Consider the following 57,671-nt stretch of genomic DNA (forward strand, 5'->3'; position numbering starts at 1 on the left):
TTAAGTACATTCCCCCTCAGCACCTTTCATAAAATTTTTTTACATGAATCGGCCATCAAACCATACAGTGAAGAAATAAGCCTCACTTATTGTTCTCCTAATACATCATGGTATGCTGGTGTTTCTTCCAGTTTACGTTTGACATATGGGCATAAAGGAATAATTTTTTTACCTTCTTCCCTTGCGTAAGAAACTACTTCTTCTACTAACTTCCCTGCAATTCCTTGACCACGAAGTTCATCTGAAACATACGTATGGTCCACTACAATTTTGTCTTTTCCAGACTTGTTAAATGTTAGTTCCGCTGTAGGATCCTTAATATCGTCTCCAACGTAAAATTTTTGCTCCCCTTTGTTAATCGTAACCACGTAAATTCCTCCCATTATTATAGGTTCTATATCTTATTATACCCATGTTGTCCGATAAATTGTAGTAATTACCAACCTTTATGTTAAATTCATTTGTCAAAATTTAACAATAGTTTAATGTTCAATTGTTAAAATCATAATCAGCTGAAACAAAGGGTAACGAAAATAATCTTAAAAACTTCATTAAAAACTCGACTTTTAATCCCATTCCTGTCCATAATTGTTATTGCTGTACTTGCAGTTGGCATAACTTCTTACATACAAGCCAAAAATATGACAATGAGCACTATCAAAGATCGATTATAACGTGAAGTTGAACTCATGGGGTATATGGCTCAAAATTTGCATTTCACTTGTGTTAGAGATGAAGCCCCTATTTGATGCAACGGCTTAATATTAATATTCAATCCCAGTAAGAACAATTAGAAAAGGATGGCATAGAAGCTAAATTCTTCTATATTGTTGAGGGTGAGTATATCCCATTTACTATAAGTGAAAACCCCTCTACCCGCTATTTCCAATCGTTTAGTTCGAAAAATTCCCCATAGAGAAAGTGGCCAACTCGCTGAAAATCTTAATGATACATCTTATACGATTTCCTTTCAGCAACACTTATGTACTAATCGTACCCAATTATTCCTTTATGGGGCAAAAATGGGAACCATAACCATCCATATCAGTCTTATAGTATCTACCATTTTGATTATTTTATTTGTTAAAAATTTAACAAAACCATTAAAAATGTTAAAAATAAAATGGAAGAAGCTTCTTCCGTAAGTGGAAAGTTAGAGGGAACACACGGCATTCTAAATCATATAAAAAATGTTCTGCCAAACTTAGAAAAAGTATCAGAAGAGGTATCTTCTGTTTCCCAGGAAACACTAGCTAGCACGGAAGAAATGTTAGCGAGCATTGAACACCAGCAGCAACAACCCATACCCATAAAGTCGGGTTAAAACTATCCAATTTATCCAAATCACTATCCAATATTACCGAACAATTTCATGTAGAAAAATAATGACGAGATAGAATTACATGTGTCGAATAGATATTACTTTTAGAAGATGGACCGGATTGAACGAGTCCATCTTTCTTTTAGAGATAATGAAGCTTATTAAGAGGGAATTCCAGATATGAGATCCTGACAATTTATCGCAGGTTAAGAGGCAATACCCCCACTAATTGGAGATTCACTTTTTATCTTTAACTACTGTGCAGTAATTTCCGATAAATGATACGATAATATGTTTTCTGTTATTTCCATTGGTCGTTCTTCCGTTAGCAAATGTCCGGTTTTTTTATAGGTAATTAGCTCGGCATTAGGCAAATCATTAACAAGACGTTTCCCAACTTGAAGTGGTACTACCATATCATCTTCTCCCCAAATTAATAGGGTTGGCGTCTTAATTTTTTTAAGCTCCTCTGATGTTAAATCCCCTTCCCTATGTCGAAGTAAACGTATGAGTGATTTACAAAAATTCTTATCCTTTAATGGTCTTTCAAACTCTTTTATATGTTCTTCGGTAATATAGGAATGATCATAAAATACGTTCCTTAATCTATCCTGAACACTACTGTTTCTTACACTCCGTTTTACAACAAGATTAAATAAAGGGAAATAAGAAGAATAAACCAATAGGCGATTGGCACTTTTCAAATAACCTGAACTGCATAATAAAAATAATTGCCTTATCCTCTTAGGAATTAACCTGGCCGTATATAATGCAATTTGCCCCCCCATCGAATGACCCGCAATACAAACATTCTCAAGTTCAAAATAATCCAAACATTTCTTTACTACCATTGCATAATTCTGATAAGAGTATACAAACGATGTTGATTTCTCACTACGACCGAAACCTGGTAAATCCATAGCAACAACAGAAAAGTGCTTTTGAAGTAAAGGAATTAATTGATTGAATGTATACGTAGATGATACAAAGCCATGAATGAGCATAATAGGGGGCCTTCCATTTAGAATGTATTCACAGTATATGTTTACATCTTGTATTTTAAGGAATGTCTTCGAAAGTTCGCTTTCCATTTTCCCACCTCAACTAAAAAACATAATTTTAATATAGTATCTGCCTGATGAAAATTTAACATGTAAGATAAATGTAAGTTAACAAGAGATTTTATATAGTGGTCTGTAGAATAACCATCCCTTTAGTGTCGAAGTTTTGTTATATATTATTAGGCAAGAGCCTAAAATGTGAATAAGGGAGGAAGGCCTTTTATGATAATAAATTCACGCCTGTTTTTCATAAAAAATAAGCCCCCAAAGCAGGAATACCTTGAGAAGCTTAATGTAAGGATTATTGTACTTTCATTTTTAAATCTCCAGTGTTTGCCCAACCTTTTAATTTTAAAGCGTGATAGCAGGCAATGGAGATGGCTGCCGGAACAACTACCCCAATAACTACGTACATTGCTAAAACACCTATTCCTTGGTTTGCTAAGATGTTTAATGGCGCGATAAAGGAATTTAGACCAAGTCCAGCTAATGTATAAGGTACTTGAAAATCGAATACTATAATTGCAATTGGTGCACAAATGATTGCTGATAGAAATGGTCCAATTACTAATCGTGGATTTTTAACTAGATTGGGTACTTGAACTTTTGGTGTAATGAAAGATTGTGCTATATTTGCTCCTATATCATTTTGTCTTAATGACATTGCTGTCCATCCTGCAAATTGTGCTGTACATCCGATAAGTGCAGCTGCACTAGAAACCGGGTCAAGTTGAAGTGCTATTGCAATTGCAGCTGATGATGCTGGTGACATTAAGAATATACTCCAAACTAGTGAAATAACCATAGACCCTATGATTGGGGAGCCTGATACTGCGTCTGCTATTTGAGCACTTAGTAACTCCAACAATGGCGTTACAACTGCAGCTACTCCAACACCAAATACTCCGCCAACAAATACTGCGGCAAATGGGATGGACATCATATCCAATTTCGTTTTACCTGTCACCCGCTTACCAACCCAAATAGCAACGACAGCTGCTAAAACGGCACTAATAGGTTGTCCAGTTGTAAGGACCCATCCCCCATCTTCATTCACATTCAAGGCACCTGCACCGATTGTGGCCGCAGCCATCGCACTAAAAATAACTAACGTATTTCCACCTAATTGATAAGCAATACCGGCACCGATTGCTGGTGCTAGCATTAACTGTGTAGCCATACCGACTGTTGTAAAACCTTCCCAACCTGTAAATGTTCCTAGAGTTCCAATTAGAAGGCCAATACCTAATGTCACCAATACCGCATTTGCAAGCCCGACCGAAGCTTTATATGTTCTGTCTACTAGATACTCTTTTGTTGACTGTTTCATCTGTTTTTGCCTCCTAATCATCATATATCATTTCATTTTTATAAAGTGAACCTTCAATCAGTAGTTTCTCCCCAACCTAAAAGAATTCGTTTTTCCTCCATTTTAGAGGTGGGGTATTACTGCCCTTAACCTGACGATTAATTCATATAAATAAAAAGCCCTCCGCGTTTGGATGGGCGCTTAGCTTCTATTGATTGAGCGCCGCTTTGTTTTTTATATAACGCAAAGTGGACTCAAACATTTTTCCATTTTAATGGATGTGTTTCAGTCCCTACTACATAAGTTAATAATAATGTCGTTAATTATAGTTTGTCCCACATAGCTCATGATGCGTTCCCCTCTCTGTTTTATAAATTGGTATTATATTATTACATTTTTTTGAAAGTGTCAATAATTATTTTTTTCTGAAATATTGCAAGCGCTTGCGAATACAGATAATTATTGCATATCCTCTATTCCTTTCTATATATCACTAATTTGGCAATCATTTTTGTTATTATGTGTAGGTACAACATCATTCACCTGATTGATTACACGGTAAAAGGGAATATTACAGCTATAATCAATAGAAAATTACAGCGTCTTTTTAGCATTCAAAAAAAAGAGGAAATTTGGAGGCAAGATTATGATATATACAGTAACACTGAACCCATCCATCGATTATGTGGTTCAAGTATCAAAAATGCAACTTGGCAAACTAAACAAGATGGATTCGGATTTAAAATTACCAGGTGGAAAGGGAATTAATGTTTCCCGCATTCTACGTGAATTAAATACGGAAACAATAGCGCTTGGATTTTTAGGTGGGTTTACTGGAACATTCATTTCCAATTGGCTTGAGCGTGAAGGTGTGAAATCAGAGTTTATCCCTATTTCTGATGATACAAGAATCAACATTAAACTGAAATCAGATTTTGAAACAGAAATCAATGGTCATGGTCCTGAGATAACGGAAACGGAAGCAAAAAATTTGGTGAGTCAGCTTGATTCTATAACAGAACAAGATACCATTATTCTGTCAGGAAGCAAGCCCCCATCCTTACCAAGGGATTTTTATCAAATCATAGTGGAAAAAGTGACTCAAAAAAAGGCTTCCTTTGTGATTGATACGACAGGTCAAGATTTATTGGTATCTCTTCCATTTCAACCATTATTGGTTAAACCAAACTTAGAAGAATTGGCTGAATTGTTTAATGTATCTATACAAAACAAAGAAGAAGTTATTCCATATGGTAAAAAGCTTCTAGAACAAGGTGCCAAGCATGTTATCGTTTCGATGGCTGGAGAAGGGGCATTACTCTTTACGAAGGATGGCATATATCAAGGGATTAATCCTAACGGGAATGTAAAAAATTCCGTAGGTGCTGGTGATTCCATGATTGCCGGATTCATCGGTAACTACAGCAAGACAAAAGATGCAGTTTCCGCGTTTAAAATGGGAATTGCATCTGGAAGTGCCACTGCATTTTCCAACGATCTAGCAACCAAAAAAGATATTGATAAGATTCTCAATCAAGTGGAAGTACACCATTATAATCAGAGTTGATTTTACAAACAAAGTGAAACCTCACTGTGAAGCGGCCAGACAGATAATCACGTGATAAAGGATGATAAACATGAAAATTACCGATTTATTAAGAAAGGACATTATGATTCTCGATATGCAGGCAACGAAAAAAGAAGTTGCAATCGATGAAATGGTTTCAAAATTAGATAAGCATGGTGTCATTACGGATATAGCAGAATTCAAGGATGCCATTTTAAAACGAGAGGCCCAAACGTCCACAGGTCTTGGCGATGGGATTGCCATGCCTCACGCCAAAAATAAAGCAGTAAAAGAGCCAGCGGTCCTCTTTGCGAAAAGCCAAAAAGGGGTAGAGTATGAATCCCTTGATGGACAACCAGCTTACCTTTTTTTCATGATTGCTGTGCCTGAAGGTGGAAATAACACCCATTTGGAAACTTTAGCAGCCCTGTCTAGACAATTAATTGATAAGGATTTTGTTGACCAGCTTAAAGAGGTCGAATCTCCTGAAGAAGTTTATGAACTATTTGCGGTGGAACAAGAAGAAGTGGCTCGAGAAGATTCGGAAGATGAAAAAGAACAAGGGTCTAAACCTTTTGTCGTGGCTATCACTGCTTGTCCAACAGGGATTGCCCATACGTATATGGCAGAAGATGCCCTAAAGAAAAAGGCAAAGGAAATGAATGTTGACATCCGAGTGGAAACACAAGGTTCAGAAGGTGCAAAGCACGCTTTAACAGAGGACGAAATTAGTCGTGCAGATGCTGTTATTGTCGCAGCTAGTAAAAAAGTAGATATGGATCGTTTCCATGGCAAACCAATCATCCAACGTCCAGTCAGTGATGGAATTAATAAGTCTGAGGAATTAATAACAAAGGCTGTTAATAAGGACGCACCAATTTTCCAAAGTGTGGGCAGCGAGAAAAAAGCTGACGATATGGAGGATAAATCCAATTCAGTATGGGGGAGAATTTATAAGGATTTAATGAATGGTATATCCCACATGTTACCATTTGTTGTCGGTGGTGGTATCCTACTTGCTATTTCCTTCTTATTTGAAAGTATCTTAGGAAGTGAAAGCACAGCATTTACTTTCTTAAACGAGTTAGGCGGAAATGCTTTTAATTTTCTCATTCCTATTTTTGCCGGTTTCATTGCCTTAAGTATTGCGGACCGCCCAGGACTAATGCCGGGTATGGTTGGTGGCCTCATTGCCGTCAATAGTAATGCAGGATTTCTTGGTGGGCTTGTTGCTGGTTTCCTAGCAGGATATGTCGTCATTTTCTTAAAGGAAACATTTCGCGGCTTGCCAAAAACGTTAGAAGGTTTAAAGCCAATTTTACTCTATCCGGTTTTCGGTCTATTTTTAACAGGTATTTTAATGTATTTTATATTTGGACCTATATTTGCAACCATTAACACTGCTATGGTCCAATTCTTACAAAACCTTGGAACAGGGAATGCCGTCATTTTAGGGGCTATTCTTGGTGGAATGATGGCCATTGATATGGGTGGTCCATTTAATAAAGCAGCTTACGCATTTTCTATTGGAATCTTCACAGACACTGGTGATGGTAGCTTAATGGCTGCTGTTATGGCTGGAGGTATGGTTCCACCACTTGCGATTGCACTGGCTACTACTTTATTTAAGCATAAATTCTCAGAAAACGAACGTAAATCTGGACTCACTAACTATGTGATGGGGCTATCGTTTATCACAGAGGGGGCAATCCCGTTTGCAGCGGCTGATCCATTACGTGTTATAGGTTCCTCCATTCTCGGGGCAGCTATTGCCGGTGGTTTAACCCAGCTTTGGAGTAGTGAAATACCGGCACCACACGGAGGTATCTTTGTTATTCCTTTAGCAGAAAATGCGTTGCTTTTCTTGCTATCCTTAGCTATTGGATCGGTCATTGCAGCCATTATACTTGGTATATGGAGAAAAAAGGTGGAAGAATACTAAATGCGAGGAAACATCGGTTAACAATGTACGGACTGCGTCTGTTCATGGAGATGGTACCAAATAAAAAGACAGTATATGGAATTAGTATCTCTAGAGGATGATTATAGGAATCAAGAACACAATAAGGATTGAGCACTAAAACAAGGAGTTCGATTCCATATGAACATTGATTTGACATCAATCTCTAAGGAGATGCCAGATTTTCACAGCCATGAAGAAGCAAAACAATGGTTCAAGGAAAAACTTCATGACGATTTTTTAATAAGAAGCACTGAGACAGTAAATGGGAAGAAAATCCACTTCTATCATATTATTAAACAGCCTGAATTATATAAGCGATATATGGAAAGCTTTGCAAAGCCTGTAAAACATGAAATTACCAATATGGAAACATTCGAAAGCTACTCAACCGTTCAAATTAGTGAAGACGGCGAAGTAAAAATTTTTATATAAAGGGATAGAGGTTGGGGTGTCCCAACCTCTACCTTTTTAAATCATCTTTTAAAAACGTGCATTCATGGTCGTTACCGCTACAGAAATATACTACGCTTTCCAATGCACTTAATAAAAAGCCTCAAAATAAGTGAGTAGGCCTTTATAAACTTGGAGCCTCAACAGCGGAATCTTTCACATTTTGCGGAACTTCGAGGGATTCAATGGTATTGATGTTTTGATAGATGGTTTTTACTACTTGTTTGATATTCATTTCTTCTCCATCTTGAGATATAGTCATATCCATATCCATGTTGTAAGCAGACATTTGATACGTATCTTTATGAATAATCATCTCAATCAATAACTCATTTATTTTCATGTTTTTCAAGACATCCGCTACTTCTTCACCTAATTGAGCCATTATATCTTCTGGCATAACTTCTTTCACAAACTTATCAGAGAATTCTTTTATTCCATCTCCATCAGCAGATAGCTTTAGAATATATTCATCTTCCGTCTCTTCAACTGATAATTCTTCCACATATTCCTTCATCATATCTAACTGTTCTGAAACATCCATTTGTTGACTGTTTACCATATCCATTGGAATCATAGAATCATCTATTTTCATCCATTGATTTGACATGGATTCGAACATATACATTTCATTATCTACTAAGTATAGTTCTTGTTCCATTTCCATTGGGGTCTCCGCCATTTCCCCCAAACTAATAGAAACATTCCCTTTTTGATGCATTGCAAGTGGATCAACAATCATAGAACCTTCCATGTTACTAGTCATTTCAACAGATTCTGCCTCATTCGGAAGCTGCATTTGCTGTTTCATGTCAATTATTACTTCTGCGCTTTCCATTTCTTCTGCAGCTGTTATTGCTTTAGAATAAATTTTTTCAGCATTTTCCGTTCCACTACATGCAGTAAGACCAGTTATTAAAGTGACGAGTAACACTGTTATAATCCATTTCTTCATGTATATCCCCCTATTTTGTTAATACCCATAATACGTGTGGAGAAGAAGAAAGTTTCACTTTTTGTCTTTAGCGAAAAAATCATTTGTGAATAAATGAACAAGTAACTCCATTTATAAAAGCTCTTGAAGTAGAGCTTTCACATGTTTTTATGGAGTATTTCCATTTCCCGACTAACAAATGAAGTGCCCATTTCTTTTAAACAAGAAACAGTAATCCCTCTTTTATTTGCTTCATCTTCTATTAGTTTTATCTCTTTATTCATTAACTCTATATGGATTCCTTTATCAATATTATTCTGTATATAGCAATAGAATGCGCCTAATAATTCGTCCGGTAGTTTTTCGTATAATGACTTTCTTTCCATTGCCTTTCCCCCTCTTTGCGATAGTATTGATTTATGAATAATCGGGTCAGTAACTCTAGTACCCTTTTCTTGAAATAACCAAACCTTTAAAATGGACAGTTTATTATTAGTACGCATTTTTGTAGTATTTATAAAAGAGAGGAAATTCAAATTCAAATTTTTCCCTACAATTTGCTCTTCAACGTATTGAAAAATACAGTAATTTTTTAAATGTTGAAACTTAAGTTTTCTTCCATAAAATTAAGTTGTCATATTCCAGCTCTTCAGTAGTAAGTGAATCGCATTTTCTAGCTTTTCCTCGGGGATGCCCGCAAATCCAAGTATAATCATAGGATCACTTTCTATCCGTTTTTCTAACGAATAAGAGGATAATGGATATATTTGGATATGTTTTTCCTTTGCCTTTTGAATTAGTTCTTCTTCATTCATACCATTTTTCACAACCAACACGATATGAAGACCAGACTGATCCCCTATCACCTCAATCTGCTTTTTGTATGGCCTAAGGAATTCTAACGTTTTATCAAGCTTTCTTCGGTAAATTTTTCTCATACGATTTAAATGGCGCTCGAAATCGCCCTTTCTCATGAATTCCGTTAAAATATGTTGATCCAATCGAGATACAGAACATTGGTAAAAGGATAGCACTTGTTTATACCGTTCAAGCAAAGGTTTAGGTAGCACCATATAGCTAATTCGAAGAGATGGTATTAAGGATTTTGAAAAGGAACCAAGATAAATTACCTTACCGGCATGGTCCATACTTTGTAAAGAAGGAATAGCTTTTCCCGTATAACGAAACTCACTATCATAATCATCTTCAATGATATAACGATTGGAATCTTCTCTTGCCCATTTGAGCAGTTGATTTCTTCGGTTGACAGAAAGAACCGAACCATATGGAAAGTGATGAGAAGGTGTCACATATACTACATTGATAGGTGTATTTTCTACCTGCTTAGTCAATAAACCCTCCTCATCTACTCCTATAGGATAGACACTATTAGGATAATTTTTCAATATGCGAGAAATCATATGGTATCCAGGATCCTCGACCCCATATATCATATCCTTTTGAAATAACAGTATTAATTGCTGTAATAAAATTTCACTACCCGCACCAATTACAATCTCTTCTTCGCTGCATTGTACCCCTCTTGCATGATATAAGTAATTAGCAATTTCCTGCCGCAGTTCTAATTCCCCTTGCATATCACCTAATAAAAGCAAGGAATGTTTTTCTTTGCTAATCATGTCTCTAGCGTATTTACGCCACTTTGCAAACGGGAAATTTTCCGTATCAATCCAACTCGGATGAAAGTGGTATGTCATTTTCTCTTTGGATTGCTTTGGTAATCTGTTAGAAACATGCTGAGTTTCTACATATTCAAGATCTTCATAGGCTAAAACGAAATACCCTTTTCGAGAAATTCCTTCCACATAACCTTCTGCTAATAGCTGTTCATACGCTGTTTCCACCGTATTCTGGCTAATTTTTAAAAACTCAGACAACTTACGTTTAGAAGGTAATTTTTCACCATGTTTAATACGGCCATCAATAATTTCATTTTTTATAAAATTATACAACTGTTCATATAAAGGTATATTACTAGAACGCTCTAAATGACAGGATAGCATTTCCATAATCTGTCGCCTCCATTTCATCTGACCCTATAGTTTTATTGAAAACTGACACTTTTAATAGTACCACATTTATTTTTATAATAAAGTAATATTTTTAGAAAAAAAAAGAATGGAGTGGAAATGTTGGAAAAATCATTAGGTACTGAATCAGTTAAACGTGGAATGGCGCAAATGCAAAAAGGTGGCGTTATCATGGATGTAGTAAATGCGGAACAAGCAAAAATAGCAGAAGCTTCTGGTGCTGTTGCAGTTATGGCGTTAGAGCGAGTTCCATCTGATATTCGGGCAGCTGGTGGTGTGGCAAGAATGGCGGACCCACGAATTGTTGAAGAGGTCATGAATGCTGTTTCTATCCCCGTTATGGCAAAAGCACGTATTGGACATATTACAGAGGCAAGGGTTTTAGAAGCAATGGGTGTGGATTACATCGATGAAAGTGAAGTTCTAACACCGGCTGATGAAGAATTTCATCTGCTAAAAAGCGAATATACCGTTCCCTTTGTATGTGGATGTCGTGATTTAGGTGAAGCGGCACGACGTATCGGAGAAGGAGCTTCCATGTTACGAACCAAAGGAGAGCCTGGTACTGGAAACATTGTGGAAGCAGTTCGTCATATACGTAAAGTAAATGCACAGGTGCGTAAGGTAACTCGTATGAATGATGACGAGCTAATGACGGAAGCAAAAAATCTTGGTGCACCATTTGAAGTATTAAAACAAATTAAATCAGAAGGAAGCCTTCCTGTAGTGAATTTTGCTGCGGGTGGTGTGGCAACTCCCGCTGATGCAGCATTGATGATGGAATTAGGTGCCGATGGAGTTTTCGTTGGTTCAGGTGTATTCAAATCGGAAAACCCAGAGAAATTTGCTAATGCGATTGTTCAAGCAACTACTTACTACAATGACTACGATCTAATCGGAAATCTTTCTAAAGAACTCGGTTCAGCTATGAAGGGAATTGAAATATCCAACCTAAAAAATGAAGAAAGAATGCAAAATCGCGGTTGGTAGACGGATAGCTAGATAGGGTGTGTAGAATCTTATTGAATGGAAGGTAGAGAACAAATGGATAAAAGCAAAGTAACCATAGGGGTTCTAGGACTACAAGGAGCTATCAATGAACACCTCCAACAAATAGAAAGCCTAGGACTGAAAGGAATCATAGTTAAAAGAGCAGATCAGTTATCAGACATCGATGGACTGATCTTACCCGGTGGGGAAAGTACGACAATGCGAAAACTCATTGATCACTATGGATTTCTTGAGCCATTAAAGGAATTCTCAAACAGTAGGAAACCAATTCTTGGAACCTGTGCTGGAATGGTACTAGTAGCAAAAGACATTAGCGGAACGACGGATAGCCATCTCCATTTAATGGATATTGTTGTAAAGCGAAATGCATTTGGAAGACAAAAAGAAAGTTTTGAAGCAGAATTAAATGTTAAAGGCTTGAACCACCCATTTCGAGCTGTATTTATTCGTGCACCATATATTGAATCTGTAAGCGATCAAGTAGAGGTATTAGCACAATATAATGGAAAAATAGTTGCAGCAAAGCAAAACAACATACTTGTTAGCTCTTTTCATCCGGAATTAACTAAGGATACACGGTTCTTAGAACTCTTTCTCCAAATAGTGAATGAACAACAAGCAGTATAGTACTATAAAAAGTCACCTTCCTGAAAATCAAGAAGGTGACTTTTAATGATTACTCCTTATAATGGTTCCTGGTATTCCTATTTTTGTCAATTATGTCTATATACATGTTACTTATTTTTTAGCAGGCTTATAATTTTTATGATTTACAACCGTCTTAATTGGTTCTCCAGTTTCCGGGTGCTCACCTACTTGGATAATAACTGAATTATCTCTTACCAGTAATACCTTGCCCTGTTTTCCTTTTTGTTCTCCCTTAACAACCTTAATGGTTTCTCCTTCACTAGCTTTTGTAACAGCCTTTGTTTCACTTGCTGTCTTTTCATTCGATGCCATATTGTTTCCTCCTTTTATCAAGGCTCTTCTTATTTTAGTAAGAAATTTAAAAATCATTCATAGAAGCCCTAATCTCATCCATTCATTTTATAAATATATTTTATATGCATTATCTAATTTATCATAAAATTACCTATACCTCATTTATAAAACACTGCTTGTAGTAAAAAAGTCTAGTATGTATAGAAAAAAAATTTTTAAAGTATATCAAATGGTACATTCACGTTTTCTGTTCAATAAAAAAATCCAATGTACGACAGTTAAGCGTACCTTGGATTTTATTGGCCTGGCGGCGTCCTACTCTCGCAGGGGTTAACCCCAACTACCATCGGCGCTGGAAAGCTTAACTACTGTGTTCGGCATGGGAACAGGTGTGACCTCTCCGCCATCGCTACCAGACAAGATTTAACTAATTTACAAAATCAGCGACAATCATTATTATAGTTATTTGTAGAGTTAAAGTCAAGAGTTTTTTAACTTTATACCTCAAAAACTAAATAAGAGTTAATCTCCGACATCCTTTAAGAAGTTAGTTAAGTCCTCGATCGATTAGTATTCGTCAGCTCCACATGTCACCACGCTTCCACTTCGAACCTATCTACCTCATAGTCCCTGAGGGATCTTACTCACTTAGAAGTGATGGGAAGTCTCATCTTGAGGGGGGCTTCATGCTTAGATGCTTTCAGCACTTATCCTTACCATACGTAGCTACCCAGCTATGCTCCTGGCGGAACAACTGGTACACCAGCGGTATGTCCATCCCGGTCCTCTCGTACTAAGGACAGCTCCTCTCAAACTTCCGGCGCCCACGACGGATAGGGACCGAACTGTCTCACGACGTTCTGAACCCAGCTCGCGTACCGCTTTAATGGGCGAACAGCCCAACCCTTGGGACCGACTACAGCCCCAGGATGCGATGAGCCGACATCGAGGTGCCAAACCTCCCCGTCGATGTGAACTCTTGGGGGAGATAAGCCTGTTATCCCCGGGGTAGCTTTTATCCGTTGAGCGATGGCCCTTCCATGCGGAACCACCGGATCACTAAGCCCGACTTTCGTCCCTGCTCGACTTGTAGGTCTCGCAGTCAAGCTCCCTTCTGCCTTTACACTCTGCGAATGATTTCCAACCATTCTGAGGGAACCTTTGGGCGCCTCCGTTACCTTTTGGGAGGCGACCGCCCCAGTCAAACTGCCCGCCTGACACTGTCTCCGAACCGGATCACGGTCCTGGGTTAGAAGGTCCATACAGCCAGGGTGGTATCCCACGGATGCCTCCACGTAAGCTGGCGCTCACGCTTCTGAGGCTCCCACCTATCCTGTACAAGCTGCACAGACATTCAATATCAGGCTACAGTAAAGCTCCACGGGGTCTTTCCGTCCTGTCGCGGGTAATGCGCATCTTCACGCATAGTATAATTTCACCGGGTCTCTCGTTGAGACAGTGCCCAAGTCGTTGCACCTTTCGTGCGGGTCGGAACTTACCCGACAAGGAATTTCGCTACCTTAGGACCGTTATAGTTACGGCCGCCGTTTACTGGGGCTTCGGTTCTAAGCTTCGGACCAAAGGTCCTAACTCTTCCCCTTAACCTTCCAGCACCGGGCAGGTGTCAGCCCCTATACTTCGCCTTTCGGCTTCGCAGAGACCTGTGTTTTTGCTAAACAGTCGCTTGGGCCTATTCACTGCGGCTCTATCTCTATAGAGCACCCCTTCTCCCTAAGTTACGGGGTCATTTTGCCGAGTTCCTTAACGAGAGTTCTCCCGCTCACCTTAGGATTCTCTCCTCGCCTACCTGTGTCGGTTTGCGGTACGGGCACCTGTGATCTGGCTAGAGGCTTTTCTCGGCAGTGTGAAATCCGGAACTTCGGCTATAGTTGCCTCCCCATCACAGCTTGAAATGGCCAGACGGATTTGCCTATCTGACTTTCTCACTGCTTGGGCGCACACGTCCATCGGTGCGCATTCCTTATCCTACTGCGTCCCCCCATCACTCATAACGATCACGAGGTGGTACAGGAATATCTGCCTGTTGTCCATCGCCTACGCCTTTCGGCCTCGGCTTAGGTCCCGACTAACCCTGAGAGGACGAGCCTTCCTCAGGAAACCTTAGGCATTCGGTGAAAGAGATTCTCACTCTTTTTTCGCTACTCATACCGGCATTCTCACTTCTAAGCGCTCCACCAGTCCTCACGGTCTGACTTCACAGCACTTAGAACGCTCTCCTACCATTGTCTAAAAGACAATCCACAGCTTCGGTGATACGTTTAGCCCCGGTACATTTTCGGCGCAGAGTCACTCGACCAGTGAGCTATTACGCACTCTTTAAATGATGGCTGCTTCTAAGCCAACATCCTGGTTGTCTAAGCAACTCCACATCCTTTTCCACTTAACGTATACTTTGGGACCTTAGCTGGTGGTCTGGGCTGTTTCCCTTTCGACTATGAACCTTATCACCCATAGTCTGACTCCCAAGTCTAAGTAGCTGGCATTCGGAGTTTGACTGAATTCGGTAACCCGATGAGGGCCCCTAGTCCAATCAGTGCTCTACCTCCAGTACTCTTTCCTTGAGGCTAGCCCTAAAGCTATTTCGGAGAGAACCAGCTATCTCCGTGTTCGATTGGCATTTCACCCCTACCCACACCTCATCCCCGCATTTTTCAACATACGTGGGTTCGGGCCTCCTGTCAGTGTTACCTGACCTTCACCCTGGACATGGGTAGATCACACGGTTTCGGGTCTACGACCGCATACTCATTCGCCCTGTTTAGACTCGCTTTCGCTGCGGCTTCGTGTCTTCCACTTAACCTTGCATACGATCGTAACTCGCCGGTCCATTCTACAAAAGGTACGCCGTCACGCGTAAATGCGCTTCGACTACTTGTAGGCACACGGTTTCAGGTACTCTTTCACTCCCCTTCCGGGGTACTTTTCACCTTTCCCTCACGGTACTGGTTCACTATCGGTCACTAGGGAGTATTTAGCCTTGGGAGATGGTCCTCCCGGATTCCGACGGAATTCCACGTGTTCCGCCGTACTCAGGATACACTCCGGAGAGAATTCTCTTTTGACTACAGGGCTGTTACCCTCTTTGGCTCATCTTTCCAGATGGATTCGTCTAAAGAATTCCTTTGTAACTCCATGTGGAGTGTCCTACAACCCCAGAGAGCAAGCTCTCTGGTTTGGGCTGTTTCCGTTTCGCTCGCCGCTACTTGGGAAATCGCATTTGCTTTCTCTTCCTCTGGGTACTGAGATGTTTCAGTTCCCCAGGTATGCCTCTTGTGCCCTATGTATTCAGACACAAGTCCTGTTCCATTACGAACAGTGGGTTTCCCCATTCGGAAATCTCCGGATCAAAGCTTACTTACAGCTCCCCGAAGCATATCGGTGTTAGTCCCGTCCTTCATCAGCTCCTAGTGCCAAGGCATCCACCGTGCGCCCTTATTCACTTAACTAATTTACAATGAATAAGCGTTGTATCGCTTTAATTTGATGTCTTGATTACTCTTATTTAGTTTTCAAGGTACAAAATTGAAAGAGATTTACTCTCTCAAAACTGAACCAAACAACTCAGTATGATTTATCCAAATAAATATTTAGATATTCCGTAATAATCTAGCTTCAGCTCCTGTAATCAGTCGCTTACGCCTTTTATCTTCCTTAGAAAGGAGGTGATCCAGCCGCACCTTCCGATACGGCTACCTTGTTACGACTTCACCCCAATCATTGGTCCCACCTTCGGCGGCTGGCTCCAAAAGGTTACCTCACCGACTTCGGGTGTTACCAACTCTCGTGGTGTGACGGGCGGTGTGTACAAGACCCGGGAACGTATTCACCGCGGCATGCTGATCCGCGATTACTAGCGATTCCGGCTTCATGTAGGCGAGTTGCAGCCTACAATCCGAACTGAGAATGGTTTTATGGGATTTGCTTGACCTCACGGTTTCGCTTCCCTTTGTACCATCCATTGTAGCACGTGTGTAGCCCAGGTCATAAGGGGCATGATGATTTGACGTCATCCCCACCTTCCTCCGGTTTGTCACCGGCAGTCACCTTAGAGTGCCCAACTGAATGCTGGCAACTAAGATCAAGGGTTGCGCTCGTTGCGGGACTTAACCCAACATCTCACGACACGAGCTGACGACAACCATGCACCACCTGTCACTCTGTCCCCGAAGGGAAAATCCTATCTCTAGGAGTGTCAGAGGATGTCAAGACCTGGTAAGGTTCTTCGCGTTGCTTCGAATTAAACCACATGCTCCACCGCTTGTGCGGGTCCCCGTCAATTCTTTTGAGTTTCAGCCTTGCGGCCGTACTCCCCAGGCGGAGTGCTTAATGCGTTAACTTCAGCACTAAAGGGCGGAAACCCTCTAACACCTAGCACTCATCGTTTACGGCGTGGACTACCAGGGTATCTAATCCTGTTCGCTACCCACGCTTTCGCTCCTCAGCGTCAGTTACAGACCAGAGAGTCGCCTTCGCCACTGGTGTTCCTCCACATCTCTACGCATTTCACCGCTACACGTGGAATTCCACTCTCCTCTTCTGTACTCAAGTCCTCCAGTTTCCAATGACCGCTCACGGTTAAGCCGCAAGATTTCACATCAGACTTAAAAGACCGCCTGCGAGCGCTTTACGCCCAATAAATCCGGACAACGCTTGCCACCTACGTATTACCGCGGCTGCTGGCACGTAGTTAGCCGTGGCTTTCTGGTTAGGTACCGTCAAGGTATGATCAGTTACTATCATACTTGTTCTTCCCTAACAACAGAGTTTTACGATCCGAAAACCTTCTTCACTCACGCGGCGTTGCTCCGTCAGACTTTCGTCCATTGCGGAAGATTCCCTACTGCTGCCTCCCGTAGGAGTCTGGGCCGTGTCTCAGTCCCAGTGTGGCCGATCACCCTCTCAGGTCGGCTACGCATCGTCGCCTTGGTGAGCCTTTACCTCACCAACTAACTAATGCGCCGCGGGCCCATCTGTAAGTGACAGCCGAAGCCGTCTTTCAAACTCTCCATCATGCGATGAAAAGTATTATCCGGTATTAGCTCACGTTTCCGCAAGTTATCCCAATCTTACAGGCAGGTTGCCCACGTGTTACTCACCCGTCCGCCGCTCGTTCCACTAACGTCACCCCCGAAGGGGATCAGTTAGCTTCCCGCGCTCGACTTGCATGTATTAGGCACGCCGCCAGCGTTCGTCCTGAGCCAAGATCAAACTCTCCAAAAAAGTTTGTATAGAATTAACACCAATTAATTCTATGTCTTAGCTATAGTTAAAAGAAAAACGAGTTCCTTTTAATATCTTAACATACTGGTTGTTTTGTTCAGTTTTCAAAGAGCAAATTTTATTTACCACTTGTTAAAAGCAACTTTACTAAGTTATCATATCACAACATCTTTGTCAATATTTTATTGAAGTTTTGCGATAGATTTATATATTACCATTTCTCAATAACGAAGTCAATAACTTTTTTATTGAGTGGGCCTGAGTGGACTCGAACCACCGACCTCACGCTTATCAGGCGTGCGCTCTAACCGGCTGAGCTACAGGCCCTTAGTAAAAAATGGAGCGGGTGAAGGGAATCGAACCCTCGACATCAGCTTGGAAGGCTGAGGTTTTACCACTAAACTACACCCGCTTAGTAATAAATGATTTTGTTTTTGATAATTTCACGACCAACATGCCCCTGTATCTTCTAGCATACTCAGGATGTTTCATGCTTCGGGGCAACTCGTAGCTTATTCGGTGGAAGTAACGCTCGTGGCTGAGGTTTTACCACTAAACTACACCTGCGTGAAAAAATAACAAATCACTATATTATATAAAATATAAAGAGTATGGCGCGCCCGAGAGGAGTCGAACCCCTAACCTTCTGATCCGTAGTCAGACGCTCTATCCAATTGAGCTACGGGCGCTTATGGTGCCGAGGACCGGAATCGAACCGGTACGGTAGTTACCTACCGCAGGATTTTAAGTCCTGTGCGTCTGCCAGTTCCGCCACCCCGGCACATAGTCTGGAGCGGAAGACGGGATTCGAACCCGCGACCCCCACCTTGGCAAGGTGGTGTTCTACCACTGAACTACTTCCGCATAATAAATTGTTTGATAATAAATGGTGCGGGTGAAGGGAGTCGAACCCCCACATCCGAAGATACTAGATCCTAAGTCTAGCGCGTCTGCCAATTCCGCCACACCCGCATAAATGGTGAGCCATGAAGGACTCGAACCTTCGACCCTCTGATTAAAAGTCAGATGCTCTACCGCCTGAGCTAATGGCTCCTAATATTTTACTCATCTCTTTTAAAGAGAAAAGGCATTATGTGACCCCTGCATCTACTAGCATATCCAAAGATGTATAGTGCTTCGGGGTTACTCGTAGATTATTCGGTAGATGTATTGCTCGTTGCTCTACCGCCTGAGCTAATGGCTCGTACATTTTATAGAAATGGTGCCGGCCAGAGGACTTGAACCCCCAACCTACTGATTACAAGTCAGTTGCTCTACCAATTGAGCTAGGCCGGCAGATTATATTTTAGATAATATTGTAAGAAGACCTCTACTTCGATTTCGCTCATCGTGTTGCAAGTTCAATCAGTGAAGTTGCATCCCTCGCAAGCCTGCACATAGCAGTTTCTCGAAGAAGTAAGCGGCTTGCTCTACCAATAACATATATGGTGGAGGGGGGCAGATTCGAACTGCCGAACCCTGAGGGAGCGGATTTACAGTCCGCCGCGTTTAGCCACTTCGCTACCCCTCCAAAATAAATGGTGGCTCGGGACGGAATCGAACCGCCGACACACGGATTTTCAGTCCGTTGCTCTACCGACTGAGCTACCGAGCCATAGTTGATTAAATAAAAATTATAGTTTCATATAATATAAATTTCAGATGGCGGTCCGGACGGGACTCGAACCCGCGACCTCCTGCGTGACAGGCAGGCATTCTAACCAGCTGAACTACCGGACCATTATTTGGTTGCGGGGGCAGGATTTGAACCTACGACCTTCGGGTTATGAGCCCGACGAGCTACCAGACTGCTCCACCCCGCGGTATGAAAAATACTAAATTTGTTAATTCTATTTTTTTATTGCAATTAACTATGGGGATTGCTCGTCGTGTTGCAAGGTTATTCGGTGAAGTTGCACTCCTCGCAAGCCTGCACCTAGTAGCATAATCGACGATGTGAGCGGCTTGCTCCACCCCGCGATGTGAGATATATGGTGGAGGATACAGGACTTGAACCTGTGACCCCCTGCTTGTAAGGCAGGTGCTCTCCCAGCTGAGCTAATCCTCCAACGTTAGTGATGACCCGTACGGGATTCGAACCCGTGTTACCGCCGTGAAAGGGCGGTGTCTTAACCACTTGACCAACGGGCCTATAATGGCGGAGAGCGAGGGATTCGAACCCTCGATACCGCGGTAGCGGTATACACGATTTCCAATCGTGCTCCTTCGGCCAGCTCGGACAGCTCTCCATTGGCTCCACAGGTAGGATTCGAACCTACGACCGATCGGTTAACAGCCGATTGCTCTACCACTGAGCTACTGTGGAATAATCTAATAAAATGTGAATAATATTGCCTGGCGGCGTCCTACTCTCGCAGAGGTTAACCCCAACTACCATCGGCGCTGGAGAGCTTAACTACTGTGTTCGGCATGGGAACAGGTGTGACCTCTCCGCCATTACTACCAGACAAGATTTAACTAATTTACAAAATCAGCGACAATCATTATTATAATTATTTATAGAGTTAAAGTCAAGAGTTTTTTAACTTTATACCTCAAAAACTAAATAAGAGTGAATCATTGACATCTTTTAAGAAGTTAGTTAAGTCCTCGATCGATTAGTATTCGTCAGCTCCACGTGTCACCACGCTTCCACCTCGAACCTATCTACCTCATAGTCCCTGAGGGATCTTACTCACTTAGAAGTGATGGGAAGTCTCATCTTGAGGGGGGCTTCATGCTTAGATGCTTTCAGCACTTATCCTTACCATACGTAGCTACCCAGCTATGCTCCTGGCGGAACAACTGGTACACCAGCGGTATGTCCATCCCGGTCCTCTCGTACTAAGGACAGCTCCTCTCAAACTTCCGGGCGCCCACGACGGATAGGGACCGAACTGTCTCACGACGTTCTGAACCCAGCTCGCGTACCGCTTTAATGGGCGAACAGCCCAACCCTTGGGACCGACTACAGCCCCAGGATGCGATGAGCCGACATCGAGGTGCCAAACCTCCCCGTCGATGTGAACTCTTGGGGGAGATAAGCCTGTTATCCCCGGGGTAGCTTTTATCCGTTGAGCGATGGCCCTTCCATGCGGAACCACCGGATCACTAAGCCCGACTTTCGTCCCTGCTCGACTTGTAGGTCTCGCAGTCAAGCTCCCTTCTGCCTTTACACTCTGCGAATGATTTCCAACCATTCTGAGGGAACCTTTGGGCGCCTCCGTTACCTTTTGGGAGGCGACCGCCCCAGTCAAACTGCCCGCCTGACACTGTCTCCGAACCGGATCACGGTCCTGGGTTAGAAGGTCCATACAGCCAGGGTGGTATCCCACGGATGCCTCCACGTAAGCTGGCGCTCACGCTTCTGAGGCTCCCACCTATCCTGTACAAGCTGCACAGACATTCAATATCAGGCTACAGTAAAGCTCCACGGGGTCTTTCCGTCCTGTCGCGGGTAATGCGCATCTTCACGCATAGTATAATTTCACCGGGTCTCTCGTTGAGACAGTGCCCAAGTCGTTGCACCTTTCGTGCGGGTCGGAACTTACCCGACAAGGAATTTCGCTACCTTAGGACCGTTATAGTTACGGCCGCCGTTTACTGGGGCTTCGGTTCTAAGCTTCGGACCAAAGGTCCTAACTCTTCCCCTTAACCTTCCAGCACCGGGCAGGTGTCAGCCCCTATACTTCGCCTTTCGGCTTCGCAGAGACCTGTGTTTTTGCTAAACAGTCGCTTGGGCCTATTCACTGCGGCTCTATCTCTATAGAGCACCCCTTCTCCCTAAGTTACGGGGTCATTTTGCCGAGTTCCTTAACGAGAGTTCTCCCGCTCACCTTAGGATTCTCTCCTCGCCTACCTGTGTCGGTTTGCGGTACGGGCACCTGTGATCTGGCTAGAGGCTTTTCTCGGCAGTGTGAAATCCGGAACTTCGGCTATAGTTGCCTCCCCATCACAGCTTGAAATGGCCAGACGGATTTGCCTATCTGACTTTCTCACTGCTTGGGCGCACACGTCCATCGGTGCGCATTCCTTATCCTACTGCGTCCCCCCATCACTCATAACGATCACGAGGTGGTACAGGAATATCTGCCTGTTGTCCATCGCCTACGCCTTTCGGCCTCGGCTTAGGTCCCGACTAACCCTGAGAGGACGAGCCTTCCTCAGGAAACCTTAGGCATTCGGTGAAAGAGATTCTCACTCTTTTTTCGCTACTCATACCGGCATTCTCACTTCTAAGCGCTCCACCAGTCCTCACGGTCTGACTTCACAGCACTTAGAACGCTCTCCTACCATTGTCTAAAAGACAATCCACAGCTTCGGTGATACGTTTAGCCCCGGTACATTTTCGGCGCAGAGTCACTCGACCAGTGAGCTATTACGCACTCTTTAAATGATGGCTGCTTCTAAGCCAACATCCTGGTTGTCTAAGCAACTCCACATCCTTTTCCACTTAACGTATACTTTGGGACCTTAGCTGGTGGTCTGGGCTGTTTCCCTTTCGACTATGAACCTTATCACCCATAGTCTGACTCCCAAGTCTAAGTAGCTGGCATTCGGAGTTTGACTGAATTCGGTAACCCGATGAGGGCCCCTAGTCCAATCAGTGCTCTACCTCCAGTACTCAAATCTTTGAGGCTAGCCCTAAAGCTATTTCGGAGAGAACCAGCTATCTCCGTGTTCGATTGGCATTTCACCCCTACCCACACCTCATCCCCGCATTTTTCAACATACGTGGGTTCGGGCCTCCTGTCAGTGTTACCTGACCTTCACCCTGGACATGGGTAGATCACACGGTTTCGGGTCTACGACCGCATACTCATTCGCCCTGTTTAGACTCGCTTTCGCTGCGGCTTCGTGTCTTCCACTTAACCTTGCATACGATCGTAACTCGCCGGTCCATTCTACAAAAGGTACGCCGTCACGCGTAAATGCGCTTCGACTACTTGTAGGCACACGGTTTCAGGTACTCTTTCACTCCCCTTCCGGGGTACTTTTCACCTTTCCCTCACGGTACTGGTTCACTATCGGTCACTAGGGAGTATTTAGCCTTGGGAGATGGTCCTCCCGGATTCCGACGGAATTCCACGTGTTCCGCCGTACTCAGGATACACTCCGGAGAGAATTCTCTTTTGACTACAGGGCTGTTACCCTCTTTGGCTCATCTTTCCAGATGGATTCGTCTAAAGAATTCCTTTGTAACTCCATGTGGAGTGTCCTACAACCCCAGAGAGCAAGCTCTCTGGTTTGGGCTGTTTCCGTTTCGCTCGCCGCTACTTGGGAAATCGCATTTGCTTTCTCTTCCTCTGGGTACTGAGANCCGGTGAAGTTGCACTCCTCGCAAGCCTGCACCTAGTAGCATAATCGACGATGTGAGCGGCTTGCTCCACCCCGCGATGTGAAATATATGGTGGAGGATACAGGACTTGAACCTGTGACCCCCTGCTTGTAAGGCAGGTGCTCTCCCAGCTGAGCTAATCCTCCATTGTTAGTGGTGACCCGTACGGGATTCGAACCCGTGTTACCGCCGTGAAAGGGCGGTGTCTTAACCGCTTGACCAACGGGCCATTCGACTCATTTCGCCAACGAAGAATAATATATCACAAAAATAAAAACATTGTCAACAAAAAAAGAAATTAAATTAATTGGACATGTTCTGTTGATGTCTTTCAACAGCAAAATTTATATTAAAGCAACTACAACTAAATGTCAATAGGAAAACGAATTAACTTTAGCTACTCTTACACTTAGTATACTTAGCAATTTTCCTTGGTTTCCCTTACAAATAAAACAAATCCACACACACCCGACAAATTATTCTTCCCCACCATCACCCGAATCTTCATCTTCTACAGTGTCACCTTCCTCTGAATCTAATGGAACATCATCTAAATCAAGCCAGGACAGCATCTCCCCTACTACTGTATTAACCTTTTCATTAACTATTTTATCTCCGTACTTTTTCTTAGCTAACTGTATGTTTTTCAGTACATCATCTCTATAATTAATAATTGGGTCATCACTTTCAAGATTATTAAATAAATCTAATATTTCATCCAAAGCTTTATCAAAACGTTTGCTTTCTATCTCAGTAGCTTTCATCGAATCACCTCATAAAGATATATTACTCATTCCTTCTCCATTATAAATATGACCATAATCAAAAAGATTTAGACCTACACATACAATAGAACTCAGTGGTCCAAATTTAAAGATAATACTTAAAACCTTTATTAATATTAATTAAAATACAGAAAGAAGGAGAAAAATGTTAGATAAAGATAACAATCTTAAGAATAAAAAATTATTGATACTTGCTGTTGCATTAGGGTCTATTCTAAACCCATTGAACACAACCATGATTACTATAGCCCTTCCTGAGATTCAGCACCAATTTGGATTAAACTCTAAAAGTATTTCATGGTTAATTGCTTCTTATTTTATTGTTAGTGCCATTTTCTTACCTCTAATTGGAAAATTCAGTGACTACTATGGTAGGAAGAAAATATTTTTAATCGGCCTTTCCTTTGTTGCCATTTCGTCATTATTTGCTCCGTTATCACCAAATTTCCTGATTCTATTAGGTATGCGTACCATCCAAGCAATCGGAACCTCTGCCTTGTATCCCGCCGGCATTGGCATTGTTCGTAATAATATTAAAGAAAATCAAAATCGAGTAATCGGAACTTTGGCCGTATTCGCAACAACATCTGCTGCATTCGGTCCAACAATTAGTGGATTATTAATTCAGTATGGCGGATGGCCTGTAATCTTTTATGTCAACTTTCCAGTTATTATTCTATCTGGAGTATTAGCATTCTTTTATATACCAAATGATTACAAGAAAAAAGATACCGTATTCCATTTAGACGTAGTAGGAGTTGTATTATTCGGCTCCTTTATTTCATGTTGGATGATATTCTTTCTATCATTAGAAGAGCGTTTTTATGTTGGAATACTCCTTTTATCCATTCTTTTAACCATTTTGTTTTATTTATATGAAAGCAAAGGAAAGGCCCCATTTATTAATGTTAATTTTTTAATTAATAATGCGAACATCTCGCTAACTTATATTCAATACATTTTAGCAACTCTTGTCTTTTTTGCACTGCTGCTAACCATGCCAATATATTTGCAAAAAGTATTACAGATAAATTCACAACTTGCAGGTCTCATGATGTTGTCCATTTCTTTCTTTTCTATGATCATGACACCACTGACAACTCGTTGGATAGAAAAAATAGGATACCGGTTACCATTAATTATCGGAGCATTTATAGGATTAATCGGAACCGTTTTATTACTTACTACAAAACAATCATCCCCCCTTATTTGGATTTTTATTGTCATGTCAATCATGGGGATTAGTAATGGGATACAAAACATTGGACTACAAAACCGACTTTATTCTTTTGTTCGTCCATCTGAAAGTGGAATTGCTTCGGGGCTTCTCATGACATCTAGATTTTTAGGGAATATTCTTGCATCTAGCTTATATGGAGTAACATTTGCTAATGGAATAAACGATGAAGGTAAAAACTCCTTAAGCATCGTTCTATTATTCGTTTCCATCGTTATTATTCCGGGATTATTCTTCATAACGAAACGTTCATTCCCCAACATGCAGCAATTTGAATGATATTACAGGAGACTGGGACGTAAAGTGTTTTTTAATGTAAAGCCCGATCATAACTAGTGCGAAAACACTTTAGTTATTTCCCAGCCTCTATTCTAGATTATGTTATAAACCTCCAACAACACACCGCAAAGAACAGGACAATAAAAATCCAAACGACATTGGAGATGCTACCAATCCTTAATAAATCTCTTTCCGTAAAGTATTTATAGGAATAAGCTATTAAATGAACTGGTGATTGTGTAATCAATAAAAATCCTGGAACACCTATTAAAAATACAGACATGGTAACCATGAATGGAGATAAATCAGATAGTGACTCCCCCATTGTAATTGCTAGTGGCAAAACTATCGTTAGAAAACCGAGTACATTTACAAAAATAACTCGTAATAAAGCAATGATTATGAGTAAAATAAATAGTACCATAATAGAAGAATCATTCATGTTTATACCGTTCATTAGAAACTCAGCAATCATATCAATTGTTCCCGTTTTAATTAACATTTGAGAAATCATAATGGTGGCTGCAAAGAATAACATCATATCCCAATCAACGGACTCCCGAGCCTTTCCCCATTTCCAGACTCCTATTAGAGGAGTAAAAGTTAATGCTGCCCCTAAAAGCCCAATTAACGGAATAGATAGTTGATGAATTGGTTGAGTAGCCCATAATGTAATGGTTAAACCAATGATAAACATTATTTTTATTTCAGATATACTTATTTTCCCTAACTCATTAATACGTTCCTCTATTAATTTTATAATGAAATGACGATTAATATTTTCAGGTGGATAGACGAACAGAAATAATAACCATAGTATTATGGTAAATAAGATAATTGGTGGGGCAAAGTAAAAAATCCAGGTGAGATAATTCAAATCAGTCGATAACTCCCCAAGAATCCCAAATGTATAAATAGTAGAGCTAGCTCCAGTTGCTACAAACGATCCGGATATGGCCGATAAGTAGCAAACACCAATAAATAATGCCTTTCCTAAGTTTTCAACATTCATCATTTTATTCAAACTTTGCAAGAGACGGTCAAATACAGAAACCACTAGACTCGCTTTTCCCACATTCGATGGAATCATCATAGATAAAACAAACATTAAAAAATATGAAATAAAAATTAGCCCCTTGCCCGACCCTTTTGATAGTTTTAGCATATGTAGTGATACTCTACTGGCTAGTCCTGTATTAATAAAAGCGTGCGAAATAAAAAAAGTAGAAAACATTAACCAAACAATTTCTGAAGCAACATAAGATAAAGTTTCTTTATAACTAAAAAAATGAAAAGACAATAACAACATTAATATAATCGAACTATGGGCAAGCGGAAAAATCCTTCCTATCCATAAAATCTGAATAATAACTAATGTAACTATCGCTTTAACTTTAATATCTGCTTCGAAAAGAAAATCAGGTAGAAATAATAGATATAAAATAAGTACTATTGTAATAAGGGTTTTGTTTTTCAATATTCATTACTCCTTTAAATGGAAAGGAAACACCATTTTTAGAAAACTAGGCATTTGCCAAGCTTTTGAGCAAATGCCTTCGTTGCACCTAGTAGTAGGAAAGTTTAATACGTTCCTACCTGCCATAGAAAAAAGAAGCCACCATAATAGGTGACTTTTCTTTTACGGATATATTATTACGAACCAATTTCTTCTTTATTTTGTACGTATTTTCCTGCCGATGTACCAGCAAGTTTTCCGAACACTGCACCAGACATTAATCCAGATCCACCTGGGTAATTGCCATAGAAAATGCCACCAATCATTTCCCCTGCAGCAAAAAGACCTTTAATTGGATTGCCATCCCCATCTAGTACTCTTCCTTCTTTATCTGTGTGGACTCCACCAAAAGAGAAAGTAATCCCACATGTTACAGGAAATGCATAAAACGGGGCTTCATCGATTTTCACAGCCCAGTTAGTTTTCGGTGGAGTAATTCCTTCTGTATGTTTTCCATCTTTAATAGAAGGATTAAACTCCCCATCTTGGATTGCATTATTGTATTCTTTAATAGTATTTAGGAATTGCTCTTTTTCTACAGATAATTTATCTGCTAATTCTTCTATGGAATCCGCTTGAACACATGTAGCTTCTTCTAAGTTGTATTCTTCTCTCAGTAATGGTCTAGTATTAGCATCATATATTTGATATGCTACATGATCCTTTTGTTTAAGTATTTCTTTTCCATATTTCGCATAGGTATAGTTTCTAAAATCAGCACCTTCATCAACAAACCGCTTTCCCTCTTTATTCAGCATGATGCTTAATGGATAAGAGTGCTTTTTAAAGATGTCCCCTGGTTTATTAAAGTCTCCAACCTCTGGTACATGATAATCTGTCCCAATAGAATGACATCCAGACCATTCTCCATATTTTTGAGCTCCAACAGCTAGGGCCATCTCTATCCCGTCACCTGTATTGAATTCGGTTCCACGTACTCTTGCTTCTGCCCACTCTTCACCAATATATTTCTTACGCATTTCTTTATTAGCCTCAAAGCTTCCATTGGCAAGTACGACACTTGAACAATTGATTTTAACCATTTCTCGTTCCTGTTCCACAATAACACCAGTGATTTTCTCTTCCTCCCTCACTAGTTCTATCGCTCTAGTATCATAAACGATATCAATCCCAAGTTCATTTAGTCGTTGGAATAAATACCCCATAAGCCCAATGCCTTTATTTTTTGTCTTAAGTGGCAATCCACCCCAAAATTCTCGCTTTCCATCTTTCACGAAGGATTGGTTTCCTTTATTTAACTCAAACTCTACACCTTGCTCTCTCATCCAAAAAATCGTCTCTAGTGATTTTCCTACCAATTGACTTGCTAATTCAGGGTCACTTTTTCCTTCCGTAACTCGCATCATATCATCATAAAAATCTTCTGTGTCATAATCAGGCATTATCGTATTTTCTGCCTCGTTATCCGTAATTTCTGGAATAACCTTCCTGATGTTTTCAAAATGTCCATAAGCTACTCGGATCGCTCCATCAGTAAAGTAAGAGTTACCACCGCTTTTTTCCTTTGGTGCACGTTCAACTACAAGTACATTGGCACCTTGTAATTTCGCCGCAATTGCTGAACACAAGGCAGCATTACCCGCCCCAACCACTACTGTATCATAGCTTGAATCAACTAAATTATTGCTCATCTTCTAATCTCCCTTTTCATTTTTTATACTGCATCTTCCATATCTTCATCTTGTTTTTTACTCATTCTTCTTTTTTGTATCGCACTCATGATAAGTGGATAACATAGGGAAAGGATAGTTAATACGACCAAGCTAATAGCCACTGGTGATCCAAAAAACACTCCCAAACTTCCATCTGAGGACAACACCGCCATTCTAAAGTTCTGTTCCATATCTGCTCCGACTATTACAGCTAAAACTAACGGGGCCAGTGGAAAATCCATTATTTTTAACACCAAGCCAACAAGCCCAAAAATGAGAAGAATATAGAAATCAATGGTGCTGTAACCAAGCGTATATGTTCCAATGAAACCTAATAATAGAATAATGGGATATAATACTTTAGCTGGTGTGTCTAAGATTTTAACCAGAAATCCTACCAATGCAATATTAATGATAACTAGAACAATATTTCCTATGAACATACTATTAACAAATGTCCAAACTAATCCAGGATCGCTTTCAAACAACATCGGACCAGGTCTAATACCTAACATAATTAATGCACCAAGCATGACCGCCGTTGTACCTGACCCAGGAATCCCCATCGTTAATAAAGGGATCATAGCTCCAACCGAAGCTGCATTGTTTGAAGACTCCGGAGCCGCCAACCCTTCAACAGCTCCTTCACCAAATTCCTTTGGTTTTTTCGAAAGTTGTTTTTCTGTTGAATAACTTATCATTGAAGCAATCGATCCCCCGGCGCCTGGCAATACCCCTACTATAAATCCAATTGGGCCCTGCCGGAGAATAGGCCATTTTGAACGTTTCCACTGTTCTTTAGAAAACCATAACTTTCCAATCTTCTTCTTTTCTTTTTTCTCCTTATCGATGGTTAGGAAGTTATACAACACCTCTCCTATTGCATAAACCCCAATGATTACGATAAGAAAATCAATTCCCTCACTTAGATGAGGTATATCAAGGGTAAAACGGTATATTCCACTCTGTGTATCAATACCTATCGTACTGATAAGGAGTCCTATAAGCATTGCAATAAAACCCTTAACCATTCTCCCTAATGACAAAGAAACAATTGCTGATAACGTAAGTAACATTAATAAAAAATATTCTGCAGGACCGAACTTCAAAGCAAAGTTTGCTAAAGGTTTGGCAAGTAAAATAAAACCAAATACTGCTATTATTCCACCAATAAAAGAAGCAACTGCAGATATCGCCATAGCTTGTCCAGCTTGGCCCTTTTTAGCCATTGGGTACCCATCAAAGGTAGCTGCTATAGCAGAACCATCCCCCGGTGTATTTAGTAGGATAGAACTTCGAGATCCACCATACATGGCCCCATAGTAAATTGCTGCCATCAAAATTAGTGCACTAACTGGGTCCATTCCAAATGTAATCGGGATTAACACGGCGACCGCAGTAGCTGGACCAAGCCCTGGCAACATCCCTACAATCGTCCCTAAAAATCCACCAAGAATAATCCATATAATATTCATCGGCTGCATGGCCGTTAACAATCCTTCTGTAAATGCTTCCATTCCTTATCACCTCCTATGGTAAACTGACACCAAGTAATTCACTAAAGGAATACCATGAAGCATATGAAAATACTAAAGTAACGATAATATTCACTTTCCACTTTTTCACTCCATTGATTACAAAGAGTAGTGCTCCAAGAAATAAGATTGTTGAGAATAGAAATCCAATTCTATCAAAAATAACGGTATATCCTAGCCCTAACACAATTGTCCATGCAACTAATTTAAGAACTCTACCAGAAAATAGCTGTCTTATTTTCTCATTATCGTTACCTAAGTGTTTTAGTTCTTGGAAGAAATAGATGATACCAAAAATCAATAATAGAATACTGATTCCCATCGGAAAGTAAATTGGTCCATTGGGATTACCTAAATTCGCTTTAGGTAGATTAATTGTTCCAATTAAAAAAACGATACTTATGATAATCAAAAAGATTGGAACACCCATTTTAAAAACCTTCACCGTAACACGCTCCTTTCTCTTTGTAAGATTCAGTAATTAATTCACAAGTCCTGAATCGTTTACTAATTCCTGATACAATCCATGTTGCTCATCAAGAAAGGCCTTTGTTTCTTCACTATTTTTATAAAACTCTTCCCAGTCGTTATTTTCAAGTACTTGTTGCCACTCTTCAGATTTAACCATTTCACTTAACTTTTCATCCCAATAGGCAATTTCTTCTTCACTCATATCCTTAGGACCCATAATCCCTCTCCAGTGTGGAAATTCCATATCAATCCCTTGTTCTTTATAGGTTGGTACATCTGGTAAATCTTCTAATCTTTCTGCTGAAGAAATAGCTAAGATTCGGACTTTGCCAGCTAAATGTTGTTCTTTTACCTCAGATAAGGATGTGGTAACAACATCAACATGATTTCCCATAAGTGCAGTCACTACATCACCACCACCTTCATAAACGAGGAAATCCACTTGTTTTGGATCCACACCATTTTCGCGTACCGCCTGAACAAAGGACAAGTGATCATCATTACCAAGAGCAGGACCAACCCCTACTTTGATGGACTTTGGATCTTCTTTAAATTGTTTCATTAGGTCTTCTAACGTTTCATACTCTGAATCAACCGGTACTGCGAGTGATTGCCACTCCGTTGCTAGAGTCGCTAATGGTGTAAAGTCGTTATAGGTTAGTTCACTTGTTCCTAGAAGATTATTTGTTAGTAATAAACTTGAGTTAACTGCTAGATAATGGGCATCTTTGGACTGTAGATATTGCCAACCAACTTCACCACCACCACCAGGTTTATTAATTACATTTATGTTCGCATTCACTAACTCATTATCGGATAATATCTTTTGAACCGAACGAGCAGTTAAATCCCATCCACCACCAGGGGATGCAGGCGCAATAATTTCAATGTTTTCCGAGGGAAACTCATCTCCCCCTGATGTAGAATTAGAACATGCTGCAAGGACTAGTCCCAAAAACAATAGTACAAATAAAAGCCTCTTCATAAATAACCCCACCTCTTCTGTAGTAATTTTATAATTTTCTAAATCAATTGTATTTACATAATACTGTTATCTCCTTCCGCTGTAAACGTTTTCAAAATATTGTTTTTTAAAAACTTTAAAAATGTTTTGTTCATAAAGTTCACAGTAATTTAAAGCTATTTTTAGCCGTGAATCATTTTTATCGCAGGTTAAGGGGCAGTAATACACTCACCTCAAAAATGGAGGAAAAACGTATCCTTTTAGATGGTGGATGAAAGAATGCCCCCACTGATTGAATATTCACTTTATGTAATCATCTATCTCGTACCAAAAGAAAAAGGGATATACAGATGTGTATAGCCCCTACTCTCCCCTATATATTTGTTTTTCGCTCTTGTAAATAATATCTTCGTTCCGGTCGACCGACAATTCCATAGACGCTTTCTGCTTTTAGATAACCTGTCCCAACAAGGTATTCTAGATAACGTCTTGCTGTTGTTCGGGAGGCCCCCATTTTTTCTCCTACTTTTTCAGAGGTCATCCCATTTGGAAAAGATTGTAATAAATCCATTACCTTACGCAAAGTGACAGAATCTATCCCTGATGGGAGGTTTCCCTGAGAAATCTTCGTTTGATTCATCCCAAAAATGGACTCTAATAGGTTTTGATTAACCTCTTTTGCTTCCTGAAACAACTGTTTCTTCTTTTTATATTGATCCATTGTTTGATTGAATTTTTGTAAATCAACTGGTTTTATTAGATAATGAAAAACGCCATATCCTAGCGACTTTTCTAAAAATTCCTTATCCGTAGATGCCGTAATCATAATAATATCTAACCCCGGATGGTATTCCCTTATTTCCCACAATAATTCCGTACCTAACCTATCCGGCATATAAATATCCAATAATAATAAATCAACTGATTGTTTATTTAATAAATCAAGTGTTTCAACCGCATTTATTGCACTCCCAATAACACACATTCCTTCTATCTTTTCTATGTATGCTTCATGTATTTTTGCAACCCGGAAATCATCTTCAGCTATAGCAACTCTAATCATTGATTTTCATCTCCTTAAAAGAAGTTTGCTAGATTCAATTCTTTGGTAGGAAAACAGTAAATCGCGTTCCCTTCTTAGATGTATCAAATTCAATGAATCCTCCAAGTTGATCCAGTTCATACTTCACATTTGCTAAACCATACCCTCTATTTCCCCCCTTCTCGGAAGAACCTTTTTCAAATAAATCTGGCAAAAACTCTTCCTTAATTCCTTGTCCATTATCGGAAACTTCAAGTATAATGTCATTTCCAATATCAGTGGTAAAGAATGTTACTTTTCCTTCCACAGAATCAGAAACTGCTTCAAAGGCATTATCTATTAAATTACTAATAATAATGAGCAATGGAACTAGCTCAAACTTACTTGGTAGCTTCTCTAATGATGAATTAGAATCAATGATAAAGTCCAACTTATTCTCAGAGGCCTTTGCCAGTTTTCCTAATAAAATAGCCTGAACTTTCTCATCTTGAATGTGATTAAAAATTATATCGGAATTTATTTCTTGTATTTTGGTAATTTCCTGAATAAAATCCATAGCATCTTTATGTTTACCAAGTTGTAGTAGACCCAACAACACATATAATTTATTAGTAAATTCATGTGTCTGCGCTCGTAATTCTTCCGAGTATTGTTTTACTTCAGAGATAGTATTAATCATATTTTTAACCTCCGTCTTATCTCGGAAACTAGCAACCTTACCTATTCGATTTTTTCCATCTAGAACAGGCATCGTATTAACAATAATAGTTTTTCCATTATATTGAATTTCTACATCATTCATTTGATTAGGGGACAAAATGATATCAGTAATTTTAGTGGTATTAAACAATTCCCTTAAAGGTGCACCTTTTTCTTTCCCTTTTATACCAAGTATCTGTTTAGCAGAACTGTTTATCATCGTAATATGTCCGGTTGAATCTACTGCAATAATACCCTCCTTAATAGATTGTAGGATTGCATTTTTCTTTTTATATAGAGAAGTTATTTCGAAAGGCTCTAACCCCAATGTATCTTTTCGAATACTCCTGGTAAGCATTACTCCACCTAGTATCCCAATAAGCAATACACCGATGGATACAATTATAATAGTTTCTATATCGGAAATTGTCCTTTTTACAATTTCATCTACTTCAAATACAACTGCCACAGCACCTTCTATTTTCCTATAGGATTCATACTGCACAGAAATAGGTGCTATTCCTAGTAAGTAATCTTCATTTTTGATACGTACCGTTTTCACATATGCACTACCGAAAACTAGCGCCTGATAAGAAAGTCTTTTCTCCATCAATTCATTTGATATATAATCATCAATATTGGAATACACAAGTTCATTCGTATTTTCTAGTAGTACACCAGTTGCACCAGTCTCTCCCGTTACTTGATTAAAGATATGCTTTTCCTCATTATCTATACCAGAGGAAGCCGCTTCTTGTATATTGGGCATATAGGATAACGTTCTAGCTGCTTGGAGCGCACTATTTTCTGCATCATTTATTTCTTCCCAGTATTCCATCGTGATATATGTAATCGTTAACAAAGTTACAATTAGCAAAATCAGAAAAATAATCAAACCTAAAACTTTAACATGTAAACGAACATTCGTAAGATACCTCATGTTATCCTCCAGAAAAATAGGAATTATCCGACTTCAGTTAAATTAAAAATTTAGTTATTATAGTATAACACTTTTCGACATGATTCAGAAAGTGACAGGAATCAATGATAAACGGTATACTAGAAAATAGAGTATTATTTTGAAAGGAGTATGGTAAATAATGAGATATAAGGGGTACATTGGTACATATACGAAAAGAGAAAGTCAAGGAATTTATTCGTTTGAATTAGATACCGACAAAAAACAAATTGTCAATGTAAATGTTGCCGCGAAAATTGGTAGTCCTACTTATTTAAATATAACAAGCGATAAGAAATTCCTATATTCTGTAGCAAAAGAAAATGATAATGGCGGGGTTGCTGCCTACTCTATTAATCAAGAAAACGGAAAGTTAACCTTTCTAAACCAACAATTAGTTTCAGGACCAAACCCTTGCCATGTGAATACGGATAAAAAGCATCACTATTTATTCAGTACGAACTATCATAAGGGAACAGTTGATTCCTATCTGTTAAATTCGGACGGAACAATAAGCCCAGCCTCATCAACCATTCAACATACTGGAAGTGGTCCAGACCCAAGACAGGAGAAAGCTCATGTCCATTTTGCCGGCATGACACCTGACGAAAAATATTTGGCCGCTATCGATTTAGGCAGCGATATTCTAGTAACTTACGCAGTTAATGAGGATGGCAAGTTAACTGAAATACATCGATTAGAAGTTCCCGCTGGTAGTGGCCCAAGACACCTGACATTCCATCCAAAGCGTAAAGACATTGCTTACTTAGTTACAGAATTTAGTGGTGAAGTATTTGTATTAAGTTATAATAGTACGAACGGAAAATTCTCCATCCTTCAAAAAGTAAAGACTGTTCCTGAAGACTTTACAGAAAATAACCAAGGGAGTGCCATCCATATTTCATCAGATGGAAAGTTTGTCTATGCGGGAAATCGTGGACATAATAGTATTGCTGTTTTTCAAGTAGATGAACAGTCAAATAACCTAAACTTAGTGGAAATTACACCTACAGAAGGAAATTGGCCAAGGGACTTTACATTAGACCCATCTGAAAACTATATTATTGCATCAAACCAAGAATCAGATAACCTAACCCTATTCTCACGAGACACTGAAACAGGAAAACTAACACTAATACAAAAAGATATTTATGCACCCGAACCAGTTTGCATTAAATTCCTATAAGGTGCCTGTCACAATCTATTTTCTTCAGCGAACCTTAATGGGAAGTTCTCTTAAAATGTAACTAAAAGCTGCTAAACCTTGCATTTTCTATAGCAAGAATTTAGCAGCTTTTTGTCCTATGCATCGAAATATCATATGATAGATGTTTTTAGAAAATAGCTAGGCACTTATTCGAACCTGACGCTCATCTTTAGTCCATCACTAAAAAAATGTATGAAATGTAACCCAATCGTACATCGCTTATATAATTACGCACTTTTCCTTTTTTCCAATTGCCCATTGTCTCTATTCCTTGTACGAAAAGGAGCAATAATTAGAACTGCTATAAGGACAAGTCCAAGATAGCCAATTAGTGGATAAAAGTATGCAACAAGATCAGTGAATCCTACAAAGCTTGCCGCAAACCCTGTAATCACGGCGATAAGAAAAAAGTTTTTAAATTTTTTCGTACCAATATCTGCAAATCGAGCGGCAAAGGCGTAGAACATACTAATTCCCGTATTAAAAATCATAGCAAATAATACAATCGACATAAGCACACCCAATACAGGAGACATTTCATTAACAATACCTAGCATAGGCATTTCCATTGCCCCTACTTCCTCAATCTTTGCAAAAATAGCTAGGTGACTTAATAAAATTAATACCCCAAGACCAAGACCACCAACTAATCCGCCTAATGCAGCATTTTTTCTATTCTTTTCTGTTCCACCCATAACAATGGCCATGGATGCCCCTAGCGCTGTATTAAAGGAAACATAGTTAATCCCCGAAATGAACCAGTTAGGTAATGTAGTTGGAGTTTCTTTTGCAACTTCATCCAGCAAAGCAAAAGAACTATCCACCGTTAGAAAACTAAAAATAGATATAATAATAACAAATAAGATAAGAAATGGTGTAATACCGCCAATAACGGATACGACACGATCTACATTTAACATACCAATAAAGATAATAAATAGTGTCATTATGGCTGTTCCAACTACATGAGGAACACCAAATTGCTGATGAAGGTTAGAACCTGCACCTGCAACCATTACAACTCCAACACCAAATAACGTAAAAATAATTATATAATCGATTATTCTTCCAATAAATCGATTACCACTAGCTTGATAAATAACTTCTTTATGTGAATTAGTTTGTTCACGACTACCTAACCAGACAAGCACCATCCCAACATACGCAAATAAAGCTGTCGATATAAACGCTCCCAAAATACCCATCAGTCCGAAACTTGTAAAATATTGTAAAACCTCCTGTCCTGAGGCAAATCCGGCACCAACAATAACACCTATAAAAGCGCTTCCAATTCTTAGAATATTCTTCATCTATTACCCTCCCTATCTGCCGAACAATTACAATTATATCATGAATTACTACTTTTGTGTATATACCAAATAGTAAAATAATATGGGATGATATGGCAAAAACATAGAGGAAGCAGGTATTAATACAAAGGCGAAATACTAGAATTCGGGAAATAACCGTCATCAAAAAGATGAAGTTTAACATATAAAAAAAGCGATGCACTTGTATGTACATCGCTTTTTTATATTATGCACTTTCACGTTCTTCTATCTGTTCCCTATCTTTTTTCCTCAAACGAATTGGGGCAATTAATAAGACTGCTATTAACACAAGACCTAGATAACCTATTAGTGGATAGAAATAAGCAACAAGGTCAGTGAATCCTACAAAGCTTAGAATAAATCCTACTGCCATCGTAATCAAGAAAAAGTTCCTAAATTTCTTTGTACCTATTTCCGTAAATCGTGCGGCAAATGAATAGAACATACTAATTCCCGTATTGAAAATCATACCAAATAATACAACGGACATAACCACACCTAAAATAGGTGAAATCTCGTTTACAATACCGAGCATTGGCATTTCCATTGCCCCAACTGCCTCAATTTTTGCAAAAATTGCAAGGTGACTTAGTAAAATTAATATTCCAATACCGAGACCCCCAGCTAATCCACCTAATGCAGCTGTTTTCCTATTAGTTTCAGCTCCTCCCATAACAATGGCCATAGCAGCCCCTACAGCTGTGTTAAAGGAAACATAGTTAATTCCTGAAATAAACCAGTTTGGTAAAGTAGTTGGGGTTTCTTTTGCTGTTGCATTAAGCGATGCAAAAGAACCATCCATTGTAAGAAAACTAAAAACAGATATAATAACAACGAATAAAACAAGAAACGGTGTAATACTTCCAATAACGGATACAACACGATCAACATTAAACATCCCCACAACGATAATTAATAGAGTCATAATTACTGTTCCAACAACGTGAGGAACGCCAAATTGTTGATTAAGGTTAGATCCAGCACCTGCAACCATTACGACGCCAACACCAAATAACGTAAAAATAATTATATAATCAATAGCCATACCTATATATCGATTACCACTAGCTTTATATATAACATCTTTATGTGAATTGGTTCGTTCACGACTACCTAACCAGACAAGCGCCATTCCAACATAAGCAAATAACGCGGTTGATATAATCGCACCAATAGTACCCAATAACCCGAAACTTGTAAAATATTGTAAAACTTCCTGCCCTGATGCAAAACCAGCACCAACAATAACACCCATAAAAGCGCTTCCAATTCTTAGAATATCCTTCATGTATTGTCCCCCTTTATTGTAAGTATTATTATATCATGAAAATAGATGAAATCTATTTGTGTATATACTAAAATAGAATATAGAATATTTGTGTATTTGTACAAAAAATGTCGTTTTTAAATAAAAACCCTTGACATAGACTAAATCCAACTAATCGGGAGGAAATTAATTTATATGAATAATAATAGAAATGGTTCGGAACAATCCATAACAAAGCTAATAAAGGGAGTTGATTCACCAGATGAACTAGCAGACCAAATCGCTGAAATTTTTGACTGTCCGATAACAATAGAGGATTCTAATCATCATATTATTGCTTATAGTAAACATAGTGAAAATATTGATGAAGCCAGAATAAGCACCATTATGAATCGAAAAGTCCCCGATAAAGTTATTAATGGGCTTTGGAAAAAAGGGATTATGCCAAAATTGATTGATCGTGACGAACCAGTCATTATTCCAGAAATAAAGCATATCGGCCTTGGTAACCGTGTCGCTATCTCCATTCGAAAAAGAAACGAAATACTGGGATTCATATGGGCCCATACCGCAAATAAGACGTTAAATGAAGAGAATTTGCAGCTACTAAAAGAAGCAGCCGTAGAAATGAAACACTTCCTACTTAAACGTCGTCAAGGGAAAAGAAAATCAGAGGAAGGGTATAAGGATTTCTTATGGCAACTATTAACGGGAGATATTCAAGACACAAGGAAAATTTCTTACCTAGCCAACCAATATAATATGAACTTGGAGGGAAAAATAGGAATAGTCATCTTTCAGTTTCCTAATGATGTTACCGAGCAAGTGGAAAAACATGCTTACTATCTTTCCGAAACCCAAGTCAAAGTAAAAGTAGAGGCCCGTTTATTTGATGAAAATGAATTTATCACACTTGTTCGACTAAGAAAAGAAGAAGACACTAGCGAGTCATTAACTAATTTTATAAAACAATTTGTAGATAAAATCACTGGACAACTGAACATACTTTCCATTACTGGTGTATCAGGCCTTCTATATGAAAAGGCGCAACATATTCATGAGTCATACAAGCAAGCCCAAAAAATGTTGAAGCTTAAAGAAATTTTTACAGATGAATTGGAGAACATATATATATATGAAGATTTAGGAATATATCAATTTATTGAAGAACTGCACGACATACAAAAAGGGCAATATTTTAATAAATATATAGAAAAGATTCGCACGTATGACCAAAAACACCGTACTTCCCTTTTGCCCACCTTAGAGGTTTATTTAAAGGAGGATTGTAATGTTTACCAAGCAGCCCAAGCGTTATTTATTCACCCAAATACAATGAATTATCGATTAAAGCGTATCAAAGAAGTTGCCAAGCTTAATTTAAAAGACCCTAATCAAAAGACAGTAATTTATCTCCATTTACTAATGGAGAAGATTTCCAAAGGATGATTTGTGTAAAAACACAAATCAATCATTTTACTTTTATTTTTTTAAATAAGGAATTATGATAATAAATAGGGTACGATAGAAATGTAAACTTGATAGCAAGGAGAGATAAAAGATGATTATAGGAGTACCTAAAGAAATTAAAAATAATGAAAACCGTGTTGCAATGACACCTGCTGGGGTAGTCAATTTAATAAACGCAGGACAAAAAGTTATTATCGAGAAAGATGCTGGATTAGGAAGTAGCTTTACAAATCAGGAATATAAAGATGCTGGTGCGGAAGTAATTGAAAACGCTTCAAGTGTTTGGGAACAAGCAGATATGATTATGAAGGTTAAAGAACCACTTCCTTCCGAGTACAAATATTTCCGTAAAGGATTAATCTTATTCACATATCTACATTTAGCTGCAGAACCAGAATTAGCAAAAGCACTAGTAGAAAATGAAGTAACTGCTATCGCTTATGAAACAATCACAGTAAACCGTACACTACCACTATTAACTCCAATGAGTGAAGTTGCTGGTCGTATGGCTACACAACTTGGGGCACAATACCTTGAAAAATCTAAAGGTGGAAAAGGTATTGTTCTAGGCGGTATCCCAGGGGTAGGTCGCGGTACAGTAACAGTTATCGGCGGCGGTGTCGTAGGATTTAATGCCGCTAAAATCGCTCTAGGCTTTGGTGCAAAAGTGAATATTATTGACTTAAACCCTGCACGCTTACGTGAGTTAGAGGACATCTTTGGTTCTAGTGTACAAACACTTATGTCTAACCCATTCAATATCGCAGAAGCTGTTAAAGAATCTGACCTAGTAATTGGATCTGTTTTAATTCCAGGTCGCAAAGCGCCTAAACTCGTTTCAGAAGAAATGGTTAAATCTATGCAACCAGGTTCTGTTATCGTAGACGTTGCAATCGACCAAGGTGGAAACTTTGAAACAGTAGATCACCCAACTACACACGATGACCCAATCTATGTTAAACACGATGTACTACATTATGCAGTTGCTAACATTCCTGGGGCGGTTCCACGTACAGCAACAGTTGGACTAACAAATGTAACAGTACCATATGCTGCACAAATTGCTTCAAAAGGGGTTGCAAAAGCAGTTCAAGATAACCCAGCAGTTGCTTCTGGTGTTAACGTAACAAATGGTAAAGTAACTTATGAAGCAGTTGCCAAAGATCTTGGATATGACTATGTGTCCGTTGAGAAAGCACTATAAACTTTAAAATTTTCTAAGCAAGAATTAAAAACGTATTTTCGTAAAAATACCCTTCCCCTTATATTATGGAAGGGTATTTTTATCAAGAATCAGCTATATTTCAGTCATCACAGGGGGGATTACTATGGAACGAAATAGTTATCGTGATACATGGGTAGAAGTTTCATTGGATGCTATTCATTATAATGTAAAGGCTTTCAATCATCATATTGGTAGAGATACAAAACTAATGGCTGTCGTTAAAGCTGATGGCTACGGACACGGTGCTATCGAAGTAGCTAAAGAAGCAATAAAAGCAGGTGCTGATTACTTAGCTGTAGCTATTTTAGATGAAGCTCTTCAACTTCGTAAAGCTGGAATTGAGCTTCCAATATTAGTACTTGGGTACACATCAACAGAAGGTGTGTCCATCGCAATTGAACAGAACATTACCTTAACAGTGTTTACAGAAGATGTAGCTAAAAAAATTAAAAGCGTTGCGGAAGCACAAAAAAAGCTTGCACATGTCCATTTAAAAATGGAAACAGGAATGAATCGGATTGGTATATCTAGTCAAGAAGAAGCTTTCAAAATGGTTAATCTTCTTTCATCAAACTATGTAATGTTAGAAGGGGCATTTACCCATTTTGCTGATGCTGATAATACAGATTCAACATATACCGAAAAGCAATTTGCAAGTTTTATAGAAATGATTGATTATCTGGAACAGCATGAAGTTAAAATTCCAATCAAACACTGCTGTAATAGCGCAGGAACAATTGCCTATCCCAACATGCACTTAGACATGGTACGTGTTGGAGTGAGTTTATATGGTCTGTACCCAGGAGACCATCTTCGCGAAATTATCAGTCTCAAACAAGCAATGAGTTTAAAAACCAAGGCCGTATATATCAAACAACTTGAAGCAAACAATACAATCAGTTATGGACGTACATTCACAACGAAACAAAAAAGTAAAATCGCTACTATTCCAATCGGTTATGCGGATGGTTTTTCCCGTTCCTTATCCAATCAAGGTCATGTGACCGTGAAAGGAAGAAGAGCCCCCATTATTGGTCGAATATGTATGGATCAAGCAATGATTGATGTGTCAGATATGGAACATGTTGGAGTCAAAGATGAAATAACCATTTTTGGAGATCCGGGAGATGGCTTTATCTCCTTAGGTGAGGTTGCTGAACAAATGAATACTATCCATTATGAGACAGCCTGCTTAATAGGAAAACGTGTGCCAAGAAAATACGTAAAGACTACGAGCAATAAGGAGAAAAATAACCCGGATTCCCTCGTGCTTAGCATTTAATAGTATCATATATTTAAGATAACGATACTGGCTCTTTTTGTATATTTTGTTCTTTTACTTCCACTTGAAATATATAATTCCTGAGCGTTAATAACGTACCATATCTACTTTAAAGCAAACAGCCTTAATAAAAGACGAAATCTTATGATTGATTTCGTCTTTTACACATTATAATTACCATGGTTTAGAAGAAACAACGTTGGAAAAGACCGCTATATTCTCTTCTAAATGATATGTATCGGTAGCAAATTCATTATCTGTAATCTTGTTACTTAAGCTTAAAATTTTGTCCAACACACGTGTAGCTTCCTCTCCTTCCAAAGGAGTCGGCTGATAGTTATTCCTATTATCAAGAGAAGAAATTCTAGTTGGTATTATTTTAATATCTTGTTTATTATTAAGTTCATTGAATGTAAAATGAAACGTCTGCTGGAAAATAAATGTATCTTTATCATCCGGATTTCTATTCCCACCAAACATAAAATTTCCTAGGCTATAAACAATAAACTTATCTTTATACTCCTCTATCCCCTGTACGACATGGGGATGATGCCCAAGTACTAAGTCTGCTCCTACATCAATCGCATACCTTCCTAACGACTGTTGCACTGCATTAGGATGATAATGGCGCTCATCACCCCAATGAAAATTAGCGATTATAATTTGCGCGCCATTATCTCTTAATTTCTCTATATCTCTTTTTATACCTTCTCGAACCTCAGCAGTATCGCTCCAACCTTTATATCCAATCGCTCCAACTTTAATTCCATTCACTTCTTCTAAAAATAATCGGTCATAACCAAAAGAAGATATATGATGCTTATTCAAATTTTCGATTGTATCCTCATATCCTCTTTGCAAAAAATCAAATGTATGATTGTTAGCTAAGTTGACAGCCTCTATACTTGATAGGTTTAATACTTCTGTATAGGAGGGCTTTCCACTGAAACGAAATAGCTTATCTGCTTTTTCTTTACTATTTGTTAACGTCGTCTCTAGGTTAACAATCGTTAAATCATCTTCTTCAAAAATGGATTTTACATTCTTTCCGAAATGCTCAAGTCCTTGTTCCTCTACCTCATGATGGAATGTCCCATGATAGCCAAAACTATCATCACTACCAATCGTTACATCCCCTGCAGCACTAATAGTTAAAGACTTTTCATAATCTATCATTTCAAGAATATAGCGTGGAAATTCAGAACGCATAACACTGTCTTCTTCCAAGATAGCCGGTACAAAAAAGGGTTGTGCAGAATTTAGGTATGGATGCTCGATAGGCTGCTGAGAAAGAATAAATGAAAAACATAAAATAAACGGAAGAGTTTGAATGGCCAATTTAACCAACTCCATGAATAAGTATAATTTGAAATCTATCCCTAGTTAAATTTTAATTTATCAGAATTATACCAAAACTAACTATGCCATGTCAGCAACAACTTCCCAACAAATCTCGACAAGTTCTAAAGAAGTGTCAGAAATTCTGCTTAGTAATTTTAAAATAAGGTAACAATATGGATGTATCAGACATTCTTACAGAAGGAGCTGTCGTATTTGGGTGCAATTGAACGTGGAGGTTACCGTTTTGAGCCAGAGTTTAGTGTGATTGAACAAAATGGTGCAATACATGTTTATAATAATGGTGAGTTTATAGATGAAGTTACTTTTTCATTTAATGGGAAGTTTCCAGAACTACCTCAAATTGAAAAATTGGTTGATGAATACTGTGAACAACATGGAATTCTATAAACGATATGAGTTCAACTAGCTTTATCTTAAAAACAACTTATAAAAGGGATAGATTTACCACTTCCATCCCTTTCCCTTCCTCAACCATTCGAGAAGTGTTAGCTTGAGAAAATATACTGTTTTCAAGTAAAATACTAGATAATACTTTGTTGTCTAGTATGAAAGGGGGATTGTTATGAAAATTGTATCAGAATAGCCCATGTTTCTATTCAGGTTGCTTGTGATGTTGATAACCCATTAACCGGAGAAGTGGGAGCCAGTGCAGTATATGGACCACAAAAAGGGGCAACTATGAAACAAGTAAGGCTGTTTGATCAAGCAATGGATAAATTTGCACGAATCATAGAAAAGGATTATCAAACAACTCGTCCATCTATAAAGTCATTTTCTGAAAAGCCATTTCACTCTGTACCAGGAGCTGGAGCAGCAGGTGGACTTGGATTTGCATTTCTCCTATTCGGTACCAAACTTCTATCAGGAGCCGAGTTAATTGCAAAAGCCTCTAACATGGAAGAAGCTATGAAAGGGGCAATCTTGTCTTGACTGGTGAAGGCCAGAATGACGAACAAACCTTATATGGAAAAGCACCAGGCTATATCTCTGGCTTAGCTAAAAAGCATCGTGTTCCTGCTATTCTTATTTCAGGCGGGCTTTCAGAAAACATCGATCCACTTTTTGAGAAATTTACAGGTTGCTTTTCTATCATTAACCGTCCATTATCAATGGAAGAATGTATGAAACAAGCGGAGCCACTTCTATTCCAGCAAACTAAAAACATCTTAAATCTTCTCAACCAGTCATAAAAGTACCGGCATTGTCGTTTTTTGTCCATTGAAATTATACTATTATATAAGAAAAGCAGACCTCCCATTGAATAAAGGCCTGCTTTTTTTTATATGAAATTTGTATATTATATATCGGATAGCTTGTGAAAACAATTTTAAACTAGGGTTCAATTATGCACTAGTTTCCGTTTCTTGTTCTTCCTTTTGTTTATTTGCTGCTTTTTTACCGTGTACAATATAATATACGAACAACGTACCAAAGGCGATAATAGCCATCAATAAATATAAACTACGGAAGCCAATTATTGGTACGATAAATCCTAATAGAAATGGACCTACCCCTATACCAAAGTCATAAAAAACAAAGAAGGTAGATGTTGCTAATCCGACTCGATGCCTTTTTGCTAAGTTAATAGACACAGTTTGCGCGCTTGATTGCAAAGTACCAAACCCAATTCCAATGATTGCTCCAGCAACAAGTAAAATCCATCCCACATTAGCCTGACTCAAGATAACTAATCCAATCGCATACAGCAAAATAGATGGATAAATGACAGCATTTTCCCCTTTTTCATCAAATATCCTTCCTGTTAGAGGTCTGGACAATAAAAGAAAAATAGCATACATCACAAAGAAGAAACTTGCTGCATCAACTAAGTTTATTTCCGCTGCATATGCTGACATGAAGGTGAGAATACTTGAGTAAACAAATCCACTAACCATCATTAACACACCAATCGGAATGGTGCTCTTTTCAAAATAGTCACTAAATCTAAACCCTTTTTCGTTCTTATTCTCCCCTTCCGGAACATCCAGAATAGGTACCTGTAAAAATAATGCAGCGATTAAGGCAATTGTTGCAAAAATTGTTGTTACTACAAAAATAGAGGTACCTTGTAAATTCTGTATAACCAATAATCCTAAGAATGGGCCAATTGCCATAGCCAAGTTCATACTTGTCGCAAAATACCCCATTCCTTCTCCACGTCTAACCATTGGGATTATATCTGCCGCAATCGTACCTGTTGCCGTGGTACTTATTCCAAATGAAAAACCATGGAGGAAGCGAATAAGTAATAACCATTCCAAGTTTTGGATCGGAAAATATAACAGCATACATCCAAAGAACATACTTAAACCAATGACCAATAATTTTTTCTTTCCTACCGCTTCAATTATTTTTCCAGCAACCGGTCTAACTAACACAGCACCAAGTACGAAAATACTTGACGCTAAACCCGCAGCACTTTCAGAAGCATTAAAATTTTCAACTGCATAAAATGCTAATGTCACCATTAGCATGTAAAATGAGATGAATAATAAAAAATTGGAAGTGGAAACCATAATGAAATCCTTCGTCCACAATTTTGGCTTTCTATTACTCAAAAATACTCCTCCTTATTTTAATTTTCCTTTTAAAGACTGGATAGTTTTCAAGGTGGTTTCGATATCAGATGCTGGAATTTTATCGATTAATGATTGCTCGAATTCTTCTACCAGTTGTATGGCTTCCTCATACACCTGTAGTCCTTTCTCTGTCAATCGAATTCGACGCTCCCTTCTATCTTTGCTAGGCACCTTTATGATGAGTTGTCCCTCTTCCAATCGATTTACCGTCCGAGTAATTGTAGGTTTCTCTACGTCAAGATAACCACTAATCTCTACTAGAGTTGCTGTTTCAAAATGCCTTAAGTAATATACGATTAGCCATTGGGAGTGATATAATCCAACTTCAGCTAATTGTTCATTTAATTTTTTCTTAAAGGATCTTGTAAATTGTAAGTGATGATGAAAGAACGACTGTGCCATAATATCCCTCCGATTATAGTTACCTAGGTAACTATACTACACTTATAGAAAATTGTCCACGTATTTTGTTCACTATTGAACAATACAATAAAGTATATCTTCAATCAGTGGAGGTTTTCCTTCACCCAAGAACAAAGGCTACCTGGAGGTGGGGGTATAACTCCCCCTTAACCTGCGATAAATTCGAGATTTTTTATTTTTTCCCCCTTTACCACATTATGTGAAAAACATTCCTTTATAAACAAAATGCTGATTGCTCTTTTATAATTAAAGAGAAATCAGCTATTATGAATCTATATTGACATTCTTAAAAAACCCTGAAAGACCACCCTAAATCTATTTTTCTACACTTAAAAAAGGCTAGGGTCTTTTTCAATATAAGCGTCTCTAAATTTCATATAAACTTTCTTTTGCATGTACTTTATCAACATCATAATTGGGATTACGAAAAAGACACCAACAAATGCAAACCAATAAACCATAGAAAAAGAGATTGCTATATAAACGATACACATAGCAAACAAGAAAGAATAAATAGCAAGTATCATAATATTAAAGAGGATGAGCTGGAAAACACGTAACTTCTTCGTTTTCTCTTGTGCTTCTGATTGTATTCCTTTTAGGTATCGAATATCTGATTTTCCTAAGTGATATGGCTCGAATAACCAGTTTTTTATTTTTTTCAAGATATCATCCCTCGTTTATTTATTATCTGCCATCAATCTTTCAAGTTCTTTTCTAACCTTGATTTCGCCTTCAGTCTCTAATCCTTTAAAGACTACATCCTTTATTTGATCATGATTGAAAAAGACATTAGTATCATCGGAAATATGACCCTGTGGATATGGACAAGCAACATAATCCCAAATACTTTCATTATTAGCTTGTTTTTGTTTTCTTCCATAAATCATAACCGCTTGGCCAACAATATCCAATGTAACAACACTTCCAATTGGTAATAATGCTGTCCCTTTATCAATTTTTAATGAGTTAAAATCCTTTTCCATCGTTCTCATCCTTCTTAGCAAATTTTGATAAATTCCCAAAGTCACCTTAATTTTAGTACAATCATATTACTATCGATTAACCCGCAATAAATACACTATTCTGCACTATTATCCTTCTCAAAAGCTAGGCCAACTTTAACTCCTAAAAGAAATCGTAAATCCAGCACAGATTCTTTACCTATCTTCGCTTCACCACCGATACTTCCAGCTGAACCACCTAAGGTTAACTTGACATTATAATCAGTGAAAGGAATCCCGATAATTGGATTGACTTCCCCTTCAACCATGGAAGCCTTCGCACCAACCCCAACCGAGTGATTTTCAAATCCAGCATATGCATCCGCATTTCCAACTCTAAATTTAGCTGCTCCTCCGGTTCCACCTAAAATAGATCCAATATATGGATTATTTTTATCGACTTGGGTTCTTCCTTGAAGCTGATAAACTGTACCCTCAGCTTTAACATATGGTAATGGCAGTCCTAAAACCGATGTTCCACCAAGTCTTGCTTCAGCACCTGCATTGAAAATATCCATATTGGCTTTCGCATCAGAATAATCAGTATTCCAATCCATTTCTCCATGAACAAGACTGCCTCTCGTTTTACCTCCAATTTGGAATGTATCCGTTGTCCCCCCTAACACCGCCCAATCATGAAATACAAAATCATGATTATACATTCCAGCGCCACCTGACACACTAAAATCATCATTTACATCTACTTTATCCCCACTTATGAGGTAACCCTTTTCCTTCAACTTATTAGAACCAGATGAGCTGGAAACCTTTTGTGCATCAAAGGATTTTAAGTTATTCATATAGGTATAGGCACCAAGAGCAGTTGCTCCACCCGCAGTCCAATAATTAAGGTAATTACCATATAGATAGTCCTGATTTAATGATCGATCCACATCAATATAATTTTCCACTATATATTTCTTTATGGCCCCTACTTCTTCATTTGACATTGTCGAATTCAGATTAAGTATTTCTGGATTGCTTTTATTCGTGACCTGTTTAATATTATCATCCAATAAACTGTTATCCATATTAGAAATACCTTGATACATATTGCTTAATGGAAACATCACTCCTGGAATCATCATCGCCAGATATGGTCCAATATCAGAAAGAATACCAGATAATTTCTTTAATGCAGCCTGAACAGGATCTACTCGTTCTTTTAATTTGTTATAGGATGCTGAATCATCCAGTATGGTAACATCAAAATTTTCTACTGTTAAATCACCATTACGAAATTTACCTTCCAAATCTGTGACGTAGTTTTTCATAATCACTACATCTGCTTTAATCGATTCCAATGTATTTGTTTGTGACTGATCCAGTGTATACAATTGTTCAATCGTTTCATTCTTATTTTTAGATGCTTGCTGAACCATGCTAGCAAATTCGTCATCATGAATCATTGGTAATGAAACAATATCACTAACTTGTTGAATAACCTGATTCGTTGCATCTGTGAGTTTTCCCGCAACATTCTTTACTTCTTGTAAGCCTTGCTCTATTTCATTTTGTAAAAAGGACTCTCGAACAAAACCATCTGATTGTGATTCGTAGGAGTGAACTGCTTGCTTTATTTGGGATAGAACGTCTTTATAACTGTTAAAGAAGTTTTGCAAAAAAACAATCAGCGGCTTGTGACAACCGGCATAAAAGGAGCGAATGGCGTCTCCCCCCATTCCTTTCAGTGTATCATCAAGCATAACCATACCTTTAACAGCCTGCTGTAAATCACTCACTTGACTTTCCAATGTTTTCAATTGTTTTGTCGTCAATAAAACCGCATCATCCAGTTCCTTTACATCTAATACTTTCAATACAAACTCTCCTCCTGGATACCTACTCTCTTTCAAGCTACCGTTTTTACGGGACTATTTGACGATGCATTTCCCATATACTTCCTATATTGTATAAAACTTTCTTCCCCATTTTAATCGGCAATTGCAACCATTTTTCCGATAATTAGCAAATGGAACGAGAGTATTTGACCAGGAATAAATAACTATACAACCTTACTTTAAATCTACCTGTCCATCTCAGAATATTAAAATCTATAATCGATTCGCCTAATATACTAGAAGGCAATAAATAGATTAGAACACATACGGTAATACATACAGTCTCTTCTTAACTCCCACTTTTATTAACCATTCTATTAAATCTTTCCCCAAACGCCGTCATTTTTCTACCATATACGAAAAGTGAATGCGATTTATAATAAATATCACATCCACTTTTGTACCTATATTCCTTAAATTGTTTGAAGAACTCTTTCATTATTAATCAGTTCAATAAAGTAATTTAACTGTTTTCTTGTACGATTTAGAACATCCTCATCAATAATTGGGTAAAGACTTCCTTTCTCAATTTGTTGTTCTGTAAAATACAATCCCTTCAGATTTTTTCCTTTTAACGTTGCTAGTAACGGTTTAAGCGTATATTCTAATGCCAATAAATGAGATGGACTACCACCAGTCATTACTGGTAAAACAGGAGTATTCTGTAAAATATCTTGAGGAAGAATATCTATTAGTGCTTTTAAAACACCTGAATAAGAGGACTTATATATGGGTGAACCCACAATAACCCCTTTCGCATTTTTTAATTGACTAGAAATCTGTGTTACTTCTATTCCATTAAAATTACCAAACATTAAGTCTTCGGAAGGTACATCCCTCACAGAAAGGTAAGTTACATTATAATTTTCTTTTTCTAATAAAGCCCCCATAAAATTAAGTACGGATTGCGTACGGGAATTTTCTGATGGACTACCGGACAAGATTACGATATCACTCATTTGAATGTTCCTTTCTTTTTTCATTAATCACTAACAACCTTAAATATGTATTCGTAAAATTCTTTTTTTCACACCTCTCCTCAGCTTTACGATTTTACCATCCCCTTCTAATCAACTTTTTCCGATTTGTATACTTGGATTTATAGATGAATATACAAAAAAAACTCTTCAGATTTTGAAGAGTTCGACTTAACTAACAAACACTCCTCATCTGTCAAACAATAATTTGTTTGCTGGATTTAGCACCAAATTACTCAACTTATAATTGAAACAAGTAAAGTAAAGGTTGCTGCAGGATCATAGGACCAGATTCCTCCCCTGACTCTTTATAAGGAAATTAATATACTTTTTAGTATATTTATACTATCTGACAGAATAACAGATGTCAATAGAAGAATTCGTATTTATCTTAAAATAAAGGAAGTTTTTAATATATTAATGTCGCTATTCCCCGGGAAATGAAATAATTTCGCGAAAAGTACAGCAAAATTATAAGTTGGATCAATGATGTTTTTAAATCATCTTTTAATCCTTCTACTGTTGTTTAGTTTTCATTCAAAATATAAAGGATAAACAGTTAGAGGTTACTCCCATCGTTGTTTTGAGAATGGTAAAATTAAATTCGTGTCAAAAAAGGAACCCACTTTTTACAAAGCGAGGTTCCTCCTATTTAAAGCGTGTCGTTTATATTTTGTGTTGCTTCCGATACTTGCTGCCGTGTATCGTGTAGACTTTCAAAGGCTTGCTGGAATTGTGGATTTTCCGTTAATTCTTTCCCCATCTGATTTTGCAAATTATTCAACTCATCTTCTGCTTGTTGTAAATTCTGTTGAGCTTGTTGAAGGAGCTGTTGGTCCCTACCCTGTGCTTGTAATACGGAATCTTGAGCTTGTTTTATATTTTGACTAGCCTGATTTAATTTCTGTTGGATGTTTTGATCCATTGAAGTACCTCCGTAAATATATTCATTTTATCCTTTAATTATTGTTACCAACAGAAACAATCGTATACGGAAATTATTAGGTTTTGCCAATTACATAACCATTCCGAAATACAGAAAATAAAATTGGATATGGAGTGTTAATAATATCTGTTATACTAAATTCTTCTATATTAAGATCCCCATAGCCACAAACCGAGTATGTAAATATGTACCTACATTCAAAAATACCGGAAAAGAACATCCCTTTCCCGGTTCAAATCTACATTTTCCCTAAATACATCCATATAGCATCACGTAAGAATTTAGCTCCACCCTTAACAGCTCTATCATAATAGGCGGTGAATCGCTCGTCCGTTACATACATATCAGCCAACTCTAAATGTGCTTCTTTCGTATAATTTGACCAAGAAAACATCAACCATTCTTTATGCTTAGCAGCAAGTTCTTGTGCGACATCGCAAGCTGGATTACCCGTAACATAAGCCTTTTTAAGCAATGAAAGTATCTCCTCTCCTAAATTCGTCATTTTTTTATAATTTTCCTTAGACATCCCTCTTAGTTTTGCATGACTTGCATTTATGATATCTTCTCCATATTTTTCACGAATTTCTTTTCCATACTTTTGTTCGTTTTCTCTAATCATTTCATCCTTAAATCCTTCAAATTTTTCTTTATCCTTCATCTGTATCCCTCCTTCTTTATTGGCAATAGTTCTCTTAACTGTTGACATCAATGTCTCAAGGCGATCTCGTTTTTCCTTAAGTCTGTTGTAGTGGTCTTTTAATGCAGCAGTTTGATCATGATTAGGTTGTTGAATGATTTTCGCTATCTCTTCCAGGCTAAACTCTAATTCACGGTAAAACAAAATATGCTGCAGTAAATCAACTTCTTTTTGTCCATAAATACGATAACCAGAGGAATTAATTCTAGCTGGTTTTAATAATCCTATTTGATCATAATATCTTAATGTTCTCTTACTCACACCTGATAATTGTGCTAAGTTTTTTACGGTATATTCCATCAGATCCCTCCTGACATTTACAATCATAATCCTTAACGTTGCGTAAAGGTCAAGGGTATCTATACTATATTTTTATCTTATAAAAACTTGGCATTTTCACATTAACGAAAAACGTACTTTATACTTTTCTAACGTAAAAAAGATCGCCTTCACCATGGCGACCTTTTTTTTAGTTAAACGTAAGTGATTCTGAAATCCTAATTCTTAGCTTTCGCATTTGATCCCTTACTAATTGACTGATATACGACCTAAAACAACGGGACCAATAAGCTACTCTTCTAGAATTAGAATTAAAAATAAGCCACAAAACCGCAATCATAACAATCCCGAAAATATACTTCCGCACATATACCACCCTTATCCTCGTATTAAATATAAACATGCTTATTATAGGCTTTATTTCATCTAGTTATGTAAAATACCCCCATTTTCACACATACAACAAAAAAAAGGATTGAATGGTGATAAAAACCATTGCAATATCAACTAGCACATGTTATTTTATTAAGCAATATACTTTTTTAATTTTCGAATAAATGATAAGGAGGGCTAGCATTGATAAGAAAGGTAACATTAGAAGAACTTTTTGTGCACCCGATTACCCAAAAATATGTAGGGCGCTCTGGTATGGCACATGCAATATCTGTCGCTGAAAAAGCGTTTCATATTTCTATAAATAAGGGAGTAAATCCGGATTTAGCTGTGAAAGCTGGGCTTTTACATGACATTGGTCATTACGAGTGGTATCAGAATGGTGAATGGGATTTTCAATTATATAAAGAAAATGACATTCATGCGATAAAAGGAGCTGCTCGTGCACATAAACTTCTTGTACGCTGTGGAGAAAATTTGCAAAATGCCAAAGCAATTGCCTTAGCCGTCCTCCTTCATACAGATTCGTATTTACCTGAAGGACATTTGCAGCTCACTCCACTGCAAAAGGTAGTGGCAGAAGCAGATGAGGCAGACGAAGAGCCGGGTGGAAATCATCATTACCGACAAATTGATTCATCCACCGCATTAAAACGAATTAAAAAGCTAGATTCCAATATAGAAAAATATCTTAAAACAAATCATTTGGAACAAACAAGTTAACCATATATTTATTTCGTAATCATATAGCGGCTGGGACTTAACCAATATGTTTAACTTAAAAGACGAACAATGCACCGATTAGTGTAGAAAAAACACACGTAAACTCACTCCATTTTGTGTTGAAAAAATACTGTTGTCCCAGCCCTATGTAAATTCTTCCATGTCATTTCACTTATATGTTTTACCTAAATGTCAGCTGCACCTAATGTTGCCCCTCCATCAACAACGAGTTCTGCACCTGTACAATAAGAGCTCTCATCAGAAGCAAAAAAAGCTACCGCCTTAGCAATTTCAACAGGTTGACCAATACGTCCAAGTGGAGTGGTGCTATAAAAAGCTGGCACGCCGCCTCCCTCTGTAGCCATATCTGTCTCTATACCACCTGGATGGATGATATTTACGCGAATCCCTTTATTGCCCAATTCTACAGCAGCTGCTTTCGACATAGCCACTACTGCTGCTTTAGTAGCAGCATACGCCGAGGAATGAGTAATAGGGGCAAACGAAGAAACCGAAACATTATTAATGATAGATCCCTTTTTCTGCTTTTCCATATACGGAATAACAGCCTGCATTCCTCGAAAGACCCCAAGCTGATTGACATTAATCATTTCCCGGTAATCTTCTATTTCCATGTTATCCAGTGGACCACGTATTAAAATTCCGGCATTATTTACGAGCACATCAATATGACCAAATTTATCAATGATCTGCTTGACGGCTTCCTGCCATTGCACAGTATTTGTCACATCAAGCTGTACAGGATGAGCACGTTTTTCTCCTATACTAACTGCTACTTCACTCGCTTGAACATAATTCCGTGCACCAACAATGACCATTGCACCTAATGTTGCTAAATGCTCCGCAATTCCTTTTCCTTGACCACGATTAGCACCAGTTACTAAAACAACATAGTTCTTTAAATCAGGCATAAGCCCCAGTCCCTTTCTTCTTAATTACTTCTGAAATAACATAAATATCAGCTTCTTAACTACTTCTCCACCCATATATAATCTCCTGCAAAAAGCCAGACATCCTCACTTTGCGAAGTATGTTTCCGAAGCTTTGATATTCAATCATGTTCGAAACTTGATCCTTTTGTTCCAGACTCGTTAATTGTAATCCCACTCTATTCATTCCACCTTATTTTCAGTAGTTTAACATCATCGTCTTTACTATTTCCAATAAAAGCCGAGTTATTTTAAGAAGATGTATAAGTAATTTATACTGTTATTATATTAAGCAAGAGGAACAACAAGGAGTTATAAGATATGATTAAATTTGAAAATGTAACAAAAAGGTATGATGACGGAACAATTGCTGTTCATTCCTTAAATATTGAAATTAAAGAAGGGGAATTTTTTGTTCTGATTGGTCCAAGTGGATGTGGTAAAACGACAACACTAAAGATGATGAATCAGCTCATTTCTCTTTCAGACGGGAAAATTACCATAAACGGTAAAAGGATTAATGAATACAACACGGAGGAACTTCGTTGGAATATCGGCTATGTTCTTCAACAAATCGCTCTTTTTCCACATATGACTATTGAAGAGAATATTGCTATTGTACCGGAATTAAAGAAATGGAGTCAGAAAAAAATAAAAAATCGCGTTACAGAACTTTTAAATATGGTTGGACTTGATCCTGACATCTATCGAAAGCGTAAGCCTAATGAGCTTTCTGGCGGAGAACAACAACGAATAGGCGTGATACGAGCTCTCGCAGCTGACCCAGACATCATTTTAATGGACGAGCCATTTAGTGCTCTTGATCCCATTAGCCGTGAGAAACTACAGGATGACATGATTAAATTACAGAAAAACATCCAAAAAACGATTGTTTTTGTAACTCATGATATGCAAGAGGCTATTAAGCTAGCTGATCGTATATGCCTCATGAAGGATGGAGAAAAAGTACAATCAGGAACATCGACGGAAATCCTTCATCAACCTGCAAATGAGTTTGTTCAAGATTTTATTGGAGTTTCTAGGAAAGACGGAAATACAGACTTGGTATTAGAGGAAATCATACGCCCACTAGATGATGAAACGCTCAAACCGGCAACCATTATTCCTTCTACTTCAACTATAGATGAAATTTTAAAACAACTAACAATGTATGAAAATATTGGTGTAGAAAAAGATGGAGAAATCATCGGTAGCTTAAGTCGACAAATGATGATTCAATATTTCTCTCGTCAACTAGAGAAAAGAGGTTTTACAAATGGCTAGTTATATCGAAGAAATTCAAAATAGACAGGATCAATTCATTCAAGCACTCATTGAACACATACAAATTTCCTTTATCGCCCTTTTCTTTGCTGTTTTGATTGCCATTCCACTTGGGATATATTTATCTAAAAAAGAAAAGATGGCCGAGGGGATTATTGGCATTGCCGCTGTGATGCAAACTATCCCTTCCCTTGCATTATTAGGATTGTTTATCCCTCTATTCGGAATTGGAAAAGTCCCTGCAGTGATTGCATTGGTCATTTATTCATTACTCCCTATCCTAAGAAATACATACACTGGAATTAAGGAAGTTGATCCCTCCTTAATCGAGGCAGCCATGGCGATGGGAATGAATCATCGAAAACGACTTTTAAAGGTAGAGCTTCCACTAGCAATGCCTGTCATTATGGCAGGTATTCGTACAGGAATGGTACTCATTGTAGGTACGACTACACTTGCAGCCTTAATTGGTGCGGGTGGTTTAGGGGATATTATCTTACTAGGTATCGACAGAAATAACCCATCACTTATTATCCTTGGAGCCATTCCAGCCGCATTACTAGCGATTGTATTTGATGTATTATTACGAAGAATGGAACGCCTTTCCTTTAAACAATCACTCATAACAATGGGCGGAATCGCGCTTATCGTTCTTGTTATTCTAGTGGCACCGCTATTCAAAGGCCAGAATGATCAAATTGTTATAGGTGGAAAACTTGGTTCAGAACCTGAAATTTTAATCAACATGTATAAACTATTAATCGAAGATGAGACCAATTTACAGGTTTCACTGGAGCCTGGACTTGGGAAAACTTCCTTCCTATTTAATGCTTTAGAATCAGAAAGTATTGATATTTACCCAGAATTTACAGGAACTGCTATCTCTGAGTTTTTAAAGGAAACAGCCGTCAGCAATGATAGACAGGAAGTTTATGAACAGGCAAAAGAAGGGCTCTTAGAACAGTTTGGTCTTGTATTACTAAAACCAATGGCATATAACAATACGTATTCATTGGCGGTACCAAATGAATTTGCAAAAGAACATCAATTAGAAACGATTTCAGATTTGAAGGGAATAGAAAATCAAGTGAAGGCCGGTTTCACCCTTGAATTTTCTGATCGGGAAGATGGATATTTAGGGATACAGGAGATTTATGGTATTGAATTTCCTAATCTAACAACCATGGAACCACAACTTCGCTATTCAGCCATCGAACAAGGAGATATTCATTTAATCGATGCTTATTCTACTGATAGTGAATTGGAAAGATATAATTTGACCGTTTTAAAAGATGACAGAGAATTATTCCCACCATATCAGGGTGCACCATTATTAAGAAAAGAGACCGTCCGAAAATACCCTGAGATCGTCGATGCCCTAAATCAACTTGCAGGAAAAATAACAGATGACCAAATGCGCGAAATGAATTACATGGTTGACGTAGAAGGAAGAAGCGCTGAAGAAGTGGCTAGAGAATATCTAAAAAAGGAAGGTTTAATAGAATAATGGGGAAACCCTTTTTATGATACCGAGGTTGGGACATAAAGTGAATCTCAATCAGTGGGGGTATTACTGCCCCTTAACCTGCGATAACCAAAGTGTTTAACGAAAAAAACGTAGAAGAAATATACGTAAACTCTTTGAAAATGCATACACATTTTCAAACGAAGATGTTTCACTACCGGAGCAGTTCTTTATGGACCAATGATACGCTATTTTTTCTTTGAGAAAATACTTTTGTCCCAACCTTATTCTTTTTGGAAAAGGATGAAGAATATATATTTTACGTATGTTTTACTGGACCTTTCCTTCTGAATAGTACTTATAGACTTTTCCTTCATGCGTCTAAAATCCTTAATGATTAATCTGTTTAATGATTTTTGCAGGGTTTCCTCCCACCACGACGTTATCTGGAACGTCTTTCGTGACAACAGCACCTGAAGCGACTACAACATTATTTCCTATTGTAACCCCAGGATTAATAATTGCTCTGCCACCAATCCACACATTCTGGCCAATCTTTACAGGCCGACCAAATTCCAATCCAGTAGTTCTTTCTGTGGCATCTATTGGATGGGTT

45 protein-coding genes, 18 tRNA genes, 5 rRNA genes, 1 pseudogene and 1 riboswitch (2 of these 70 only partly in view) are annotated in these 57,671 nt (G+C 38.4%); of the genes and pseudogenes, 17 read left to right on the plus strand and 52 right to left on the minus strand.

All coding sequences use genetic code 11. The features are described 5' to 3' along the window. Window positions 1–10: the 5' end (the start) of an excisionase family DNA-binding protein gene (locus CAO17_RS13345; protein ID WP_085993203.1), read on the minus strand. The gene continues 221 nt to the left of window position 1, outside the view; 10 of the gene's 231 nt are visible here — the first part of the coding sequence; the start codon lies at window positions 8–10; its stop codon lies off the left edge, out of view. Window positions 11–86: 76 nt separating this feature from the next. Then, entirely contained in the window at window positions 87–368 is a 282-nt protein-coding gene (locus CAO17_RS13350; protein WP_085993204.1) for a GNAT family N-acetyltransferase, read from the minus strand. 755 nt (window positions 369–1,123) lie between these two features. Between CAO17_RS13350 and CAO17_RS13355 the strand changes: the two genes are divergently transcribed. Continuing rightward, a complete protein-coding gene (locus CAO17_RS13355) occupies window positions 1,124–1,324 on the plus strand; it encodes a hypothetical protein (RefSeq protein WP_085993205.1) in 201 nt (66 codons plus the stop codon). A gap of 251 nt (window positions 1,325–1,575) precedes the next feature. Here the strand turns inward: CAO17_RS13355 and CAO17_RS13360 are convergent, their stop codons facing one another. Further along, entirely contained in the window at window positions 1,576–2,325 is a 750-nt protein-coding gene (locus CAO17_RS13360; RefSeq protein ID WP_245831847.1) for an alpha/beta fold hydrolase, read from the minus strand. A gap of 358 nt (window positions 2,326–2,683) precedes the next feature. Continuing rightward, window positions 2,684–3,712, minus strand: coding sequence for a PTS sugar transporter subunit IIC (locus tag CAO17_RS13365; protein WP_085993207.1), 1,029 nt, complete (start codon window positions 3,710–3,712; stop codon window positions 2,684–2,686). Window positions 3,713–4,337: 625 nt separating this feature from the next. Here CAO17_RS13365 and pfkB point away from each other — a divergent pair. The 3 genes from pfkB (at window position 4,338) to CAO17_RS13380 (ending at window position 7,653) form a co-directional block, all read left to right on the plus strand. Continuing rightward, the gene (gene pfkB, locus CAO17_RS13370) at window positions 4,338–5,258 is read left to right on the plus strand and encodes a 1-phosphofructokinase (RefSeq protein WP_085993208.1); all 921 of its coding nucleotides are present in this window, start codon (window positions 4,338–4,340) and stop codon (window positions 5,256–5,258) included. Between the two features lie 70 nt (window positions 5,259–5,328). Further along, window positions 5,329–7,200 carry a PTS fructose transporter subunit IIABC gene (locus tag CAO17_RS13375; RefSeq protein WP_085993209.1) on the plus strand — a complete coding sequence of 624 codons (1,872 nt, stop codon included), beginning with the start codon at window positions 5,329–5,331 and terminating at the stop codon, window positions 7,198–7,200. A 159-nt stretch (window positions 7,201–7,359) separates the two neighbouring features. Further along, window positions 7,360–7,653 (plus strand): hypothetical protein, encoded by a 294-nt coding sequence (locus CAO17_RS13380; protein ID WP_085993210.1) that lies wholly within the window; start codon window positions 7,360–7,362, stop codon window positions 7,651–7,653. Window positions 7,654–7,795: 142 nt separating this feature from the next. Here CAO17_RS13380 and CAO17_RS13385 read toward each other — a convergent pair whose 3' ends face one another. From CAO17_RS13385 to pdxR, 3 genes are all read right to left on the minus strand, one after another. Continuing rightward, complete coding sequence (locus CAO17_RS13385; protein WP_085993211.1) at window positions 7,796–8,626, minus strand: DUF6612 family protein; 831 nt, start codon at window positions 8,624–8,626, stop codon at window positions 7,796–7,798. Window positions 8,627–8,763: 137 nt separating this feature from the next. Continuing rightward, entirely contained in the window at window positions 8,764–8,991 is a 228-nt protein-coding gene (locus tag CAO17_RS13390; protein WP_085993212.1) for a hypothetical protein, read from the minus strand. 240 nt (window positions 8,992–9,231) lie between these two features. Next, window positions 9,232–10,635, minus strand: coding sequence for a MocR-like pyridoxine biosynthesis transcription factor PdxR (pdxR, locus tag CAO17_RS13395; protein WP_085993213.1), 1,404 nt, complete (start codon window positions 10,633–10,635; stop codon window positions 9,232–9,234). 120 nt (window positions 10,636–10,755) lie between these two features. Between pdxR and pdxS the strand changes: the two genes are divergently transcribed. Next, complete coding sequence (pdxS, locus tag CAO17_RS13400) at window positions 10,756–11,646, plus strand: pyridoxal 5'-phosphate synthase lyase subunit PdxS (protein WP_085993214.1); 891 nt, start codon at window positions 10,756–10,758, stop codon at window positions 11,644–11,646. Window positions 11,647–11,682: 36 nt separating this feature from the next. Continuing rightward, window positions 11,683–12,294: a pyridoxal 5'-phosphate synthase glutaminase subunit PdxT gene (pdxT, locus tag CAO17_RS13405; protein WP_281252937.1), complete on the plus strand. Its 612-nt coding sequence runs from the start codon at window positions 11,683–11,685 to the stop codon at window positions 12,292–12,294. Between the two features lie 111 nt (window positions 12,295–12,405). Here pdxT and CAO17_RS13410 read toward each other — a convergent pair whose 3' ends face one another. From CAO17_RS13410 to CAO17_RS13485, 16 genes are all read right to left on the minus strand, one after another. Beyond that, on the minus strand, window positions 12,406–12,627 hold the full coding sequence (locus tag CAO17_RS13410; RefSeq protein ID WP_085993215.1) for a DUF2187 family protein: 222 nt from the start codon (window positions 12,625–12,627) through the stop codon (window positions 12,406–12,408). Window positions 12,628–12,911: 284 nt separating this feature from the next. Beyond that, window positions 12,912–13,026, minus strand: a 5S ribosomal RNA gene (gene rrf, locus CAO17_RS13415). Window positions 13,027–13,156: 130 nt separating this feature from the next. Then, window positions 13,157–16,076, minus strand: a 23S ribosomal RNA gene (locus tag CAO17_RS13420). 209 nt (window positions 16,077–16,285) lie between these two features. Continuing rightward, window positions 16,286–17,850, minus strand: a 16S ribosomal RNA gene (locus CAO17_RS13425). Together the 16S, 23S and 5S rRNA genes with 12 tRNA genes alongside form the textbook arrangement of a ribosomal RNA operon. 253 nt (window positions 17,851–18,103) lie before the next feature. Continuing rightward, window positions 18,104–18,177 (minus strand) — tRNA-Ile (locus CAO17_RS13430). A gap of 11 nt (window positions 18,178–18,188) precedes the next feature. Beyond that, window positions 18,189–18,262: transfer RNA gene (locus CAO17_RS13435), tRNA-Gly, on the minus strand. Between the two features lie 200 nt (window positions 18,263–18,462). Further along, window positions 18,463–18,539: transfer RNA gene (locus CAO17_RS13440), tRNA-Arg, on the minus strand. A 3-nt stretch (window positions 18,540–18,542) separates the two neighbouring features. After that, window positions 18,543–18,631, minus strand: a tRNA-Leu gene (locus tag CAO17_RS13445). An 8-nt stretch (window positions 18,632–18,639) separates the two neighbouring features. Continuing rightward, window positions 18,640–18,714, minus strand: a tRNA-Gly gene (locus tag CAO17_RS13450). A 23-nt stretch (window positions 18,715–18,737) separates the two neighbouring features. After that, window positions 18,738–18,822: transfer RNA gene (locus CAO17_RS13455), tRNA-Leu, on the minus strand. A 5-nt stretch (window positions 18,823–18,827) separates the two neighbouring features. Next, window positions 18,828–18,903, minus strand: a tRNA-Lys gene (locus CAO17_RS13460). Between the two features lie 167 nt (window positions 18,904–19,070). Further along, a tRNA-Thr gene (locus CAO17_RS13465) sits at window positions 19,071–19,146 on the minus strand. 150 nt (window positions 19,147–19,296) lie between these two features. After that, window positions 19,297–19,381: transfer RNA gene (locus CAO17_RS13470), tRNA-Tyr, on the minus strand. Between the two features lie 8 nt (window positions 19,382–19,389). Next, window positions 19,390–19,465: transfer RNA gene (locus CAO17_RS13475), tRNA-Phe, on the minus strand. A 48-nt stretch (window positions 19,466–19,513) separates the two neighbouring features. After that, window positions 19,514–19,590 (minus strand) — tRNA-Asp (locus CAO17_RS13480). A 6-nt stretch (window positions 19,591–19,596) separates the two neighbouring features. Continuing rightward, a tRNA-Met gene (locus tag CAO17_RS13485) sits at window positions 19,597–19,673 on the minus strand. A 2-nt stretch (window positions 19,674–19,675) separates the two neighbouring features. On the opposite strand from CAO17_RS13485, the gene CAO17_RS21925 reads away from it, so the two are divergent. Next, window positions 19,676–19,798, plus strand: coding sequence for a hypothetical protein (locus CAO17_RS21925; RefSeq protein ID WP_281252936.1), 123 nt, complete (start codon window positions 19,676–19,678; stop codon window positions 19,796–19,798). A gap of 44 nt (window positions 19,799–19,842) precedes the next feature. Here the strand turns inward: CAO17_RS21925 and CAO17_RS13490 are convergent. From CAO17_RS13490 to CAO17_RS13530, 9 genes are all read right to left on the minus strand, one after another. Beyond that, window positions 19,843–19,918 (minus strand) — tRNA-Val (locus CAO17_RS13490). 11 nt (window positions 19,919–19,929) lie between these two features. Further along, window positions 19,930–20,001: transfer RNA gene (locus CAO17_RS13495), tRNA-Glu, on the minus strand. 5 nt (window positions 20,002–20,006) lie between these two features. After that, a tRNA-Ser gene (locus CAO17_RS13500) sits at window positions 20,007–20,099 on the minus strand. Between the two features lie 2 nt (window positions 20,100–20,101). After that, window positions 20,102–20,176 (minus strand) — tRNA-Asn (locus CAO17_RS13505). A 27-nt stretch (window positions 20,177–20,203) separates the two neighbouring features. Then, window positions 20,204–20,318: ribosomal RNA gene (gene rrf / locus CAO17_RS13510) — 5S ribosomal RNA — on the minus strand. Window positions 20,319–20,448: 130 nt separating this feature from the next. Next, window positions 20,449–23,241 (minus strand): 23S ribosomal RNA (locus tag CAO17_RS13515). A gap of 17 nt (window positions 23,242–23,258) precedes the next feature. Then, window positions 23,259–23,334: transfer RNA gene (locus CAO17_RS13520), tRNA-Val, on the minus strand. A gap of 8 nt (window positions 23,335–23,342) precedes the next feature. Continuing rightward, a tRNA-Glu gene (locus CAO17_RS13525) sits at window positions 23,343–23,417 on the minus strand. A 247-nt stretch (window positions 23,418–23,664) separates the two neighbouring features. Then, on the minus strand, window positions 23,665–23,952 hold the full coding sequence (locus CAO17_RS13530; RefSeq protein ID WP_085993216.1) for a hypothetical protein: 288 nt from the start codon (window positions 23,950–23,952) through the stop codon (window positions 23,665–23,667). A 166-nt stretch (window positions 23,953–24,118) separates the two neighbouring features. Between CAO17_RS13530 and CAO17_RS13535 the strand changes: the two genes are divergently transcribed. Continuing rightward, the gene (locus tag CAO17_RS13535; protein ID WP_085993217.1) at window positions 24,119–25,489 is read left to right on the plus strand and encodes an MFS transporter; all 1,371 of its coding nucleotides are present in this window, start codon (window positions 24,119–24,121) and stop codon (window positions 25,487–25,489) included. 97 nt (window positions 25,490–25,586) lie between these two features. On the opposite strand, the gene CAO17_RS13540 is transcribed toward CAO17_RS13535, so the two are convergent. The 7 genes from CAO17_RS13540 to CAO17_RS13570 all read right to left on the minus strand — a co-directional run bounded on the left by CAO17_RS13540 (window position 25,587) and on the right by CAO17_RS13570 (window position 34,329). Further along, complete coding sequence (locus tag CAO17_RS13540) at window positions 25,587–26,966, minus strand: SLC13 family permease (RefSeq protein WP_085993218.1); 1,380 nt, start codon at window positions 26,964–26,966, stop codon at window positions 25,587–25,589. A 176-nt stretch (window positions 26,967–27,142) separates the two neighbouring features. Next, complete coding sequence (gene tcuA / locus CAO17_RS13545) at window positions 27,143–28,657, minus strand: FAD-dependent tricarballylate dehydrogenase TcuA (RefSeq protein WP_085993219.1); 1,515 nt, start codon at window positions 28,655–28,657, stop codon at window positions 27,143–27,145. Window positions 28,658–28,680: 23 nt separating this feature from the next. Further along, entirely contained in the window at window positions 28,681–30,195 is a 1,515-nt protein-coding gene (locus CAO17_RS13550; protein ID WP_085993220.1) for a tripartite tricarboxylate transporter permease, read from the minus strand. 13 nt (window positions 30,196–30,208) lie between these two features. Further along, window positions 30,209–30,658, minus strand: coding sequence for a tripartite tricarboxylate transporter TctB family protein (locus tag CAO17_RS13555; protein ID WP_085993221.1), 450 nt, complete (start codon window positions 30,656–30,658; stop codon window positions 30,209–30,211). Between the two features lie 36 nt (window positions 30,659–30,694). Next, a complete protein-coding gene (locus tag CAO17_RS13560; RefSeq protein WP_085993222.1) occupies window positions 30,695–31,669 on the minus strand; it encodes a tripartite tricarboxylate transporter substrate binding protein in 975 nt (324 codons plus the stop codon). Window positions 31,670–32,021: 352 nt separating this feature from the next. Further along, window positions 32,022–32,711, minus strand: a complete 690-nt coding sequence (locus tag CAO17_RS13565; protein WP_085993223.1) for a response regulator — start codon at window positions 32,709–32,711, stop codon at window positions 32,022–32,024. 34 nt (window positions 32,712–32,745) lie between these two features. Next, the gene (locus CAO17_RS13570; RefSeq protein WP_085993224.1) at window positions 32,746–34,329 is read right to left on the minus strand and encodes an ATP-binding protein; all 1,584 of its coding nucleotides are present in this window, start codon (window positions 34,327–34,329) and stop codon (window positions 32,746–32,748) included. Window positions 34,330–34,489: 160 nt separating this feature from the next. On the opposite strand from CAO17_RS13570, the gene CAO17_RS13575 reads away from it, so the two are divergent. Further along, window positions 34,490–35,533, plus strand: coding sequence for a lactonase family protein (locus CAO17_RS13575; protein WP_085993225.1), 1,044 nt, complete (start codon window positions 34,490–34,492; stop codon window positions 35,531–35,533). Window positions 35,534–35,781: 248 nt separating this feature from the next. On the opposite strand, the gene CAO17_RS13580 is transcribed toward CAO17_RS13575, so the two are convergent. Both CAO17_RS13580 and CAO17_RS13585 read right to left on the minus strand, forming a co-directional pair. Next, complete coding sequence (locus tag CAO17_RS13580) at window positions 35,782–36,864, minus strand: YkvI family membrane protein (RefSeq protein WP_085993226.1); 1,083 nt, start codon at window positions 36,862–36,864, stop codon at window positions 35,782–35,784. A 226-nt stretch (window positions 36,865–37,090) separates the two neighbouring features. Further along, entirely contained in the window at window positions 37,091–38,173 is a 1,083-nt protein-coding gene (locus CAO17_RS13585) for a YkvI family membrane protein (protein WP_085993227.1), read from the minus strand. A gap of 174 nt (window positions 38,174–38,347) precedes the next feature. Here CAO17_RS13585 and CAO17_RS13590 point away from each other — a divergent pair, with 174 nt between their 5' ends. The 3 genes from CAO17_RS13590 to alr all read left to right on the plus strand — a co-directional run bounded on the left by CAO17_RS13590 (window position 38,348) and on the right by alr (window position 42,129). Continuing rightward, window positions 38,348–39,601, plus strand: a complete 1,254-nt coding sequence (locus CAO17_RS13590) for a PucR family transcriptional regulator (protein WP_085993228.1) — start codon at window positions 38,348–38,350, stop codon at window positions 39,599–39,601. A gap of 112 nt (window positions 39,602–39,713) precedes the next feature. Then, on the plus strand, window positions 39,714–40,826 hold the full coding sequence (gene ald / locus CAO17_RS13595) for an alanine dehydrogenase (protein ID WP_085993229.1): 1,113 nt from the start codon (window positions 39,714–39,716) through the stop codon (window positions 40,824–40,826). Window positions 40,827–40,950: 124 nt separating this feature from the next. After that, entirely contained in the window at window positions 40,951–42,129 is a 1,179-nt protein-coding gene (gene alr, locus CAO17_RS13600) for an alanine racemase (protein ID WP_085993230.1), read from the plus strand. Window positions 42,130–42,303: 174 nt separating this feature from the next. Here the strand turns inward: alr and CAO17_RS13605 are convergent, their stop codons facing one another. Next, window positions 42,304–43,482 (minus strand): CapA family protein, encoded by a 1,179-nt coding sequence (locus tag CAO17_RS13605; RefSeq protein ID WP_245831848.1) that lies wholly within the window; start codon window positions 43,480–43,482, stop codon window positions 42,304–42,306. Between the two features lie 201 nt (window positions 43,483–43,683). On the opposite strand from CAO17_RS13605, the gene CAO17_RS13610 reads away from it, so the two are divergent. Both CAO17_RS13610 and CAO17_RS13615 read left to right on the plus strand, forming a co-directional pair. Then, window positions 43,684–43,878 carry a YbxH family protein gene (locus tag CAO17_RS13610; RefSeq protein ID WP_085993231.1) on the plus strand — a complete coding sequence of 65 codons (195 nt, stop codon included), beginning with the start codon at window positions 43,684–43,686 and terminating at the stop codon, window positions 43,876–43,878. Between the two features lie 249 nt (window positions 43,879–44,127). Next, window positions 44,128–44,681: pseudogene (locus tag CAO17_RS13615) on the plus strand (glycerate kinase). 153 nt (window positions 44,682–44,834) lie between these two features. On the opposite strand, the gene CAO17_RS13620 reads toward CAO17_RS13615, so the two are convergent. The 8 genes from CAO17_RS13620 to CAO17_RS13655 form a co-directional block, all read right to left on the minus strand. Next, the gene (locus CAO17_RS13620; protein ID WP_245831849.1) at window positions 44,835–46,049 is read right to left on the minus strand and encodes an MFS transporter; all 1,215 of its coding nucleotides are present in this window, start codon (window positions 46,047–46,049) and stop codon (window positions 44,835–44,837) included. Window positions 46,050–46,061: 12 nt separating this feature from the next. Next, window positions 46,062–46,472, minus strand: coding sequence for a MarR family winged helix-turn-helix transcriptional regulator (locus tag CAO17_RS13625; protein ID WP_085993232.1), 411 nt, complete (start codon window positions 46,470–46,472; stop codon window positions 46,062–46,064). Between the two features lie 350 nt (window positions 46,473–46,822). Then, the gene (locus tag CAO17_RS13630; protein WP_085993233.1) at window positions 46,823–47,158 is read right to left on the minus strand and encodes a hypothetical protein; all 336 of its coding nucleotides are present in this window, start codon (window positions 47,156–47,158) and stop codon (window positions 46,823–46,825) included. Between the two features lie 15 nt (window positions 47,159–47,173). After that, window positions 47,174–47,479 carry a DUF4176 domain-containing protein gene (locus tag CAO17_RS13635; protein ID WP_085993234.1) on the minus strand — a complete coding sequence of 102 codons (306 nt, stop codon included), beginning with the start codon at window positions 47,477–47,479 and terminating at the stop codon, window positions 47,174–47,176. Between the two features lie 95 nt (window positions 47,480–47,574). Then, window positions 47,575–49,317: a ribonuclease YeeF family protein gene (locus CAO17_RS13640; protein WP_179151957.1), complete on the minus strand. Its 1,743-nt coding sequence runs from the start codon at window positions 49,315–49,317 to the stop codon at window positions 47,575–47,577. A 434-nt stretch (window positions 49,318–49,751) separates the two neighbouring features. Next, on the minus strand, window positions 49,752–50,321 hold the full coding sequence (ssuE, locus tag CAO17_RS13645; RefSeq protein ID WP_342744207.1) for an NADPH-dependent FMN reductase: 570 nt from the start codon (window positions 50,319–50,321) through the stop codon (window positions 49,752–49,754). 180 nt (window positions 50,322–50,501) lie between these two features. Then, a riboswitch (SAM riboswitch) is annotated at window positions 50,502–50,632 on the minus strand. Window positions 50,633–50,967: 335 nt separating this feature from the next. Further along, window positions 50,968–51,240: a hypothetical protein gene (locus CAO17_RS13650; RefSeq protein ID WP_085993236.1), complete on the minus strand. Its 273-nt coding sequence runs from the start codon at window positions 51,238–51,240 to the stop codon at window positions 50,968–50,970. A gap of 259 nt (window positions 51,241–51,499) precedes the next feature. Next, a complete protein-coding gene (locus CAO17_RS13655) occupies window positions 51,500–52,261 on the minus strand; it encodes a MerR family transcriptional regulator (RefSeq protein WP_085993237.1) in 762 nt (253 codons plus the stop codon). A gap of 558 nt (window positions 52,262–52,819) precedes the next feature. Between CAO17_RS13655 and CAO17_RS13660 the strand changes: the two genes are divergently transcribed. Beyond that, a complete protein-coding gene (locus CAO17_RS13660) occupies window positions 52,820–53,356 on the plus strand; it encodes an HD domain-containing protein (RefSeq protein ID WP_085994490.1) in 537 nt (178 codons plus the stop codon). A 185-nt stretch (window positions 53,357–53,541) separates the two neighbouring features. Here CAO17_RS13660 and CAO17_RS13665 read toward each other — a convergent pair whose 3' ends face one another. Next, a complete protein-coding gene (locus tag CAO17_RS13665) occupies window positions 53,542–54,288 on the minus strand; it encodes an SDR family NAD(P)-dependent oxidoreductase (protein WP_085993238.1) in 747 nt (248 codons plus the stop codon). Window positions 54,289–54,627: 339 nt separating this feature from the next. On the opposite strand from CAO17_RS13665, the gene CAO17_RS13670 reads away from it, so the two are divergent. Then, a complete protein-coding gene (locus CAO17_RS13670; protein WP_085993239.1) occupies window positions 54,628–55,590 on the plus strand; it encodes an ABC transporter ATP-binding protein in 963 nt (320 codons plus the stop codon). Next, window positions 55,583–57,097 (plus strand): osmoprotectant update ABC transporter permease/substrate-binding subunit OpuFB, encoded by a 1,515-nt coding sequence (gene opuFB / locus CAO17_RS13675; RefSeq protein WP_085993240.1) that lies wholly within the window; start codon window positions 55,583–55,585, stop codon window positions 57,095–57,097. Before CAO17_RS13670 ends, opuFB begins: the two co-directional genes overlap by 8 nt. A gap of 348 nt (window positions 57,098–57,445) precedes the next feature. Here opuFB and CAO17_RS13680 read toward each other — a convergent pair whose 3' ends face one another. Beyond that, window positions 57,446–57,671 carry the final stretch of a maltose acetyltransferase domain-containing protein gene (locus CAO17_RS13680; RefSeq protein ID WP_085993241.1) on the minus strand. 335 nt of this gene lie beyond the right edge of the window, so 226 of the gene's 561 nt are visible here — the last part of the coding sequence; its start codon lies off the right edge, out of view; it ends in the stop codon at window positions 57,446–57,448.

Origin of the sequence: Oceanobacillus senegalensis (assembly GCF_900176885.1) — a bacterium.
GTDB classification, from domain to species: domain Bacteria; phylum Bacillota; class Bacilli; order Bacillales; family Amphibacillaceae; genus Oceanobacillus; species Oceanobacillus senegalensis.

Bases quoted from the DNA above. Each gene is read 5' to 3' on its own strand.
- CAO17_RS13355 (WP_085993205.1), top strand. From the start codon at position 1,124: ATGGAAGAAGCTTCTTCCGTAAGTGGAAAGTTAGAGGGAACACACGGC.
- CAO17_RS13360 (WP_245831847.1), bottom strand. From the start codon at position 2,325: ATGCTCATTCATGGCTTTGTATCATCTACGTATACATTCAATCAATTA.
- CAO17_RS13365 (WP_085993207.1), bottom strand. From the start codon at position 3,712: ATGAAACAGTCAACAAAAGAGTATCTAGTAGACAGAACATATAAAGCT.
- pfkB (WP_085993208.1), top strand. From the start codon at position 4,338: ATGATATATACAGTAACACTGAACCCATCCATCGATTATGTGGTTCAA.
- CAO17_RS13375 (WP_085993209.1), top strand. From the start codon at position 5,329: ATGAAAATTACCGATTTATTAAGAAAGGACATTATGATTCTCGATATG.
- CAO17_RS13380 (WP_085993210.1), top strand. From the start codon at position 7,360: ATGAACATTGATTTGACATCAATCTCTAAGGAGATGCCAGATTTTCAC.
- CAO17_RS13385 (WP_085993211.1), bottom strand. From the start codon at position 8,626: ATGAAGAAATGGATTATAACAGTGTTACTCGTCACTTTAATAACTGGT.
- CAO17_RS13390 (WP_085993212.1), bottom strand. From the start codon at position 8,991: ATGGAAAGAAAGTCATTATACGAAAAACTACCGGACGAATTATTAGGC.
- pdxR (WP_085993213.1), bottom strand. From the start codon at position 10,635: ATGGAAATGCTATCCTGTCATTTAGAGCGTTCTAGTAATATACCTTTA.
- pdxS (WP_085993214.1), top strand. From the start codon at position 10,756: ATGTTGGAAAAATCATTAGGTACTGAATCAGTTAAACGTGGAATGGCG.
- pdxT (WP_281252937.1), top strand. From the start codon at position 11,683: ATGGAAGGTAGAGAACAAATGGATAAAAGCAAAGTAACCATAGGGGTT.
- CAO17_RS13410 (WP_085993215.1), bottom strand. From the start codon at position 12,627: ATGGCATCGAATGAAAAGACAGCAAGTGAAACAAAGGCTGTTACAAAA.
- CAO17_RS21925 (WP_281252936.1), top strand. From the start codon at position 19,676: ATGAAAAATACTAAATTTGTTAATTCTATTTTTTTATTGCAATTAACT.
- CAO17_RS13530 (WP_085993216.1), bottom strand. From the start codon at position 23,952: ATGAAAGCTACTGAGATAGAAAGCAAACGTTTTGATAAAGCTTTGGAT.
- CAO17_RS13535 (WP_085993217.1), top strand. From the start codon at position 24,119: ATGTTAGATAAAGATAACAATCTTAAGAATAAAAAATTATTGATACTT.
- tcuA (WP_085993219.1), bottom strand. From the start codon at position 28,657: ATGAGCAATAATTTAGTTGATTCAAGCTATGATACAGTAGTGGTTGGG.
- CAO17_RS13550 (WP_085993220.1), bottom strand. From the start codon at position 30,195: ATGGAAGCATTTACAGAAGGATTGTTAACGGCCATGCAGCCGATGAAT.
- CAO17_RS13560 (WP_085993222.1), bottom strand. From the start codon at position 31,669: ATGAAGAGGCTTTTATTTGTACTATTGTTTTTGGGACTAGTCCTTGCA.
- CAO17_RS13565 (WP_085993223.1), bottom strand. From the start codon at position 32,711: ATGATTAGAGTTGCTATAGCTGAAGATGATTTCCGGGTTGCAAAAATA.
- CAO17_RS13570 (WP_085993224.1), bottom strand. From the start codon at position 34,329: ATGAGGTATCTTACGAATGTTCGTTTACATGTTAAAGTTTTAGGTTTG.
- CAO17_RS13575 (WP_085993225.1), top strand. From the start codon at position 34,490: ATGAGATATAAGGGGTACATTGGTACATATACGAAAAGAGAAAGTCAA.
- CAO17_RS13580 (WP_085993226.1), bottom strand. From the start codon at position 36,864: ATGAAGAATATTCTAAGAATTGGAAGCGCTTTTATAGGTGTTATTGTT.
- CAO17_RS13585 (WP_085993227.1), bottom strand. From the start codon at position 38,173: ATGAAGGATATTCTAAGAATTGGAAGCGCTTTTATGGGTGTTATTGTT.
- CAO17_RS13590 (WP_085993228.1), top strand. From the start codon at position 38,348: ATGAATAATAATAGAAATGGTTCGGAACAATCCATAACAAAGCTAATA.
- ald (WP_085993229.1), top strand. From the start codon at position 39,714: ATGATTATAGGAGTACCTAAAGAAATTAAAAATAATGAAAACCGTGTT.
- alr (WP_085993230.1), top strand. From the start codon at position 40,951: ATGGAACGAAATAGTTATCGTGATACATGGGTAGAAGTTTCATTGGAT.
- CAO17_RS13605 (WP_245831848.1), bottom strand. From the start codon at position 43,482: ATGGAGTTGGTTAAATTGGCCATTCAAACTCTTCCGTTTATTTTATGT.
- CAO17_RS13625 (WP_085993232.1), bottom strand. From the start codon at position 46,472: ATGGCACAGTCGTTCTTTCATCATCACTTACAATTTACAAGATCCTTT.
- CAO17_RS13635 (WP_085993234.1), bottom strand. From the start codon at position 47,479: ATGGAAAAGGATTTTAACTCATTAAAAATTGATAAAGGGACAGCATTA.
- ssuE (WP_342744207.1), bottom strand. From the start codon at position 50,321: ATGAAAAAAGAAAGGAACATTCAAATGAGTGATATCGTAATCTTGTCC.
- CAO17_RS13650 (WP_085993236.1), bottom strand. From the start codon at position 51,240: ATGGATCAAAACATCCAACAGAAATTAAATCAGGCTAGTCAAAATATA.
- CAO17_RS13655 (WP_085993237.1), bottom strand. From the start codon at position 52,261: ATGGAATATACCGTAAAAAACTTAGCACAATTATCAGGTGTGAGTAAG.
- CAO17_RS13665 (WP_085993238.1), bottom strand. From the start codon at position 54,288: ATGCCTGATTTAAAGAACTATGTTGTTTTAGTAACTGGTGCTAATCGT.
- CAO17_RS13670 (WP_085993239.1), top strand. From the start codon at position 54,628: ATGATTAAATTTGAAAATGTAACAAAAAGGTATGATGACGGAACAATT.
- opuFB (WP_085993240.1), top strand. From the start codon at position 55,583: ATGGCTAGTTATATCGAAGAAATTCAAAATAGACAGGATCAATTCATT.